Origin of the sequence: Pseudomonas sp. GL-RE-26 (genome assembly GCF_019956275.1) — a bacterium.
Taxonomy (GTDB): Bacteria; Pseudomonadota; Gammaproteobacteria; order Pseudomonadales; family Pseudomonadaceae; genus Aquipseudomonas; species Aquipseudomonas grandcourensis.
Genome location: NZ_JAHBDI010000008.1, coordinates 56,696 through 112,697, shown reverse-complemented (window position 1 = coordinate 112,697; position 56,002 = coordinate 56,696). Strand labels below are relative to the sequence as shown.

The following is a 56,002-nucleotide window of genomic DNA, read 5'->3' as shown; positions in this document are numbered from 1 at the left end:
GTCGGCTGGCGCTTGCTTGAGCAGCCCGTCGAGGTATTCGCCGTAATTGCGCTCGGCAATGATCCCCAGCTTTTCGCTGCCGCTGGCGAGCAGCGCCGCCAGGTCCACTTCGCCGTCCTTGATAAAGGGTGCCAGCACTTTCTGGTCGACGCGCCGCACGGCCAGGCCATTGCTCATGGCGCGAAAGACCGGAATGGAAAAGGCGATCCACTGTTCCCGTTCCTTGCTCCAGTTCAGCGCCGCGTCGCAGACGAGGGACGGCTCGTGGAGCATTTGCAACCCACGCGCGCGATTGACCCTCATCACGTTGTGCTGGTATTGCGGCATGCCGGCAATCAACAGTGGAAGCAGTTGATCGATAACGCCCTGGCCCTTTTTCGGACCGTCGAAGATTGTCAGCGGCGGCAGGTCGCGCTTGAGCCAGATCAGGGTTTCCCTGGTTTGCGCCAGGGCTGAGGGGACCGGTTCAAGGAGCAGGAGCGACATCGCCAGCACGCACAGCAGCCACCCGCCGAGTGACGGGCAGTGTCCAATGGCCCATGCAGGCAGGCGCCTCAGTTCAGATGGCTCCGTCTTTGCGCAACTGTGCGATCTGCGTCGCGTCATAGCCAAGTTCCTGGAGTACCTGTGCGTTGTGCTCACCCAGTTGTGGCCCGACCCATTCACATTCCCCGGGTGTCTCTGAGAGTTTCGGCACAATGCCCGGCATCTTGAAGTCTTTGCCGTCCGGCAGCTTGGCTTGCAGGAACATTTCCCGCGCCAGGTACTGAGGGTCATTGAACATGTCTTCGGCGCTGAAGATCCGGCTGGCCGGCACCTCGGCCTGATTGAGCTGCGCCAGCACCCTGTCCAGCGGCAACGAGTTGACCCAGCGATCGATGACGCCATAAATCTCGTCGCGTCGGGCATCGCGGCCATCGTTGCTGGCAAGCAGGGGGTCGTTGGCCAGGTCTTCCCGGCCAATGATCAGCATGAAGCGTTTAAAAATCGCGTCGCCATTGGCGCCGATCTGCACGTGCTTGCCATCGGCGCTGGTGTGGATCGAGGACGGGGTGATGCCCGGCATGATATTGCCCGTGCGTTCACGGATGAAGCCGAACACGTCGAACTCCGGGACCATGCTTTCCATCATCGCGAAGATGGCTTCGTACAGCGCCACGTCCACCACTTGCCCCTGGCCGCCGTTGACTTCGCGATGACGCAGGGCCATCAACGCGCCAATCACGCCCCAGAGCGCGGCAATCGAGTCGCCGATGGAAATGCCGGTGCGCACCGGTGGCCGGTCTTCGAAGCCGGTGATGTAGCGCAGGCCCCCCATGGACTCACCGACCGCGCCAAAGCCGGGCTGATCCTTCATCGGGCCGGTCTGGCCGAAACCTGATAGCCGCACCATGACCAGTTTCGGGTTCAAGGCGTGCAGGACGTCCCAGCCCAGGCCGAGTTTTTCCAGGACCCCGGGACGAAAGTTTTCGATCAGGATGTCTGCCTCACCCAGCAGCTGTTTCAGGATCGCCTGACCGTCGGAGTGTTTGAGATTGAGGGTCAGGGACTTTTTGTTGCGGGCCTGGACGAACCACCACAACGAAGTGCCTTCATACAACTTGCGCCATTTGCGTAATGGATCACCGCCGTCCGGGGATTCGATCTTGATCACGTCGGCACCGAATTCCGCGCAAATGCGCGAGGCAAACGGGCCGGCAATCAAGGTGCCCAATTCGATGACTTTCAGACCGGAAAGCGGTTTGGCGGTGAACGGCATGCTGGATCCTGTGGGGCAAAAGTTGGGCGAATAGAGCGTTTTAGCATAGCCGACTGTCCGACGCTCCAGCTTGATTGTGTTCAATTCGTGGATTGCCCGTCGCATCGGTTAGACTTGCCGCCTTTCCTCGTATCAAGAAGCCCGTTCATGGCCCAGCCGTCCACGACCTACAAGTTTGAACTGAACCTCACCGACCTCGACCGCAGCGTCTATGAGAGCGTAAAGCAGACCATCGCCCGTCATCCTTCGGAAACCGAAGAGCGTATGACCGTGCGCCTGCTGGCCTACGCCCTCTGGTACAACGAGCAGCTGTCTTTTGGCCGTGGTCTGTCGGAAGTGGATGAACCGGCCTTGTGGGAAAAAAGCCTGGATGACCGCGTCCTGCACTGGATAGAAGTCGGCCAGCCGGATGCCGAGCGCCTGACCTGGTGCTCGCGCCGCACTGAACGCACCAGCCTGCTGGCCTACGGCAGCCTGCGCGTGTGGGAAGGCAAAGTGGTGCCGGCGGTGAAAAACCTGAAGAACGTCAACATCGCTGCCGTGCCTCAGGAGGTCCTGGAAACCCTGGCCAAAGACATGCCCCGCGTTATCAAGTGGGACGTGATGATCAGCGAAGGGACGATTTTCGTCACCGACGACCGTGGTCAGCACGAAGTTCAGTTGCAGTGGCTGGCCGGTGAGCGCGGCTGATTTTTCGCTGCTGCCCCGCGTCACCCGGTTTATCCTACGTATTGAAGAGAAGCATCTTTCACCCCATGCGCATCGAACCTCGCCTGCTGCCCGACACCCTGCCATTCCTCGGTGATATTCCGCCGCTGTTGACCCGCCTGTACGCGGCTCGGGGCGTGCTGTCCGAGGCGGAACTGGACAAGAGCCTGGCGCGGTTGATTCCGTTCCAGCAACTCAAGGGCATCGATGCAGCGGTGGATTTGCTGGTGACTGCGCTCGAACAGCGCCAGCGCATCCTGATCGTCGGCGACTTTGATGCCGACGGCGCGACGGCCAGCACCGTGGGCACGCTGGGCCTGCGTTTGCTGGGTGCGGCACATGTCGATTATCTGGTGCCCAACCGATTCGATTACGGCTACGGTCTGACACCTGAAATCGTCGCGGTGGCGCTCGAGCGTCAGCCGCATTTGTTGATCACCGTCGACAACGGCATCTCCAGCGTCGAAGGCGTGGCAGCGGCGAAAAAGGCCGGGCTCAAGGTGCTCGTCACCGACCACCACTTGCCCGGCGACGAGCTGCCGCTGGCAGATGCCATCGTCAATCCGAACCAGCCAGGTTGCGAGTTTCCGAGCAAGGCGCTGGCCGGTGTCGGGGTGATTTTCTATGTGTTGATGGCCCTGCGCGCGCGATTGCGCGAACTCGGCTGGTACACAAGCAAGCCGCAGCCGAATATCGGCGAACTGCTTGATCTGGTGGCTCTGGGCAGTGTGGCCGACGTGGTGCCGTTGGATGCCAACAACCGGATTCTGGTGCATCAGGGCCTGGAACGGATTCGCGCCGGACGTGCCCGGCCGGGGATCAAGGCGATCCTCGAAGTGGCCAAGCGCGATCATGCGCGCATCACGTCCACCGATCTGGGTTTCATTGTCGGCCCACGCCTGAACGCCGCAGGGCGCCTGGATGACATGAGCCTGGGCATCGAATGCCTGCTGACCGAAGACGCAGGTCTGGCCCGTGAGATGGCGGCGCAACTGGACGGCATGAACCAGGATCGCAAATCCATCGAGCAAGGCATGCAGCGTGAAGCGCTGGCGCAGCTCAAGGATCTGCCGGTGGAGTCGATGCCGTTCGGCTTGTGCCTGTTCGATCCCGAGTGGCACCAGGGTGTCATCGGTATCCTCGCGTCACGGATGAAAGAGCGCTATTTCCGCCCGACCATCGCCTTTGCCGATGCCGGGGATGGCCTGCTCAAGGGCTCGGGGCGTTCGGTCCAGGGCTTTCACATCCGCGACGCCTTGAGCGTGGTGGCGGCGCAGCATCCGAATCTGATTACCAAATACGGTGGCCACGCGATGGCGGCCGGCCTGACGCTGCCGGAAGCGAATTTCCCCTTGTTCGCCGAAGCCTTCGACGCTGAAGTGCGCCGGCAACTGCGCGAGGAAGACCTGACGGGCCGCCTGTTGTCGGACGGCACCCTGGCGGTGGAAGAGTTCCACCTGGAACTGGCCCGTGCCCTGCGGCATGCCGGCCCTTGGGGCCAGCACTTCCCGGAGCCGTTGTTTCATGGGGTGTTCCAGTTGGTCGAGCAGCGTGTCGTTGGCGAGCGGCACCTTAAAGTCGTGCTCAAAAGTGAATGTGGTTCGGTGAAGCTCGACGGCATTGCCTTCGGGATCGACCGCGACATCTGGCCGAATCCGACCATCAAGTGGGTGGAACTGGCCTACAAGCTCGACCTCAACGAGTTTCGTGGCAACGAGACGGTTCAACTGATGATTGCCCACATCGAACCGCGGTAGCTTTTGTGGCGAGGGAGCTTGCTCCCGCTGGTGTGCGCAGCACACCCAAATGGTCAGACGTGGTTATTTTGATAGTCCGCAGTGACAGGTTTTGGGGTGGCTACGCCACCCAGCGGGAGCAAGCTCCCTCGCCACAGAGGTCGCATTGAACGCTGATTGAAGTGTTTCAATTCTTGAACCCTCCCTCATCCCCCGGTTGTCGACTAGGCTCTAAGCACTGCTTGATTTTGGCCTTGTGACGTCTTGTCGAATTTTTTGCCCGCGGGGGCGGGTGTTGTACCTTTTTCCTGTCACTCGTCGACTATTCAAACAGAACCTGGAGCCTGCCCACTGATTCGAGAGGTGCCCCATGAGTCTGCTGCTTGAACCCTTTACCCTTCGCCAATTGACCCTGCCCAACCGCATCGCGGTATCGCCGATGTGCCAGTACTCCAGTGCCGATGGCCTGGCCAATGACTGGCACCTGGTCCACCTCGGCAGCCGCGCTGTCGGCGGGGCCGGGCTGGTGTTTACCGAAGCCACGGCGGTCACCGCCGACGGGCGTATCACGGCCGAGGACCTCGGTCTGTGGAATGACGAACAGATTGAACCCCTGCAACGCATCACCCGCTTCATCACCGCCCAGGGCGCCGTTGCCGGCATTCAGCTGGCCCATGCCGGGCGCAAGGCCAGCACCTACCGGCCGTGGCTCGGCAAGCATGGCAGCGTCAAGCCCGATGAGGGTGGCTGGGTGCCGGTCGGCCCTTCACCGATTGCATTCGATCCACAGCACACCCAACCCAGGCAACTCGATGACGGCGAGATCGCCAAGGTCATCCAGGCCTTTGTCGATGCGGCAAAGCGGTCACTGACGGCCGGTTTCAAGGTGGTCGAAGTGCACGCGGCCCATGGTTACCTGCTGCATCAATTCCTGTCGCCGTTGAGCAATCAACGTCGCGATCAATATGGCGGTTCGTTCGAAAATCGTATTCGGCTGGTGCTGCAGGTCACCGAAGCGGTGCGCGCGGTGTGGCCTGAAGAGTTGCCGGTGTTTGTCCGGGTCTCGGCCACCGACTGGGTGGAAGACGGCTGGAACCCCGATGAAACCGTGGAGCTGGCACGCCGCCTCAAAGCCCTGGGGGTCGACCTGATCGACGTCTCGTCGGGCGGGACGGCGGCGAATGCGGAGATTCCCACTGGGCCGGGTTACCAGACCCGCTTCGCCGAGCGTGTGCGCAAGGAATCGGGCATGGCCACCGGCACAGTCGGCATGATCACCGAGCCGGCCCAGGCCGAGCACATCCTGCGCACTTGTCAGGCGGACATCATCTTCCTCGCTCGTGAGTTGTTGCGCGATCCTTACTGGGCGCTGCACGCGGATGACGATCTGGGCGGGCACAAGGCCGTGTGGCCGGCGCAATATCAGCGGGCGACTCATCGTGAGCAGCCCATTCATGAATCGGATTTGCGCGACTGAAATCCATCGATACGAAAAAGCCCCTGAATCGCGAGACTCAGGGGCTTTTCTTTATGCCGGTGACCGATCAGGCCGCTTCGATCTTGCTGCGGTTCTGTTCGACCTGGCTCAGGTAGCCCTTGAGCTTTTCCTGTTCGGCCGCCGTCGTGAACAAGCCGAGCTTGCTGCGACGCCAGAGGATGTCGTGGGCGCTGGTGGCCCATTCTTCGCTGCACAGATAGTCGACTTCGCGGGTGTAGAGACCGCCGCCGATGTGCTCGCCCATATCGCTGAGGTCCTGTACGCCTTCGAGCATGCGCCAGGTGCGGCTGCCGTAGGTAGTGGCCCAGCGGCGAGCGATCTCGCTCGGTACCCAGTCGAATTTGTCGCGGATACGCGAGCTCAAGGCTTGCGGGGTGGTCATGTCTTCACCGCCCGGCAGCGTGGCGCTGGCGGTCCAGCTTGGCTTTATGTGCTTGAAGTAGGGTGCCAGTTGCGCCAGCGCCGACTCGGCCAGTTTGCGATAGGTGGTGAGCTTGCCGCCGAACACCGACAGCAATGGAGCCTCTTCGCCTGTGCCAGACAGCGCCAGGGTGTAATCGCGGGTCACGGCCGACGGGTTGTCGGATTCGTCGTTGCACAGCGGGCGCACACCTGAATAGCTGTGCAGGATGTCGTCGCGGCTGATTTGCTTTTTGAAATGAGCGTTGACCACGTTCAACAGGTAATCGGTTTCGCCGTCGGTAATCGCCACTTTTGCCGGATCGCCGGTGTACTCGCGGTCGGTGGTGCCGATCAGGGTGAAGTGATTCAGGTACGGAATGGTGAACACGATGCGCTGATCTTCGTTTTGCAGAATGTGCGCGTGTTCGCCTTCGTACAGTTTCGGCACGATCAGGTGGCTGCCCTGAATCAGGCGGATGCCATATGGCGATTCCATCTTCAAGTCATCACGAATGAACTTGGCGACCCATGGCCCGGCTGCGTTCACCAATGCCTTGGCGCGAATCGAAAACAGGCTGCCATCGGCGCGTTCCAGGTGCAGGTGCCACAAGCCCTTGGCGCGGCGTGCGCTGACGCAGCGGGTCTGGGTATGAACGTGGGCGCCTTTTTCCCGGGCGGCCATAGCGTTCAAAACTACCAGGCGCGCATCGTCGACCCAGCAATCGGAGTATTCAAAGCCCTTTGTGATCTCGCTTTTGAGCGCGCTGTCGGTGCCGAACTTCAGGCTTTTCGAACCTTGCAGTTGCTCGCGCTTGCCCAGGTTGTCATAGAGGAACAGACCGGCGCGAATCATCCACGCCGGGCGCAGGTGCGGGCGGTGCGGCAACACGAAACGCATTTGCTTGACGATGTGTGGAGCCTTGGCCAACAGCACTTCACGTTCGGCCAGGGCTTCACGCACCAGGCGGAATTCGTAATGTTCGAGATAGCGCAGGCCACCGTGGATCAGCTTGCTGCTGGCCGACGAGGTATGGCTGGCCAGGTCATCCTTTTCACAAAGGAACACCGAGAGACCGCGACCGGCGGCATCCGCTGCGATCCCCACGCCATTGATCCCGCCACCGATGACGGCGATATCGTAGACCTCGGCGAGAGGGGGCGTAGGCAAGGTGGAATTGGGCATCGGCACGGCCTCGGAATTCTTTGATGTTCTGTATTTGAATTCGAACATTAATGTTCATTTGCGAAAATACTAGCCCATAAAGACGCGCACAGCCAGTCAGCTTCGATTGAAAATACTCATCGAAGGGCCGTTAAAGGAAAATTTACGAACATTTGAATGTATGTCGGGAGTGCTTTTGTGGCGAGGGAGCTTGCTCCCGTTGGGCTGCGAAGCAGCCCTGAAACCCGTCAACCAGGTTCAGTCAGGTGTATTGAGCCAGTCGGGTTTGCGACGGCTTCGCCGTCGAACGGGAGCAAGCTCCCTCGCCACAGGGGAGCGTCGCTTCCGAGAGGTTAAACGACTTCCAGCCGAACCTTGTGCTGGTTCAACAACTGCGCCAGTGCCGGGGAAGGCTGCTGATCGGTGACCAGGCAATCGACCAGGCTGATCGGCCCCAGGCGAATCATGGCGTTGCGCCCGAACTTGCTGGAGTCGGCAGCGAGGATCACTTGTCGGGCATTGGCGATGATCGCCTGGGATACCCGCACTTCCTGATAGTCGAAGTCCAGCAGGCTGCCGTCTTCATCGATGCCGCTAATGCCGACCAGGGCGAAGTCGACCTTGAACTGGTTGATGAAGTCGACACTGGCCTGACCCACCACGCCACCATCGCGCCGCACGTTGCCGCCGGTCAGCAGGACATCGAAATCGTCCTTGGCGCTGAGCATGGAGGCGACGTGCAGGTTGTTGGTGATGATCTTCAGGTGATTGTGATTGAGCAGTGCCCGGGCAATGGATTCGGTGGTCGTGCCGATGTTGATGAACAACGAGGCATGGTCGGGAATCTGCGCGGCAATGGCTTCGCCGATACGCTGTTTCTCATCGCGCATCTGATCGGCGCGCATGGCGTAGGCGGTGTTTTCAACGCTGGAGTCGTAAGCCGCGCCGCCGTGGTAGCGACGCAGTAAATTGGCTTCCGCGAGCTGGTTGATGTCGCGGCGAATGGTTTGCGGGGTAACTACGAACAGCGTGGCCATTTCCTCGATGCTGACATAGCCGCGTTCGCGAACCAGTTCGAGGATTTGCTGCTGACGGGGAGGCAGATTCATGGGGCGTCCTTTGGGCTGCCGTGCAAAATTTGCCCATGATGACGCAGGAATCTGCTCCCGACCAGTTTCCAAACAACGTGAAAACTACTGCGCTCGGAAATCCTGCGTTAAAAACAGGCTCGGACTGCTCATTTACAACCTCGTAAAGTCGGGTGCGACCCCAGCCGGTCCTCGCCTGTTTTTGCCTTGTCTTTCCTTCGCTCGCTACGTTTTCACGCTGTTTGGACATACAGATACGGGGACTGGAGTTCGCTTATTCAGCTTCGTCTTCAGCCGCCCAATTACGGGTGCGGCTGACCGCTTTTTTCCAGCCTGCGTAGAGTTTTTCCTTCGCCGTTTCATCCAGCGTCGGCTCGAACTTGCGCTCAATCACGGCCTTGCCGCGCAACTCCTCCAGGCTGCCCCAGAAGCCACAGGCCAGGCCTGCCAGGTAAGCTGCACCCAGTGCCGTGGTTTCGCGCATTTGCGGGCGCTCGACCTGTGTGCCGAGGATGTCGGCCTGGAACTGCATGAGGAAATTGTTCGCCACCGCGCCGCCATCCACGCGCAGGGCCTTGAGGCGTTCGCCGGAGTCCTGCTGCATGGCGTCGAGCACGTCGCGGGTCTGGTAGGCAATCGACTCCAGCGCGGCACGAATGATGTGATCCACGCGTACGCCGCGGGTCAGGCCGAACAATGCGCCACGGGCGTACGGATCCCAGTAGGGAGCGCCAAGACCGGTGAAGGCCGGCACCAGGTACACGCCGTTGCTGTCCTTGACCTTGTTGGCGAAGTATTCGGTGTCGTGGGCGTCGTTGATGATTTTCAGCTCGTCACGCAGCCACTGTACGGTGGAGCCGCCGTTGAACACCGCACCTTCCAGCGCATAGGCCACTTCGCCACGTGGGCCGCAAGCGATGGTGGTGAGCATGCCGTGTTGGGATTTCACGGCTTTGTCGCCGGTGTTCATCAACAGGAAGCAGCCAGTGCCGTAGGTGTTTTTCGCCTGGCCTGGCTCGACGCACATCTGGCCGAACAGGGCGGCTTGCTGGTCGCCAGCGATGCCGCCGATGGCGATGCCGCTTTTGGTACGGCCATAAATTTCCGAGGACGATTTAACTTCCGGCAGCATTTCGCGCGGAATATCCAGCACCTCCAGCATCTTCGCGTCCCACTCCAGGGTGTGGATGTTGAAGAGCATGGTGCGCGAAGCGTTGGTGTAGTCGGTGACATGCACCTTGCCGCCGGTAAATTTCCAGATCAGCCAGCTGTCGACGGTGCCGAACAGCAGTTCACCGTTGCGTGCGCGTTCGCGGCTGCCTTCGACATTGTCGAGGATCCACTTGAGCTTGGTGCCGGAGAAATACGGGTCGGTGACCAGGCCGGTAGTGTCGCTGATGTATTGCTCGTGGCCATCGCGTTTGAGCTGCTGACAGATCTCGGTGCTGCGTCGGCACTGCCAGACGATGGCGTTGTAGATCGGCCGGCCGGTGTTCTTGTCCCAGACCACTGTGGTTTCGCGCTGGTTGGTGATGCCTATCGCGGCCACCTGGTCGTGGTGCAGGCCGGCTTGCGCCAGGGCCTCGACCATCACGGCGCTTTGGGTGGCGAAGATTTCCATCGGATCGTGTTCGACCCAGCCGGCTTGCGGGTAGTGCTGTGCGAACTCCCGTTGGGCGGTGCAGACCACGTTCGCGTCGCGGTCGAAAATGATCGCGCGGGAGCTGGTCGTACCCTGATCGAGGGCAATGATGTAGTTCTTATTCTGTGTGTCGGTCATGTCGATTGCCTTGGACGAAATAAGGGAGTGAGGTCTGGCGCGCGATCAAAGGGCAGGGGCACGCGCCAACGGTATCAAGAAGTTCTGGGTTTGCCGTCAATGGCAGCTGTTGCATCCTTTGTAGCAGGTACGGCGCTGGGCAGATGGCGGGCAATCAGCCCGCGATAGGCGGCAGCACCGAGGCAAGCACCAACAATCGGTGCAAAAACAGGAATCAGGAAATACGGAATATCGCGTCCGCCGGTGAAGGAAATTTCACCCCAGCCAGCGAAGAAAGTCATCAGTTTAGGGCCGAAGTCTCGCGCAGGGTTCATGGCAAAACCGGTCAGCGGCCCCATCGAACTGCCGATCACCGCAATCAGCAGGCCAATCAGCAGCGGTGCCAGCGGGCCTTTGGGCAGGCCATTGTTGTCATCGGTCAGGGACATGATCACGCCCATCAGGATGGCCGTAATGATCACCTCGACCAGAAATGCCTGGGCGGTGGTCAACACTTGATTCGGGAAGGTGGAGAACACGGAGGCCAACTCGAGGCTGGCTTGAGTGCCGCGAACCATGTGGTGAGTTTGTTCGAATTCGAAGAATAGATTGCTGTAGAGGGTGTAGACCAACAGCGCTCCGCAGAAGGCGCCCGCCACTTGGGCGAGTATGTAGAAAGGCAATTTACGCTTTTCGAAGTCCGCGAAAATGCTCAGGGCAATGCTGACGGCAGGGTTCAGATGAGCACCGGAAACACCGGCGGTGAGGTAGATCGCCATGCTGACGCCGACGCCCCAGATAATGCTGATTTCCCACAAACCAAAACTGGCACCCGCGACCTTGAGCGCGGCAACACATCCTGTACCAAAAAAGATCAGCAGCGCCGTACCCAGAAACTCGGCCATGCATTGGCTCGAGAGCGACGGTTGTTGTAAAGCAGTTGTCATTGAAACCTCATTTTTTTTGTTGTCTGGCGCTTTTTTCCATCATGGTCGAAGCGCGTTTTTCGCCGAGGCAGGATCCCCATCCTGGTCGCGGTTTACTGCTGGGTGCAGCGGTAGGACGTTTCGTACAGTTTCAGAAACGAAAAAATATAGACAAGAAACGCTGCTGTCAAAGGTCGAAAGTGAACCGTCGGTCACAAAAAAACTATTCGTTGCATGAATGAGTGAGTCATTGGGGGATGGGATGGCCAGGCAATGGCGTCATGGATGCGCCGCCGTAGAGCCTTTTATTGATCAATGCCCTAGAATCGGGCGCAGTATTTTTCTTCTGCCGCCCAGTCTGGAGCTGTCATGACCCCCGCATTGGATTTGTTGAAAAAGGTTCGGGCCGAACATCGCGTACACAGTTACGAACATGATCCCAAGGCTGCCTCCTACGGGCTGGAAGCGGCGGAAAAACTCGGGCTCGATCCGGCGCAGGTGTTCAAGACCTTGCTGGCGGCCAGCGAGAAGGGCGAGTTGCTGGTGGCTGTGGTGCCGGTTGTCGGCAGTCTGGACTTGAAGGGACTGGCCCACGCCGCGGGCGTTAAAAAGGTCGAAATGGCCGACCCGGCGGCAGCACAGCGCTCTACCGGCTATCTGTTGGGCGGGATCAGTCCGTTGGGGCAGAAGAAGCGTTTGCGTACCTTCATTGATAGTTCGGCCCAGCCCTTCGCCAGCATTTTTGTAAGTGCGGGCCGACGTGGATTGGAAGTCGAACTGGCACCGGCGGTGCTGGCCGAACACACCCAGGCGAAGTTTGCCGATATCGGCCGTGCGTGAGCCTCGAAGCGGGTGCAGTGCTGTATGGTGAAAATCAGCCTGCTCTGTCACTGGTGCCGGCCGGGCCAGCGCGGCATGCTCGGCGGTCTGACAAAGGGAGAAAGTTATGCAACTGGAGTTCCATCAGGTCGACGCGTTCAGCAGTCAGCCATTCAGCGGCAATCCGGCGATGGTCTATCGGCTAGATACCTGGCTCGCCGATGAGTTGATGCAAAAGATTGCCGCCGAACACAACCTCGCCGAAACGGCGTTTGTCGTGCGTGAAGGGCAGGGCTGGCACATCCGCTGGTTTACGCCGACCACCGAGGTGCCATTGTGCGGTCACGCGACGCTGGCTAGCGCCTATGTGCTGTTTGAGATCTATAAAGAGCCTGTCGAGCGACTGGACTTCACCTGCAAATCCGGCCCGTTGAGTGTGACGCGGGAGGGCGGAGGCCTGTGGCTGGACTTCCCGGCGATCACTGCGTTGCCGGTGAACGTGATCTCGGACATCGAGCGTGCACTGGGCGTGAAGGCTGTCGAGGTACTGGCCTCGAATGAGCTGTTCGTGGTGCTGGAGTCGGAGCAAGCCGTGCTCGACTGCAAGCCGGACATGGTGGCCCTGGCGAAACTGCCATGGTTGGGCGCCATCGTGACGGCACGGGGCGAGCAACACGATTTCGTTTCCCGTTACTTCGCCCCGGCAATCGGCATCAATGAGGACCCGGTGACCGGATCGACCCATTGCCTTCTGATTCCGTACTGGTCAAAGCGTTTGGGCAAGTCGAGCCTGACGGCTTTTCAGCGTTCGGCGCGGGGTGGGGAATTGTTCTGTCGCCTGGAAGGCGATCGGGTGAAGATCGGCGGCAATGCGACGCTCGTAGCAAGCGGAACGCTGATGTTGGGCTGATCCAAAACCACTGTAGGAGCGAGCCTGCTCGCGATAGCGGTATCACATTCAACAGAGGTGTTGACTGATCCATCGCAATCGCGAGCAAGCGCGCTCCCACAGGGATTGTGTTGTTCAGTTAGCGGTGTTGTAGCGGCGGACACCGGATTCAACCGTCGGAATCTGCGCCGCCGTGCTACCGGACGCCTGGAACAGCACCAGGTGTTCAGCCGCGACACGAATACCCACCTCCGCCCCAACCTGACGGTCGACATGGCTCGGGAAGATCGATTCCAGCTGTGCACCTGTCGGCAGTTGCAAGCGATACAGGGTCGATGCACCCAGGAACGTCTTGCCGGCAATTCGCGCCTTCAGTGCGCTGTCCGGCGCATAGACGATATCGTCCGGGCGCAGCAGTACATCCACGGCGCCGCCTACCGGCCAGGTGTAGGCCCGATTGCCGCGCAACTCACCCAGTTCGGTTTGCACCGATTCGGGGCTGCTCAACTGACCGCGAATGAAATAGCCCTGGCCGATGAAACTCGCCACGAAGGGTGTCAGCGGTTCGTGATACAGGTTGTAGGGCGTGTCCCACTGTTCCAGGCGACCTTCCTTGAACACCCCAACGTGGTCGCTGACCGCGAAGGCTTCTTCCTGGTCGTGAGTCACCAGAATCGCGCTGGTGCCACGGGCCTTGAGGATGTCGCGTACTTCATGGCTGAGCTTGCGGCGCAATTCGCCATCGAGGTTGGAGAACGGTTCGTCGAGCAACAGCAGTTGCGGCTCCGGCGCCAGGGCACGGGCCAGGGCGACACGTTGCTGCTGACCACCGGAAAGCTCGTGGGGGAAGCGTTTGCCGAGGTTCTTCAGGTTAACCAGTTCCAGTAGCTCTTCGGTCACGCGATCCTTTTGCGGATGCTTGCGAATGCCGAAGGCGATGTTGTCGGCCACGCTCAAATGCGGAAACAGCGCGTAGTCCTGGAACACCATGCCGATGCGACGCTTCTCCGGAGCAAGGGTGAAGCCGGCGCTGGAGATGGTCTCGCCAGCCAGCTGGATTTCGCCTTCGTGAACCGGTTCGAAACCGGCAATCGCCCGCAGGGTAGTGGTCTTGCCGCAGCCCGACGAGCCCAGCAGGCAACCGATGTCGCCTGCGTTCAGGTGCAGGTTGAGGTTCTGCACCACGCGCTGGTCTTGATAGCCGCAGGCGAGGTTGCGCAGGTTAAGCAGTAATGGCTGGCTCATGCGTGGTGATACGCCGGTTCGACGAGGAACTCGAGCAGGGCTTTTTGCGCATGAAGACGGTTTTCGGCTTGATCCCAGGCCACCGAGCGCTTGTCATCGAGCAGGTCGACGCTGATTTCCTCGCCACGGTGCGCCGGCAGGCAGTGCATGAACAGCACGTCGTCAACGGCCAGGTCGAGCAGGGCGCGGTTGACCTGATACGGTGCGAACAGCTGCAGACGCTTGGCGGTTTCTTCTTCCTGGCCCATGGAGGTCCAGACGTCGGTGCTCACCAGGTGTGCACCACGCACGGCTTCCTTCGGGTCGCGAACGATGGTGACCCGATCGCCGGCCTTGGCCAGGAACACCGGGTTGGGCTCGTAGCCTTCCGGGCAGGCAACGCGTAACTGGAAGTCGAACTGGATCGCCGCTTCTATATAGCTGTTGCACATGTTGTTGCCGTCGCCGATCCAGGCCACGGTCTTGCCCTGGATGGAGCCGCGGTGTTCGAGGAAGGTCTGCATGTCGGCCAGCAACTGGCACGGGTGCAGGTCATCGGACAGGCCGTTGATCACTGGCACGCGGGAGTTGGCGGCGAACTCGGTCAGGTTGCTGTGGGCAAAGGTACGGATCATCACCGCGTCGAGCATGCTCGACATGACGATGGCGCAGTCGCCGATCGGCTCGCCACGGCCCAGTTGGGTGTCACGGGGCGACAGGAAGATCGCCTGCCCGCCGAGCTGGATCATGCCGGCCTCGAAGGAGATCCGGGTACGGGTCGAGGATTTCTCGAAAATCATCCCCAAGACGCGGTTTTTCAGAGGCTCGAACAGTACGCCGCGGTTACGCAGGTCCTTGAGCTCAACGCCTCGACGGATCACGCTGACCAGCTCTTCGGGCGTGCAATCCATCAGGGAGAGAAAGTGCCTTGCGCTCATCATTGACTACCTTTTGCTACAAACCGCAGATACTCAAAGCCTTGTTTAACGGAACAACGGGCGAGACCTGCGGCGTAAGCCGCACGGGGCGACGAAATAGGGGAAGGCGCGATCTTATAATTAAATGTCGCGTCTTACCAATAGGGCTACAGTTTTTAGGGAGTTTCAGAGGTGCTACGGGTTCACCGAGGTAGCGCTTTTGAAGCCTGTTTCCTGATAGCAGCGGTTCATTTGTACACCGGCCCCTCGGGGCTTGGCAATCAGGCTGGGCGGCAATGGTGCGCTGACAGTCGGTTTCTGACCTGTCATTCGAGCTCTTTGGCGTGATGTCGCCAGCCTGAAATATTTGCTAATGCAAAGTGCTGGGTTATAAATAAATCTCGAGCGACGCAGGAAGCCTCCCGATGGAATCGAAAGAACAGCTGCTAATGGAACTACTGGGCCTCACGGCACGCTCGCTGACTCACCTCACCGCTTCAATGACGACGATGTCCTTCGAGTTGATGCGCAGCGAGGACGTGGTCACCCGGACCGCTGGCCGCCACATGATTGATCGCATGGCCACCATCAGCGCCGGGCTCGACGAACACTGGCGCCTCATCGGCGAGCTGACCGGCGTTCATGGCCCCCACGGGCCGATTGAAACCCTTCAGGAAATCCAGTTGCAGGCGCCGCCCAGGCTGCCTTCGAACTGAATTCGGGCGGCCATCGGCTGGCCTGATAACCGTCGATTCACAAGACGAACGTCGCTGGCGTGGCGGCGGCTCCGGCGCCATAGTTTTGTTTCCGCGGCCAACGTTGCCCGCCCAAAACAAGACAGAAACTGGCCATGACCAAGACTCTCCATCACCGTGCGTGCCATTTGTGCGAAGCCATCTGTGGCCTGACCATCGAAACCACCAGGGGCGAAGGCGGTAACGTCCAGATCACTTCGATCAAGGGCGACCCCCAGGATACGTTCAGCCGTGGGCACATCTGCCCCAAGGCCGTGGCCCTGCAAGACATTCAGAACGATCCGGATCGCCTGCATCAGCCGATGCAGCGGGTGGGCAATGAGTGGCATCCCATCGAGTGGCAAGCGGCATTCAATCTGGTCGCCGAACGCCTCGCCGCCATTCAGGAGCGTCACGGGCAAAACGCCGTGGCGGTCTATCAGGGCAATCCGAGCGTGCACAATTACGGGCTGATGACCCACAGCAATTACTTCCTCGGACTGCTGAAAACCCGCAATCGGTTTTCCGCAACGTCGGTCGATCAATTGCCCCATCACCTGACCAGTCATTTGATGTACGGCCACGGTTTGCTGCTGCCGATCCCGGACATCGATCACACTGATTTCATGCTGATCCTGGGGGGCAATCCACTGGCTTCGAACGGCAGCATCATGACCGTGCCGGATGTGGAAAAACGCTTGAAGGCGATACAGGCCCGGGGTGGCAAAGTGGTGGTGGTCGATCCGCGCCGTAGTGAGACAGCGGCGATTGCCGATCAGCATCTGTTCGTTCGCCCGGGCGGTGATGCCGCGCTGTTGTTCGGCCTGCTCAATACCTTGTTCGCTGAAGGTCTGACTCGCGACAGCCATCTGCCGGTGGATGGCCTGGAGGACGTACGGAAGGCCGTCGCGCCGTTCACCGCTGAGGCCATGAGTCCGTTGTGCGCCGTGCCGGCCGAACAGATCCGCCAATTGGCGCGGGACTTCGCCGCGGCGCCGAGTGCCGTCTGCTATGGCCGCATGGGCGTTTCGACCCAGGCCTTCGGTACGCTGTGTCACTGGGTGGTGCAGTTGATCAATCTGGTCACCGGCAATCTCGATCGCGTGGGTGGTGCCTTGTGCACCGAGCCAGCAGTGGACCTGGTGGCGTCGACCTCGGGCGGGCATTTCAATCTGTGGCAGAGCCGGGTTTCCGGGCGGCCGGAATACGCCGGAGAACTACCTGTTTCGGCGCTGGCCGAAGAGATGCTCACCGAAGGGGAAGGGCAAGTCCGCGCGTTGATCACCGTGGCGGGCAATCCGGTGCTGTCCACACCCAATGGCCGACAACTCGAACAGGCGCTGGACGGGCTGGAGTTCATGGTCAGCATCGATCTGTACATCAATGAAACCACGCGTTACGCCGACCTGATCCTGCCGTCCACGTCGGCGCTGGAAAACGACCATTACGACACCACCTTCAACCTGTTCGCGGTGCGCAATGTCAGTCGTTTCAACCGTGCCATCCTCGCCAAGCCCGAAGGTGCCTTGCACGACTGGGAGATCTTCGTCGGGCTGGCCAAGGCATTTGCCGCCATGACCGGCAAAGAGTTGAAACCCACTATCGCCCCCGCACAAATGATCGATCGCGGCCTGCGCATCGGGATGTACGGTGACAATTCAGAGCACAAGCTGTCGCTGGCGACGTTGTTCGATCATCCCCATGGCGTCGATCTGGGCGCGCTCAAGCCTAACCTGACGCCCCGCCTGAAGACTGCCAATCAACGCATCCAGGCAGCACCGATCGAGATTCTCGCTGACCTGGCGCGCTTCGCAGCCTTGCAGGCACCGGCCGCCGACGAGTTGTTGATGATTGGCCGCCGACATGTACGCAGCAACAACTCATGGATGCATAACTATCATCGGTTGGTGAAAGGCAAGCCGCGTCACCAGTTGCTGATGCATCCGGACGATCTGGCGAGTCGCGGGCTCAGTGACGGGCAGCGTGTTCGGGTCAGCTCGCGGGTGGGTGTGATCGAAGTCGAAGTGCTTGGCAGTCTGGACATGATGAAAGGCGTGGTCAGCCTGCCTCACGGCTGGGGCCATGCGCGGCCTGGCGTGCAAATGTCGATTGCCAGCAGCCAGCCAGGCTCCAGCGCCAACGACCTGACCGACGAACGCCAGATTGACGAACTGTCGGGAAATGCCGCGCTCAATGGCGTGCCGGTGACCGTGGCGGCGGCTTGAATCAGTCTGACGGAGAGACCGAGCAGGGCGCTCGGCTTTCCGTTACAATGCGCCACCGTGCCGACCCATGAGTCGGAAAGTTCAGCCGAGGTGCTCCATGGATATCATCGAAACGATTAAAGAGCAGATTGCCAACAACACCATTCTGCTTTACATGAAAGGTTCGCCGAATGCCCCGCAGTGCGGCTTCTCCGCGAAAGCCGCGCAGGCCGTGATGGCGTGTGGCGAAAAGTTTGCGTACGTGGACATCCTGCAGAACCCGGAAATCCGCGCCAACCTGCCAAAATACGCCAACTGGCCAACCTTCCCGCAGCTGTGGGTCGGCGGTGAGCTGGTCGGCGGTAGCGACATCATGACTGAAATGGCTGCTGACGGTTCGCTGCAGAGCCTGATCAAGGACGCCGCCGCCAAGGCCGCTGCTCCAAAGACCGAAGCCTGATTCGCTTCTGCCCGGGTTTCGGCCAAACCTGAAACCCGGGTAACAAAAAGCCCCGCCACTCGAAAGAGGGCGGGGCTTTTTATTGGTGCGCCAGGCATGGCGCGTTGCGCGTAAGCGCAACCAGCTTGGCTGTGGTGGCCACGCTGGTGACTTGGAGGTGAAAGTCCTCTACACACCCGGCAAGGGGAAGTGTTAGCCAGAGGCAAGGGTGTCGCGGGTGACTGCGAATCTGAAGGAAGCCCGAGGCAAAATGCTGGCCTGACGAACAGGAAGCGGATAGAGGCGGCGCAGCGGGGTAAGAAGGCCAATATCTTCAAAGCCCGATACTTGCACGGAACGCTGCGACGTAGATCCGACAGGCATAAGCAGGAAGGTCGCGCGAATTACCCTGGGAGATCTGTTTAGCCTGCCATGTGCTACCGGCGTCGCGAGATGACGGGATGGGCGACAGAAGTCAGCAGAGGCCGTAGTAGTTGCTCGAAACCGGAGTAATGAAGGGCTGAACCTGCCATGAGTGGATAGTCGGGTGTGATCTCTGTTGGAGCGTAAAGCAGAAACTCCGCGTAGCGGAGGTCAAGACCATTAGGAGGTAGGAGCCGGAAGCTCCGAGGGCCGGTCTGGGCGCTTAGATACCGCAGGCGACACATCAACGGAACCAAGCTCGCTGACGTTGTTTGTCAGTAGGCAGGAACCGCCGTATACGGAACCGTACGTACGGTGGTGTGAGAGGACGGCGGGGGCAACCCCGCCTCCTACTCGATCATCGAAATTAATGGCGTAGAACTTACTCGTCTTCGCCCATCTGCGATTGCAGGTAGTTCTCAAGGCCCACTTTATCGATCAGGCCCAACTGGGTTTCCAGCCAGTCGATATGTTCTTCTTCGGACTCGAGGATATCTTCAAGCAGCTCACGGCTGCCGAAGTCGCCAACTGTTTCGCAATGCGCGATGGCAACTTTCAGGTCTGCATGGCCGGTTTTCTCGATACGCAGGTCGCACTCCAGCATTTCCTTGGTGTGCTCGCCGATGTGCAGCTTGCCCAGGTCCTGGACGTTCGGCAGGCCTTCAAGGAACAGGATGCGCTTGATCAGCTTGTCCGCGTGCTTCATCTCGTCGATGGATTCGTGGTACTCGTGCTTGCCGAGCTTGTTCAGGCCCCAATCTTCATACATGCGTGCATGCAGGAAATATTGATTGATCGCGACCAGCTCATTGGCAAGGATCTTGTTGAGATGCTGGATGACTGTAACGTCGCCTTTCATGATGGGGTCCTGCCCTGTATTAGCTGTCAATAGAGCAGAGTTTGAGCCGCGTATTTAAGAGTGTCAAACCTAAGTTATTGAAACTTAAATGAAAATTAATCGGAATAAGAATGTTTGTGTTCCGCGTCTAGAGCATAACTAGTTGATTTTGAGGCATAAAAAAACCGGACATATGTCCGGTTCTTTGAAATTCGATATTTAAGCTGCTGTAAATTCTGTTGGAAAAGGAATTGCAGCCTGGGCCGTTTGCAGTTTGGTCAGAGTCTCGCGGACCACTTCCTTGGCAAGGCAGGCACATTTGCCGCACTGACTGGCAACGCCGGTAGCCACACGGACTTCCTTGTAGCTGCAGCATCCTTCATAGATCGCATCGCGGATTTGACCGTCGGTGACGCCAGTGCAGAGGCAAACATACATAAGGAAGGTCCGTCGCTGATTGTGACTCAATTGCGATGGATCTTAATGTTAACGAGAATGATTGTCAAAGTGGTTTCAGGGCACTTTCTGCCATAAGCGGGTATGGCTGACGAACGGTCGGTCTGGCAAATCGGTGATACAAAACCGTCGGGGATTTCATCGCACGGGGAAAAAACAGCTAAGCCAGCTCAAACACGCGGTGTATGATGGCCGGTCTTTTGCGACCGGGGATCGTGTCACAGGGCTGTCGCCTCAGGGTGGCAGGCTGATGCGAACCCCGTTTCTCACGCTATTACACCAGGAGATATCCAATGAGCGTACTCGTAGGCAAGCAAGCCCCTGACTTCACCGTACCGGCCGTACTCGGCAATGGCGAGATCGTTGACAGCTTCACCCTGTCCTCGGCGATCAAAGGCAAATATGGCCTGGTGTTCTTCTACCCACTGGACTTCACCTTCGTTTGCCCGTCCGAGTTGATCGCTCTGGACAACCGCATGTCCGAGTTCAAGGCACGCAACGTTGAAGTGATCGCTGTTTCGATCGACTCGCACTTCACCCACAACGCATGGCGCAACACTCCAGTGAACAATGGCGGTATCGGCCAGGTTCGCTACACCATGGCTGCCGACATCAAGCAGGACATCATGAAGGCCTACGACGTTCAGTCCGCTGACGGCGTGGCTTTCCGTGGCGCGTTCCTGATCGACGACAAAGGCGTTGTCCGCTCGCAGATCATCAACGACCTGCCGCTGGGCCGTAACATGGAAGAGCTGATCCGTCTGGTCGACGCTCTGCAATTCCACGAAGCGCACGGCGAAGTCTGCCCTGCCAACTGGAAAAAAGGCGACAAAGGCATGAACGCTTCGCCAGAAGGCGTTGCGGCTTACCTGACCGAGCACGCAGCCGCTCTGTAAGGCGCACGCTCCAGCTATAAAAAGCAGGTACAAAAAAACCGGCCATCAAGGCCGGTTTTTTTATGGGCGGGATAACACCGAGGCCGACTCAGTCGTCGAAATCTTCCCAGCCACCCATCTGCTTCCAGCGATTGACGATGCCGCAGAACAGCTCTGCCGTCTTCTCGGTGTCGTAGCGAGCCGAGTGAGCCTCGCGACCGTCGAAGTCAATGTCCGCTGCCTGGCAAGCCTTGGCCAGTACGGTTTGACCGTAAGCGAGGCCGGCGAGCGTTGCGGTATCGAAACTGGAGAACGGATGGAACGGATTGCGCTTCATGTCCAGCCGCGCAACAGCAGCATTGAGGAAGCCCAGGTCGAAGCTGCTGTTATGCCCGACCAGGATCGCCCGTTTGCAGCCATTGGCCTTGAGGGCCTTGCGCACGCCGCGGAAGATATCGTTCAGGGCAGACTCTTCACTCACGGCCATGCGCAGCGGGTGATCGAGCTTGATCCCGGTGAACTCCAGGGCCGCCGCTTCGATGTTCGCGCCTTCGAACGGCTCGACACGGAAGAAGTAGGTGTGATCGGGGTAAACAAAACCCTTTTCATCCATGGCGATGGTGGTCGCGGCGATCTCCAGCAGGGCATCGGTGGCCGAATTGAAGCCACCGGTTTCTACGTCGACGACAACCGGCAGGTAACCACGGAACCTGGCCGCCATTGGATGACGAGGGCCGCCTCCGCCGCCATTGCCTTCCAGTTCGTCGTCGAAATGGTCTTCACTCACGCGTGTTCCTCCAGCAGGCGCCAGCGCAGTTTTTCACCGGCGCGCAGCGGGATAACGGTCAGCTCGCCAAATGGCAGGCTGGTCGGGGCGGTCCACTCTTCGCGGACCAGGGTGATGCGATCGGTGTTGGCCGGCAGACCATAGAACCGAGGGCCGTTGAGGCTGGCGAAGGCCTCGAGCTTGTCCAGCGCATTGCGCTGTTCGAAGGCTTCGGCATACATCTCGATGGCCGCATAGGCGGTGTAGCAACCGGCGCAACCGCACGCCGCTTCCTTGGCGAGCTGGGCGTGGGGGGCCGAGTCGGTGCCGAGGAAGAACTTCTCGCTGCCACTGGTGGCGGCGTCGAGCAGGGCTTCCTGGTGGGTATTGCGCTTGAGGATCGGCAGGCAATAGAAGTGCGGCCGGATCCCGCCCACCAGCATGTGGTTGCGGTTGTACAACAGGTGGTGCGCGGTGATGGTCGCGCCCACGTTGGCCGAAGCCGAGTTGACGAACTGCACGGCGTCCGCGGTGGTGATGTGCTCGAAGACCACTTTGAGGGTCGGGAAGCGCTCGACCACACGGCGCATGTGTTCATCGATGAAGATTTTTTCGCGGTCGAACACGTCGACATCCCCACGGGTGACTTCACCGTGAACCAGCAACGGCATCCCGACTTCGGCCATGGCCTCAAGTGCAGGGAAAATCTTGTCGATGCTGGTAACACCAGAGTCCGAGTTGGTAGTCGCGCCGGCCGGGTACAGCTTGGCGGCGTGAATGAATCCGCTGGCCTTGGCCTCGCGAATTTCTTCAGGTTGGGTGCGGTCGGTCAGGTACAGGACCATCAGTGGCTCGAACAGGCTGCCGGCCGGTCGGGCAGCGAGAATCCGCTGGCGATAGCCGTCGGCTTCGGCCGCGTTGCGCACCGGTGGAACCAGGTTGGGCATGATGATGGCGCGGCCAAAGGTGCGCGCGACATCCGCGACGGTATTGGTCAACACGGCACCATCGCGAAGATGAATATGCCAGTCGTCGGGACGCAGCAGGGTCAGGCGGTCGGACATGAGGGGATTCCAGGCGGGTCAAACTCAAGGGAATGCTACCGGAAAAGACTCTTGCAGGCACTCGCTATCAAGTTTTGCAGGAAGCTTCCGATATCCAACAGGTATGCCGTAAACATGTGTGTGTCGGTCTTTTTGTTGTAGAAACCAGTGGAGCCTCCCGTGCGCCAGCGTTATTTAGCCTTGCTCAGTGTGTTTGCCAGCCTTCCGGCGATGGCGCTCACTTTCCAGACACCTCTGGAGAACATTGAGTGGACGGTCGAAGGCGACAAGTTCGAATGCCGCCTGACTCAGCCGATCACCGATTTCGGTTCGGGCGAGTTCGTGCGTCGTGCCGGCGAGCAGGCGACGTTTCGTCTGAAAGCCTACAACCCGATGATCGGCGGTGGCTCGGCGACGCTGCTGGCCGCTGCCGCGCCGTGGCAACCGGGACGTGACGACATCAATCTGGGCACGGTGAGAATCGGCAGTGGCAACGTATTGTTCAACAGCTCACAGGTTCAGGCCGGGCGTCTGATCAGTGGCCTGATGGACGGTCGCAGCCCGGTGGTTCGACATTCCTCGGGGGATGGGCGGGTGTCGGAAGTACGCTTGTTGCCGGTCAGGTTCACCAAAGCGTTTGCCGACTACCAAGGTTGCGTGGCGAAGCTGTTGCCACAGAATTTCGAACAGGTGAAGCAATCCGAAATCGGCTTCCCCGGCGGTGGAATCGAACTCGACAGCGCCGCAAAAGCCAAGCTGCAGGTGATGCTGGAGTACATGAAGGCCGATCCGACGGTCAATCACATCGAGCTCGACGGTCACTCCGACAACAGCGGCAACCGCCTGACCAACCGCGACCTGTCGCGGCGCCGAGCCCTGGCAGTGATGGAGTTCTTCAAGGCCAACGGCATCCAGGAGTCGCAAATCACCCTGCGTTTCCATGGCGAGCGTTATCCGGTGGCGCCTAACACCAACAACACCAACCGCGCGAAGAACCGTCGAGTAGCGGTACGCCTGGAGCGCGGAGCGCCCGCGGAACAAGTCGCCCCGCAAGCAACGAAAGCGGCCGTTTCGGCAACTTCCTGACTCTTTGGTCATCGTCGCCCTCTCGACATAATCTGTCGCTTCGTCGTCATAAGCTGTCGCGCCACTGTAAATTATTCTGCATGAGCGGTAGACTTCCCGGCTTTCCGTAGAATCCCGTGGAGTGATGGCATGGCGGACGTAAACAAGGTCGTTCTGGCGTATTCCGGCGGCCTGGACACTTCGGTGATCCTCAAGTGGCTGCAGGATACTTATAACTGTGAAGTGGTGACCTTCACCGCTGACCTGGGTCAGGGCGAAGAGGTCGAACCTGCACGCGCCAAGGCTCAGGCCATGGGCGTCAAAGAGATCTACATCGACGACTTGCGCGAAGAGTTCGTGCGCGATTTCGTTTTCCCGATGTTCCGCGCCAACACCGTTTACGAAGGCGAGTACCTGCTGGGTACTTCCATCGCTCGTCCGCTGATCGCCAAGCGCCTGATCGAAATCGCCAACGAAACCGGCGCTGACGCCATTTCCCATGGCGCCACCGGCAAAGGCAACGACCAGGTTCGTTTCGAACTGGGCGCGTACGCCTTGAAGCCTGGTGTGAAAGTGATTGCCCCTTGGCGTGAATGGGACCTGCTGTCCCGTGAAAAGCTGATGGATTACGCCGATAAGCACGCGATCCCGATCGAGCGCCACGGCAAGAAGAAGTCCCCGTACTCCATGGATGCCAACCTGCTGCACATCTCCTATGAAGGCGGCGTGCTGGAAGACACCTGGACCGAGCACGAAGAAGACATGTGGCGCTGGACCGTTTCCCCGGAAAACGCTCCAGACAAGGCGCAGTACCTGGAACTGACCTACCGCAACGGCGACATCGTCGCGCTGGACGGCGTCGAAATGACTCCGGCCACCGTGCTGGCGACCCTGAACCGTATCGGTGGCGAACACGGTATCGGCCGTCTCGACATCGTCGAGAACCGCTACGTGGGCATGAAGTCCCGTGGCTGCTACGAAACTCCTGGCGGCACCATCATGCTGCGTGCCCACCGTGCGATCGAATCGATCACCCTGGACCGCGAAGTGGCTCACCTCAAGGACGAGTTGATGCCCAAGTACGCCAGCCTGATCTACACCGGCTACTGGTGGAGCCCTGAGCGTCTGATGCTGCAACAGATGATCGATGCGTCCCAGGTCAACGTGAACGGCGTTGTGCGCCTGAAGCTGTACAAGGGCAATGTGATCGTCACTGGCCGCAAGTCCGACGACTCGCTGTTCGACGCCAACATCGCTACCTTCGAAGAAGATGGCGGCGCGTACAACCAGGCGGATGCTGCGGGCTTCATCAAGCTCAACGCCCTGCGCATGCGCATTGCGGCGAACAAAGGCCGGAAGCTGTTCTGAGACCTTTGAAGTCGTGATGGATGCCTGACCTCGTCCTCGACGAGGTCAGGTACCTGAAAACGGGGCGTGACGCCAGTTACTGCGTTGTCGGGTGTTTTCGTTTCCGCTGATGATTTCCTGTTTTTCTCCTGCTCAATGGCCTGACCTGTACTACAGGTTGTTGCTCGCCGGTTGCCCGGCCTGATCAATGACAGACAACCGGTGCGAGTCGAGATTGTAGGCTACATAAACGGCAGCACTGCGCTTGTTGGCCTGCTTTGAATGTTCAAGCGCACTGGCTTTCAGTAATTTCTCCGAAACGGCACAAGTGACAAACAGAATCACGTATGCCGCCTTTTCCCGTGGCCTCTGGATTTTCTCCAGCAGCGCTCCAAACTCGACCTCTTTGCTCATCCAGCGTACATCAACGATGTACACGTCTTTTACCGGCTCCGGCAGCTGAAGGTAATGCTGAACAGAGACAGTGGTTTGCAGACCAATCCCGGTTGGTGGGTCCTGTGCGCCACAGGGCGTGCGAGCTGACTGCCAGTCATTCGTTGACGTTTTCAGAGCGGGGTTTTCAGACGACTTCCCGGACGCTTTTTTTTCCGACCGCCCAACATCATCCATGACCTTCATGAAGTGCTTTCCCTTTTCAAAATCGGAAGGCGCATAAAGTGATTTATAGTTGAAGTTGAGTGTTGCGAAAAAAAGTAAAAGTAAATAGAACGGAAAACTGATCAGGAACCAGACGTAGAGCTCTCTTTCCTCCTGATCAAGGAAGGGGAGAGATACGGCTGCCGAAGTTTCAGAGAGTGCTGCGAATATTGCGATAATTGTCATTGGGTTGGTGATTCGTTTTTTTATCATATTCTGTACTCATGCGGGTTGTCTGTTCTCGAGTGGTTTATGAGGTTGGGCCGATGTGCTGGTTATTGTAGTGATTTTTATTGTTTGTTGGTTTTTGACAGGTTTTAATTTGTTTGTTGTATTGCTCTTGGGGTTCTTGAGTGTGGGGTGTGTTTTAATGATTGCTCAAAAAATATTATTTGCTGTAAGAGTAATTGGATGCTTGATGTGTGATATTTCTGGTGTGAGGGTTGAATGCGTAAATATCAGTTACGTTTTAACTGAGAGATAGAGGCTAATGCTTGTCAGAGTGCGACAGATCAAGCTGGCTCTCGGAAAATTTTGGTCGTAAATCGACAGGGGTGCCGGCTGGAAAGTGCGACAGACTGACGCTGATACAGTTTTCAATTCATTCTGTTCGAGGGATTTTTGTAGGAGGAATCCGTGTTGTTTGTAGGGTATGTCTCTTGGTGTGGGTGGCTGGGAGGGGCGACATGCCATGGGTGAAACGACTAGGCTATTGTGCGGGCTCTAAAAATTCGAACAGCGAAAATTGGACTTGCCCATGAATAAAGTGCTGATCGTGGATGATCACCCCGTCATTCGTCTTGCGGTACGTATGCTAATGGAGCGTCATGGCTACGAAGTTATTGCAGAAACCGATAACGGTGTGGACGCACTGCAACTAGCCCGTGAACTTATGCCGGACATTGTCATTCTGGATATCGGAATTCCGAAGCTGGACGGGTTGGAAGTTATCGCGCGTTTGTCTTCGACCTCAATGCCGATGAAAGTGCTGATTTTGACTTCCCAGGCGCCGGGGCATTTTTCGATGCGTTGCATGCAATCCGGTGCAGCCGGCTATGTCTGCAAACAACAAGACCTCACGGAGTTGCTCAGTGCAATAAAGGCCGTGTTGTCAGGCTACAGTTACTTTCCTAATCAAGCCTTGCATACCGTGCGTTGCAGTTTGGGGAATGCCAGTGAGGCCGATATGGTTGATCGGTTGTCGGGGCGGGAAATGATGGTCCTGCAACAGTTGGCCCGAGGAAAGACCAATAAAGAAATTGCCGATGGGATGTTTCTCAGCAATAAAACAGTCAGTACTTACAAGACTCGCCTGTTGCTCAAGCTGAATGCGCGGTCTCTGGTCGATCTGATCGAACTGGCACAACGCAATGGTCTGGTGTGATGACGTAACTGCACGACAAGGGGCGCCTACCAGGGTATGGCACTTAGAAAAAAGCCTCCGTTTCGGGAGGCTTTCAGGTGTCATAAGTCAAAATCGTAATCGGCCAATTGCTTTTGCAGTCGGCGCTCCTCCAGCAGGTTGTCGATGGTGCGGCGTTTGCTCAGATTAGTTTTCGCTACTTCAACCACCGGCTCAGCGTCATCGGTTTCGGCGGTGGTGAAATCGTCTTCTACGTCCAATTGCTCTTTGCCAGTACTCATTTAGTTGCTCCAGGCTAAGAAGGCCTTTGGCGCTCCTTATATCGACAATCTCCCGGCGGGTAAAAAAGATTTTTTCAATCGACAAATCAATAAACCTAATAGCGCCTCAATCGTCGGAGGTTTTGTGCTTGTATTCGCACAAGTCCTCGATCCGGCAGCTACCGCATCGGGGCTTGCGGGCCAGGCAAACATAGCGGCCGTGAAGGATCAGCCAGTGATGGGAGTCGAGCAGGTACTCCTTGGGCACGAATTTCATCAGTTTTTTCTCGACTTCCACCACATTCTTGCCGGGAGCAATGCCAGTCCGGTTGCTGACCCTGAAAATATGCGTGTCGACGGCCATAGTCAGCTGACGGAATGCCGTATTGAGTACCACATTGGCGGTCTTGCGGCCGACGCCGGGCAGTGCTTCCAGCTCTTCGCGGGTTTGTGGCACCTCACCGGCGTGACGCTCGACCAGCAAGCGGCAGGTTTCGATCACGTTTTTCGCTTTGCTGTTGTACAGGCCGATGGTCTTGATGTACTCCGACAGTCCCTCGACTCCCAGGGCATGGATCGCTGCCGGGGTATTGGCGACCGGGAACAGCTTGGCAGTGGCCTTGTTGACGCCGACATCGGTCGACTGCGCCGAGAGAATCACGGCAATTAGCAATTCGAAGGGCGAGGAGTAGGCTAGCTCGGTCTTTGGTTCCGGGTTGTCCTCGTGCAGTCTGCGGAAGATTTCCAGGCGTTTTGTGGCATTCATGGGCAGTGCGTTTCCTTGAAGGCAATCAATGTATGGGCGTGGGGCGCCAGGCCTGCCAGGCGGCGATCAGCAGCCCGAGCAGGATGAACCCGCCAGGGACCAATGTGGCCAGGCGCAGGCCGCCATCAGCCACCAGTACCCAGCCTTGCCAGTCAGTTTGTGTTGCACCGAACAGCCACGATAGATGGTTTCCAAGTGTTCCGTTGCCGATGAGCTCGCGCAGCAGGCCCAGCGCGATCATCAGCGTGGCAAACAGGCTATTGAGTCGCAGGCGTTGGCGCCAACCGTTCTGAAAGAACCCGCTGTGTTCCAGTACGACGCATTGCAAGGCGATCAAGGCGCCATAAAACCCCAGATGCTGCTGCCATTGCAGCGACCAGGCCTGTGCCATGAGTTGCGCGCAACTGGTGAGCGTGGCCGCCAACAGGACGCTGGCTAGCAAGCGGGTCGTCGGGACCAGTCGGGATCGCAGGGCGCCCATGGCCAGGCTGAACAACTGGGTCACCACCATGAACATCAGGCACAGGCCTAGTGCGGCCATCAGCGAGTGGGTGGCGCCGATCAGCGGCGTCAGCATCAAGGCGTTGCGCAGAGTCGATGAGTTATCCATGGGCAGGGATTCCGAGCAGTTGTTGCCGGTGTTCATCGAAGTAGCGCAAGGCATCGTGGACGGCATTGATTACCGCTCTAGAGGTGATGGTTGCGCCTGCGATCTGATCGAACTGTCCCTGATCCTTTTTAAGCGCCCAGCCGCTGTCACCGGGTTCAGTTCGAGACTTGCCGGAAAAAACCTGGAGCCAGGCATTGGGCCAGTCGGCGATCCGTGCCCCCAGTCCCGGTGTTTCCGACTGTTTGAGGGTTTTGACGCCCAGTAACCTGCCATTGGCGTCGACAGCGATCAACAGGTCGATGGCACCGGCGTAGCCAAGGGTTTGGCTGCGCAGCAACACCGCGACGGGTTGATCGGCCCGGGTCGCCAGATAACCACCCAGCAAGGTGCTGTTGGTCAGCGTGGTTGCTTCAATCTTTATGGGCTGTTCGAGTGGCTGATTGTCGTAGCTGTCCGGCGCGATCAGGTCCAGCAGATTACGGCTGTCGATCAGGCGCTGTTCGGCTGCAATGCGTGGCGCGCTGCCGAGTTGCACGAAGTAGGTCACGCCAAGGCCCAATGTGGCCAAAAGCACCACAAGCGCGATGCTTGATATCCGGTTCATGGCGCCTCCGGCTGTTGCCTGGCCGCTACGAACCGCTCCAGCGCCGGCACGCACAGGTTCATCAACAGCACGGCGAAGGCGATGCCGTCCGGGTAGCCGCCCCAAGTACGAATCAGATAGGTCAGGAGCCCGACGCCGACACCGAACAGCAATTTCGCGCCAGGGCTTCTGGCGCCGGACACCGGTTCTGTAATGATAAAGAACGCCCCCAGCATGGTCGCGCCGCTAAGCAGATGAAACAGCGGCGAGCCATGGGAGTCGGAGCCCGAACCGTTCCAGCACAGCAGGCTGACGATGAACAGGCTGGCCAGCATGCCGACCGGTGCATGCCAACTGATCACCTTTCGTTGCAGGAGAAACACACCGCCCGCCACAAAGGCCAGGTTCAGCCATTCCACCCCCCGGCCGCCAAAGTGTCCGAATGCCGGGTTGCCGGCAAACAGTTCATCCATGGTCAGGCTTTTGTTGATTCGCAGACTGTCCAGTGCCGTGGCCTGCACCCACGCATCCGGCGCGTGGCCGACGCCGAACACGTGCTGCAGGCCGCTCAGCAGATCCATGCCATGGGGCGATGGCCAAAGGGTCATTGGTTGGGGAAAGGTCACCAGCACCAGGGCAAAACCGAGCATCGCCGGGTTGAAGGGATTTGAACCGACGCCGCCATACAAGTGCTTGCCGAACACCATCGCAAAAGCGGCAGCACTGAGGGTCAGCCACCATGGGCAGTAAGGCGGCAGCGCCAGAGCCAGCAATGTGGCACTGACCAGCGCGCTACCGTCACTCAAGGTTGGCCCCGGCGGTCGCTTGCGCAAATGCACGACGGCGCCCTCGACGGCCAACGCGGCAGCGGCCGCCAGAACCAGATTGATCAATACGCCCCAGCCATACAGCCAGAACGCCGCCAGCATTCCCGGCAGCGTGGCCAGCAGCACCAGTTTCATCGCCTGTTGCAGGCGATCATCAACTGAGTCAAGGGCTGGCATGGGCGTCCACCAGGCGTTCGGCTTCACCGAGTGCGCGCTCCAGGGCTTCGATTTGTTCCGCCGGTGCTTCGTTGGCCTGAGCCTTCTTGAGTTCGGCGCGGCGCATGGCCAACTGGATCTTGGCTCGTTTCAGATCGGCATCATTTGACGACACAACTACGACCGTCGGCGCCGGGGCAGTTGGGGCGACGCTTTCCAGTTGCGCCAGGTTTTGTTCGGCGGCTTCGAACTGTTGTTGCAGGACGATCAACTGCGATTGCTGTTCGAAGGTCGGCGGATGCCCAAAGGCCTTCAGCGATTTGTGCAACTGCGCCCGACTCATCGCCACATCGATCTTGGCCTTTTTCAGCACGGCATCGGCATTGGCGGTTTTCTGTGCGCGAACGCGTTCGAGGGCCGCCTGCACCGGGTCGGCTGTCACCTCGGCAGGTTGCGCAGCTCGCTGCCTTGCCTGACGCTCGGCAACTTTCTGTTGCTCTTCACGCTGCAAGCGGGCATTGCGTTGTTCGAAGCGGCGCCGTGCGTGATCGCGCTTGAGTGTGCGGGCCTGCCGCGCCTGCGGTGTGAGGGCCAGCCCCCCGACAACGGGCAGTACCATGTTCGGCAACAGTGGGCGCATTTCGATGCAGTCCACCGGGCACGGTGCCACGCAGAGGTCGCAACCGGTGCACTCATCGATGATCACCGTGTGCATCAGTTTGGCCGCGCCGACGATGGCATCGACCGGACAGGCCTGAATGCACTTGGTGCAACCAATGCACTCGGCCTCGCGGATATAGGCGATCTGCGCAGGTGCCGAGCCGCGAGTGATGTCCAGTTCCAGCACCGGCACCTTCAGCAGTTCGGCCAGGGCATTAATGGTTTCGTTGCCGCCTGGCGGACACTTGTTGATCGGCTCGCCATTGGCGATGCCTTCGGCGTACGGCTTGCACCCGGGGTGGCCGCACTTGCCGCATTGGGTTTGCGGCAAGAGTGCGTCGATGAGTTGAATCAGACTCATGTTTTGATCAGTCCGCTGAATCCGAGAAAGGCCACTGCGATCAGGCCGGCACCAATCAGGTCGATCGGCAAGCCGCGAAAGGGCAGGGGAACATCGTTGTCAGTCGTGCGTTCACGCAAATCAGTGAACAGGCTCAACACCAGCCAGAAGCCCAGTCCTGCACCGAGGCTCAAGGCTGTGGCGTGAAAGAAGCCCTTGTCTTCCTGAGCATTGAGCAAGGCCACGCCGAGCACGCCGGCATTGCCCAGCAGCAACGGCCAGAGGCCTTCGAACGGCAGTGTCGCAAACACCCGTGTCAGCAACTTCAGCAGCGGGCTGATCAGCAGCACGCTCAATGGCAGAAACACAAACAGACGCAGCGTCGTCAATTGCAGCGGCACCAGCAGCCATTGATAGAGCGCGTAGCCGAGCATGCCCACGACCAGCATCAGGCAGGTCGTCGCAATACCCAAGGCATGGACCTGACGGCGCTGGCCGGCCAACAACGGATCGACGGCCAACGGCAAGTGCAACACGATGTTGTTGATCAGGGCGGCGCTGATTAGCGTAAGCAGGATTTCGGTCATTGTTCGTGCCGGCAGGAACAGGGTTTTTTTAGCGCAATTGTCTAAAAAGAGTAGGCATTATCCGGCAAGGCGGGAGGGTGGGCCAGACATGAAAATCCCACAGCCGCGCCAGGCCCGACTGTGGGATCGATTTGCCGCAGACCTTACTTAATGCGCTGGCCCGGCTTGGCGCCGCTGTCAGGGCTGAGCAGGTAGATCTCTTCACCGCCAGGGCCGGCCGCCATCACCATGCCTTCGGAGATGCCGAACTTCATTTTCCGTGGCTTGAGGTTGGCGATCATCATGGTCAGGCGACCATCGAGCTTCGACGGGTCCGGATAAGCGCTCTTGATCCCGGAGAACACATTGCGTTGCTCGTCACCGATGTCCAGGGTCAGGCGCAGCAGCTTGTCAGCACCTTCCACATGCTCAGCCTTGACGATCAGCGCGACACGCAAATCGACTGCCGCAAAGGTGTCGAACTCGATTTCCGGCGACAGCGGATCCTTGGCCAGTTCGCCATTGCCGGCAGGCGCGGCTGCGCCGGTGTCGGTCTGGCTGGCGGTCAGGTCTTCTTTCGAGGCGTCGGTCATGGCTTGCACCTTGACCGGGTCGATACGGGTCATCAACGGCTTGAACTCGTTCAGCTGGTGATTGCTGAGCAAGGTCGTGTGGTCGTTCCAGGTCAGCGGCGCGACGTTGAGGAACGCCTCGGCGTCGGCGGCCAGCAGTGGCAGCACCGGTTTGAGGAAGATCACCAGTTGGCGGAACAGGTTGATGCCTGTGGCGCAGATGGCCTGGACTTCATCCTGCTTGCCTTCCTGTTTGTTCAGCGACCACGGCGCCTTGTCGGCGATCCAGGCGTTGGCGCGGTCGGCCAGGCCCATGATCTCGCGCATGGCGCGGGCGAAGTCACGGGCTTCATAGGCGTCGGCGATGCTTGGCGCGGCGGCCAGGAAGGCTTCGGTCAATTCAGGCGCGGCGTTGGTGTCGACCATCACGCCGGCATTGCCTTTGTTGATGAAACCGGCGCAACGGCTGGCGATGTTGACGACCTTGCCCACCAGGTCGGAGTTGACCTTCTGCACGAAGTCTTCGAGGTTCAGGTCGAGGTCGTCGACGCCACGGCCCAGCTTGGCCGCGTAGTAATAGCGCAGGTATTCCGGCGACAAGTGGTCCAGGTAGGTCCGGGCCTTGATGAAGGTGCCGCGGGACTTGGACATCTTCTGGCCGTTGACGGTCAGGTAGCCGTGCACGTTGATCCCGGTCGGCTTGCGGTAGCCCGCGCCTTCGAGCATGGCTGGCCAGAACAGGGCGTGGAAGTTGACGATGTCCTTGCCGATGAAGTGGTACAGCTCGGCAGTGGAGTCCTTGCCCCAGAACGCGTCGAAGTCCAGCTCCGGTGTGCGGTTGCACAGGTTCTTGAAGCTGGCCATGTAGCCGATCGGCGCATCCAGCCACACGTAGAAGTATTTGCCCGGCTCGTCGGGGATTTCAAAACCGAAATACGGCGCATCGCGGGAGATGTCCCACTGTTGCAGGCCGGCATCCAGCCATTCGGCGATCTTGTTGGCCACGGCGTCTTGCAGGGTGCCGCTGCGGGTCCAGGTTTGCAGCATTTGCTGGAAGTCTGGCAGCTTGAAGAAGAAGTGCTGGGAATCCTTGAGCACCGGGGTGGCGCCGGAAATCGCCGACTTCGGATCCTTCAGGTCGGTCGGTGCGTAGGTCGCGCCGCATTTTTCGCAGTTGTCGCCGTACTGGTCTTCGGTGCCGCATTTCGGGCAGGTGCCCTTGATGAAGCGGTCGGCCAGGAACATTTTCTTTTCCGGGTCGAAATACTGGGTGATCGAGCGCGTGGCGATGTGCCCGGCGTCGCGCAGTTTCAGGTAGATCTGGCTCGACAGCTCACGGTTTTCTTCGGCGTGAGTGGAGTGGAAATTGTCGAAGTCCACCAGGAATTCGGCAAAGTCGGCGCTGTGTTCAGCCTGGACGTTGGCGATCAGTTGTTCCGGGGTGATGCCTTCCTTTTCCGCGCGCAGCATGATCGCCGATCCGTGGGCGTCGTCAGCACAGACATAAATGCATTGATTGCCGCGGTGCTTCTGGAAGCGCACCCACATATCGGTCTGGATGTATTCCAGCATATGGCCAAGGTGGATCGAACCATTGGCATAGGGCAGGGCGCTGGTGACGAGGATCTTGCGTGGCTCGGACATGGGGCTCGGCTACTTGATGAAACGGAGGTCGGCCACTATAAAGCGCCGGCGCATATTTTTCACCCTGTGAGCCTGTTTCCGGATGCATAGCCGATGAAAACCGTGGCGAGGGAGCTTGCTCCCGCTGGGTGGCGAAGCCGCCCCATACCGGACTAACCGGTTTTGTCAGAGACACCTCGTCAATCTGATTGCGGCTGCTGCGCACCCGAGCGGGAGCAAGCTCCCTCGCCACAAACTGTGTTCGGGCACAAATCCACTCACAACAAATGAATCTGCGGGGTACGATACCCATTATCTTTTCCAGTCCTGTTTTCGGAGTTGCCCATGAGCGCCGTCAATCGCGCAGCGGTGGAAGCCGTCCTTCGCCAATACACCGACCCTTACATGAACCAGGACCCGGTCAGCGCCGGGTGCGTGCGCAACATCGAGATCCAGGGCGAGCGCGTCAGCGTTCAGCTTGAACTGGGTTACGCCGCCGGGCTGTTCAAGAGTGGCTGGGCGCAGATGCTGGAAATGGCCATTCAGGGGTTGGATGGCGTGGCAAGTGCCAAGGTCGAAATCACCAGTGTGATCGCTGCGCACAAGGCTCAGGCACAGATTCCAGGGCTGGCCAACGTCAAGAACGTGGTGGCCGTGGCATCCGGCAAGGGCGGCGTGGGCAAATCCACCACGGCGGCCAACCTGGCCCTGGCCCTGGCCCGCGAAGGCGCCAAGGTCGGGATTCTCGATGCGGACATCTACGGCCCGAGCCAGGGCATCATGTTTGGCATCCCCGAGCGCACCCGCCCCGAGGTCAAGGATCAGAAGTGGTTCGTTCCGCTCAAGTCCCATGGCGTCGAGGTGATGTCCATGGCGTTCCTCACCGATGACAACACGCCGATGGTCTGGCGCGGGCCGATGGTCTCCGGCGCCTTGCTGCAACTGGTGACCCAAACCGCGTGGGGTGATCTGGACTACCTGGTCATCGACATGCCGCCTGGCACCGGCGATATCCAGCTGACCCTGGCGCAGAAAGTGCCGGTGGCCGGCGCGGTCATCGTGACCACCCCGCAGGACCTGGCATTGCTGGACGCGCGCAAGGGCGTGGAAATGTTCCGCAAGGTCAACATCCCGGTGCTGGGCGTGGTGGAAAACATGGCCGTGCACATCTGCTCCAACTGCGGACATGCCGAGCATCTGTTTGGCGAAGGCGGTGGTGTGAAGCTGGCCAACCAGTATGGCGTCGAGCTGCTGGCGTCGTTGCCGCTGTCGATGGTCATTCGCGAACAGGCCGATGGCGGCAAGCCAACGGTGATCGCCGAGCCTGACAGCCAGATTGCCATGGTTTACCAAGAGCTGGCCCGTCACGTTGGCGCGAGGATCGTGTTGCAGGAAGCGTTGACGCCGGCGATGCCGAATATCAGCGTCAGCGACGACTAATAACCTGAAATACGAATCCCTGTAGGAGCGAGCCTGCTCGCGATGGTGTATCAGTCGACACCGCGGTGTCTGACACGCCTTCGCGAGCAGGCTCGCTCCTACAGTTGTTCTTTGTCGCGTCTTAGATCCGCAACCCGCCATCCATCTCCAGAATCCGACCGGTGTAATAGTCGTTCTCGAAGATGTAAGCCGCCGAATGGGCGATTTCTTCAGGCTTGCCCATGCGCTTGAGCGGGATCCCGGCAGTCATCTTCTCCAGCGCTTCAGGCTTCATGCCCAAGGTCATTTCGGTTTCGATGAAGCCAGGTGCAATGCCGGCCACGCGAATGCCGTAGCGCGCCAGTTCCTTGGCCCAGGTCACGGTCGCCGCAGCAACACCGGCCTTGGCGGCGGAGTAGTTGGTCTGACCGACGTTGCCGGCGCGGGAAATCGAAGAGATATTGATGATCGCGCCGCTGTTGTTCAGCTCGACCATTTTCGCCGCGACTTCACGGGTGCACAGGAACACGCCGGTCAGGTTGACGTCGATGACGGCCTGCCACTGGGCCAGGCTCATCTTGGTCATTTCGCCATCCTTGACCTTGAGCAGCAGGCCGTCGCGCAGGATCCCGGCGTTGTTGATCAAGCCATGGATCGCGCCGAAGTCTTCAGCGACCTGGGCAACCATGTGGGTCACTTGCTCTTCGTTGGCCACGTTGCACAGGTAGGCGCGAGCCTCGACACCCTCGGCCTTGCAGGCCGCGACGGCGTCGTCGAGTTTTTCCTGGTTCAGGTCCACCAGCGCGAGTTTCGCGCCCTTGCCTGCGAAATACTCGGCCATGGAGCGGCCTAAACCCTGGCAACCGCCAGTGATAATGATTACTTTGTCAGTGAGTTGCATTCGCATGCCCCGGTAGCAGGTCTGAGTGTTTTCCTTCTAGAGAGCCTCTCGATCTGCGCCTGACGTGGCCCGGCTGCACATGAGAACTGCCCCGATGGCGTGCTGGGACTTTCACCAGCAGCTCGTCCGTTTTTCTGACGGATTCTATTTAAGGAGTCATAAATTGAGCGTTGAAGCGGCTAAGCATGCACGAGAATTGCTCCTCAAGGAATACCGTGGGGTGCTCTCGACGCACTCCAAATCGATGCCCGGTTTTCCGTTCGGCTCTGTAGTTCCGTACTGCCTGGACGAGCAGGGCCGGCCGCTGATCCTGATCAGCCGTATCGCCCAGCACACGCATAACCTGCAAAAAGATCGGAAATGCTCGCTCTTTGTCGGCGAACGTGGTGCCGAAGATGTCCAGGCCGTTGGTCGACTGACTTACCTGGCTGAGGCGCATCAGCTCGAAGACGAAGCCGCCATCGACGCTGCTTCCGAGCGTTACTACCGCTACTTCCCGGAGTCGCAGGGTTATCACAAGGCCCACGATTTCGATTTCTGGGTGCTCGAGCCTGTCCGCCACCGTTACATCGGCGGTTTTGGCGCGATTCATTGGGTCAACGAGCTGACCCTGGTCAACCCGTTCGCTGGCAAGGCCGAAGTGAGCATGGTCGAGCACATGAACGCCGATCACGCCAAGGCCATCGCCCATTACGTCGACCTGGCGGGGCTGCCGAAAAACGTGCCTGCGCAAATGGTCGGTATCGATACCGAAGGCATGCACCTGCGCATCGGCCAAAGTCTGCACTGGTTGCCGTTTCAAGCGCCTTGTAATACGCCGACACAAGTTCGCGAAGCCTTGGTTTATCTGGCCCACGCCGAGCATTGGCCGAAAAATGAAGTGGCCGGCGCTTGAAATCACGAAACGGCGACGTCATCTAAGGTGAACTGGCAAGGCATTCTTGCGTTGAGGAACCATTTGATGCGCCCTTTTTTGTTGCTCTTTCTGCTGTTCCCGGTGTTGGAGCTGTTCGTATTCGTCAAGGTGGCAGGGTCCATCGGGTTTTTCCCGGCCCTGCTGCTGATCATTCTCGGCTCGATGTTCGGCGTGTTTGTGCTGCGCATCGCCGGCCTGGCCACGGCCCTGCGTGCCCGTGAAAGCCTGAGCCGCGGCGAACTGCCGGCCCAGACCATGCTCGAAGGCCTGATGCTGGCATTGGCCGGTGGCCTGCTGATTCTTCCGGGCTTCATCAGCGATGTGATCGGCGTGTTCATGCTGCTGCCGTTCAGTCGTCGCCTGCTGGCCAATAAAATGCGCCAGCGCGCCGAAGAGCAGGCGATGCGTCAGCGAGCGTTCGCCGACGACCTCCAGGCCCGTGGCGGCCCGGTGCCGCGCGAGCCGCTGGGCCGCGAGCCCAACGTGATCGAAGGCGAGTTCGAACACCGCGATACCAAGTAATACGCACATCGACACGGTACCTTCGGGTGCCGTGTTCATTTGCGGGGCAGCGAACTGAAATTTTTTCGATCCCCGCCCTTGTAATAAGCTTATGCGCCCTTATGTAACGGTCACCGCAAGGTTTCTGGCGAACACGCCAGACAGACTTCCGCGGTTCGCTTGACGAACCGCAACCGGCACCGCCGGCCTTTGTTAAACCCGCCGGGAATACACCGGCCGATGAAAACCACAATTAGGAGAGATCGACAATGAAGCTTCGTCCTCTGCATGACCGCGTCGTCATCCGTCGCAGCGAAGAAGAAAAGAAAACCGCTGGCGGTATCGTCCTGCCAGGTTCGGCTGCTGAAAAAGCCAACAGCGGCGAAATCCTCGCTGTAGGCACCGGCCGCGTACTGGAAAACGGTGAAGTGCGTGCACTGTCCGTGAAAGTGGGCGACAAGGTTGTGTTCGGTCCTTACTCCGGCAGCAACACTGTGAAAGTCGACGGCGAAGACCTGCTGGTAATGAGCGAGAACGAAATCCTCGCTGTTATCGAAGGCTGATATCCCCGTTCATTTTCCGCTACTACAAAGTATTTAAGGAATATCGATCATGGCTGCTAAAGAAGTTCTGTTTGGCGATTCCGCCCGCAAGAAAATGCTCAAAGGCGTCAACGTCCTGGCTGACGCGGTAAAAGCGACCCTGGGCCCGAAAGGCCGTAACGTGATCATCGAGAAGAGCTTCGGCGCTCCGACCATCACCAAAGACGGCGTTTCCGTAGCAAAAGAAATCGAACTGGAAGACCGTTTCGAAAACATGGGCGCGCAGCTGGTCAAAGACGTTGCCTCCCGTGCCAACGATGACGCTGGTGACGGTACTACCACCGCTACCGTTCTGGCTCAGTCGATCGTCAACGAAGGCCTGAAAGCCGTCGCTGCCGGCATGAACCCGATGGATCTGAAGCGCGGCATCGACAAGGCGACCATCGCCATCGTCAAAGAGCTGAAAAACCTGTCCAAGCCATGCGCTGACACCAAGGCAATCGCTCAGGTTGGCACCATCTCCGCCAACTCCGACAACTCCATCGGCGACATCATTGCCGAAGCCATGGAAAAAGTCGGTAAAGAAGGTGTGATCACCGTTGAAGAAGGCACTGGCCTGGAAAACGAACTGTCGGTTGTAGAAGGCATGCAGTTCGACCGTGGCTACCTGTCCCCGTACTTCGTCAACAAGCCGGAAACCATGGTTGCCGAGCTGGACAACCCGCTGGTTCTGCTGGTCGACAAAAAGATCTCGAACATCCGCGAAATGCTGCCAGTGCTGGAAGCCGTTGCCAAAGCCGGCCGTCCACTGCTGATCGTTTCCGAAGACGTTGAAGGCGAAGCCCTGGCGACTCTGGTCGTGAACAACATGCGTGGCATCGTTAAAGTCGCAGCCGTCAAGGCTCCAGGCTTCGGCGACCGCCGCAAGGCCATGCTGCAGGACATCGCCGTTCTGACCGGCGGTACCGTTATCTCCGAAGAGATCGGCCTGAGCCTGGAAGCAGCCACCCTGGAAAACCTGGGCAGCGCCAAGCGCGTGACCATCTCCAAGGAAAACACCATCATCGTTGACGGTGCTGGCGTTGCAGGCGACATCGAGTCCCGCATTGCTCAGATCCGTGCTCAGGTTGCCGAAACTTCCTCCGACTACGACCGTGAAAAACTGCAAGAGCGTCTGGCGAAGCTGTCCGGCGGCGTTGCAGTGATCAAGGTTGGCGCTGGTTCCGAAGTAGAAATGAAAGAGAAGAAAGCCCGCGTTGAAGACGCCCTGCACGCTACCCGTGCAGCCGTTGAAGAAGGCGTGGTACCTGGCGGTGGTGTTGCGCTGATCCGCGCTCTGGAAGCCATCCTCAACCTGAAAGGCGACAACGCCGACCAGGACGTGGGTATCGCCGTTCTGCGTCGTGCCATCGAAGCACCGCTGCGTCAGATCGCTGCCAACAGCGGTGACGAGCCAAGCGTTGTGGTCAACGAAGTCAAGAACGGCAAAGGTAACTTCGGTTACAACGCTGCGACTGGCGAATACGGCGACATGATCGAAATGGGCATCCTGGACCCAACCAAGGTCACCCGTTCCGCGCTGCAAGCTGCATCGTCTATCGGCGGTCTGATCCTGACCACCGAAGCTGCTGTTGCTGATGCGCCGAAGAAAGACGGCGGTGCTGGCGGCGGTATGCCAGACATGGGCGGTATGGGCGGCATGGGCGGCATGATGTAAGCCAGCCTTACCCCTGTATGAAAAAACCCCGACTGCGAAAGCAGGCGGGGTTTAATGAGATGGTCAGCCTGACCGAGAAGCCCTGCAGGTTTACGCTTGCAGGGCTTTTCTCGTTTTCGGGCGGCGCTCCGACGAAGGCGTCAGATCAGGCGCCGACAGGTTCTGCAGTGCTCTCGCGTTCAGCCTTCAAAGCCGGTCGATACAGAACGTAGTAATACGACCCCAGACAAATCAGCCAGCAGAACACCGCCGTCCACACGTTGTGCGAGAAGAAGTGTGCGCCCTGCATCATCCGCCCGATGGAGAACACCGAGCCGAGGGCGAAGGCGAAGACAAACGCTGCGCGAGCCATGCGCGGGCGACGGTCACGCAATACGAAAAACAGGGCAAACAGGGTGAAACCGGTGGCCGCATGGCCGCCAGGCCAGCATCGACCTGGTTTTTCGGTAGCCGGGCGATGGCTCAACAATTCGCTGTAGGTCTCGTGACCGCCAAATTGCTCAAGGCTCCAAGGACATTGCACCGCGGTCACCGCTTTCATCGGGGTGACAAAGGAAGTCGCCAGACCCAAGGACAGCACCAGACAACCCAGTTCGCGCTTGAACGGTTTGAGCTTGTCCATGAAAAACGAGGCGACGTAGCCGAAGATGGCGAACACCGAAAATGCAATGACTACCTGCTTGGCGCGGGTATGCAGGATGTTTTCCAGGAAATAACTGTGCCGTCCGATGAAGTCACCCGCGACCGGGTCGTAGAACAGCTTGGCGAGGTCCATGTCCAGTGAGGTCAGCTCGAGCAACACCAGAATGATCGCCGCAATGGCGGGAACCCCCAGGCACACCCAGAAGTTGAGCGGGCGAGGGGTAGGGCGGACAGCGGTTGATGACATGGTGGATCCTGAACAAATGGAAAAAGCCCCGGGGCATCAGCCCGGGGCGATTCGGTTAACGTTCGCCGACTTGACCGGCACCCTCCTTGGGCGCCTTCCAGCCAAGCAGCTGTTGCTTGAAGCCATAACTGGCGGTTTGGTAATAGGTGATGGCGCGGGTAATCAGCGGGTCATCGGCGGTCGACCGGGACTCGCGGCTTTCGGTCAGTGCGTCATCGTGACGACGCAATCCCTGGCGTGGGCTCAGAATCGCCAGGTCCTTGCCGTCGAACAACCCCAGGTGCTGGTAGTTGCCGACCACCACCCGCGGCGGCAGCGGGTTATCCTGCAACAGGTTACGGCCAAAGAACGTCGACTCATAATCCAGATTGAGCAAACCGAGCAACGTCGGTGCCAGATCGATCTGGCTGGCCAGCTGTGCCGTTTCCCGAGCTTCGATCAACTTGGGCGCGTAGATGAACAGCGGAATCTGATAGTTGGCGATAGGCAAGTCTTCCTTACCGGCGCTGCCTGCAGTGTGGTCGGCGACAAAGATGAAAATTGTATTGTCAAACCAGGGTTTCTGGCGCGCCTGATCGAGAAACTGACCGATGGCGTAGTCGGTGTATTTCACCGCGCCGTCACGACCGTTCCCGGACTTGATGTCGATCCGGTTGTCCGGATAGGTGTAAGGACGGTGGTTGGACGTCGTCATCAGCTGCAGCAGGAATGGCTGCTGCTTGGCATAGTCGGCATCGGCCAGTTTCAGCGTCTGATTGTAGAGATCCTCGTCTGCCATGCCCCAGGCGTTCTTGAAGTGAATCTCCGACTCCTCGACGCTGCTTTGGTCTACAACGCGGTAACCATTGCCGCTGAAGAACGCATTCATGTTGTCGAAGTAACCACGGCCGCCGTAGACAAACACACTGTCGTAGCCCACGGCATTGAGTTGCTGGCCAAGGCTGGCAAAGCCGCTTTCACGACCCACGCGCTTGACGATCGAGCGACCGGGCGTCGGCGGGATCGCCAGGGTAATGGCTTCCAGGCCACGGTCGGTGCGGGTGCCGGTGGCGTAGAAATTATTGAAATACAGGCTCTGCTTGCGCAAGGCATCAAGGTTGGGGGTCAGGTTACGGGTGTCGCCGTTGCTGCCCATGTACTTGGCACTGAAGCTTTCAATGGTGACCAGCACGATATTGGGCTTGCGCGGGGTGCCTGGGTTATCGATTTGCCGACGGATGTCCTGCGGGTCCTGGCCAACGAAGCGGGCATTGGGTTCTGCCAGTTCGGCGCGAATCTGCTGGGCAACGACTGCCTCCGGCAGCGTTTTGTAGAACTGCGGGTAGTCCAGTTCGTTGTTACGGAACGCGGCGAAGAACTGGTAGGGACCGTTGCTCGCCAGTTCGTTCTGATAGGCGTTGCCGCCTTGGGCGCGTGGGGCGTCCTGGCTGAGCAACTGCATGCTCAGGCCGGCGACGACCAACAAACCGAGTGCATTCAGCAGGCGGCCACGCAGCGGCGGCAACGGCGCATCGAGCGCAGCGTTGAACGCTTTACGCAATGCAAGACTCAGGGCCACGGCCAGCACGGCGAGGATACTCAGCAGCGTGCCGATCGGGTACGACTCAAGCAGGTTGTTCAGTACTTCGTCGGAATACACCAGGTAGTCGACGGCGATGAAGTTGAAGCGCACGCCGAACTCATCCCAGAACAGCCACTCGGCCACCGAGGTGAATAGCATCGCGAACAGACTGACGGTCAGCAGACCCTGAAGAAACCAGCGGTGGCCACGAGTGCGCCAAAGGGCCGGCGGGCACAGTAACAGGTAGAGCCCCATGGGCAGTGCCGCGTAGGCAATGAAACCCAGGTCGTAGAGCAGGCCGATACTGAAGACGGACAGAAACCCGCTACCGGCCTCATCCAGATGCGTGAGCAGCAGGACGGTTCGAGTCAGAAAAAAAATTGCCAGCCAGGAGCCGGTTACCAGCAGCAAAAAGCGCATGGGTGCCGTCTTCAAATAGTCCATTTTCTGTATTCCTTATTATCAATCGCGTGACAGTCTTCACCGCCCGCTGTAGGCAGCGTGTGAATCGATAGTGAAAAACTTGTCAATCATACCTGTTGGTTGAGCGAATTGATCCATGCACAGCCTTCCCCTAGCCGTGGGCCACACTTGGCCTTAAGCTGCGCGGGCCATGACGGCCGTTACTGTGGACGGAGAGATACCCATGCGAATTCTATTGGTTGAAGACAACCGCGATATCCTGGCCAACCTGGCCGACTACCTGGGGCTCAAAGGCTATACCGTGGATTGCGCGCAGGACGGTCTGTCGGGTCTGCATCTGGCGGCCACCGAGCACTACGATTTGATCGTGCTCGATATCATGTTGCCTGGCATCGATGGCTACACCCTGTGCAAACGCCTGCGCGAGGATGCCCGCCGCGAAACGCCGGTGATCATGCTCACGGCCCGTGATCAACTGGATGACCGCTTGCAAGGCTTCAAGTCCGGCGCCGATGACTACCTGATCAAACCGTTCGCCCTGTCTGAACTGGCGGCGCGTATCGAAGCGGTCATGCGCCGTACCCAGGGTGGCGGACGGCGGACCTTGCAGGTCGGCGACCTGAACTACGACCTCGACACCCTGGAAGTCACTCGCGAAGGCCGATTGCTGAAACTCAACCCGGTCGGCCTGAAGCTGCTGGCCGTGTTGATGCAGAAAAGCCCTCATGTGCTGCGCCGTGAAATTCTTGAAGAAGCGCTCTGGGGCGACGACTGCCCGGACAGCGACAGCTTGCGCAGCCATGTCCACCAACTGCGCCAGGTAATCGACAAGCCGTTCGCCAAGCCATTGCTGCAAACCGTGCATGGTGTGGGGTATCGCTTGGCCGAGGGCCGTGATGGAGTTTAAGCAGAGCCTTGCTCAACGCATCATCATTGCCTTTGCGCTGATGAGCGCACTGGTGGCGGGTGCCTTTGCCATGGGTATCGTGGCGACCGTGCACCTGGTGGAAGAAAAACTGATTTCGGCAGGTCTGGGCGGCGATTTGCAGCGCTTGTTGCTGATGGATAATGTCACGGACTGGAGCCATCGCCCCGAACCGGACCAATTGTTCTACTTCAGCAACGGGCCTGGTGATTTCAGGTTGCCCAAGGATTTGCGGCACCTGGAGCCGGGTTTCCACGAAGTGTTCCGTGAAAACCTGTCGTACCACGCCATGGTCGAAATCGTCGACGGCCGACGTTACGTGCTGTTGCAGGACCAGAGCGACTTCGAAGAGCGTGAGCGGGTGCTGTTTGCCGTGGTGCTGGTGGGCTTCGTGCTGAGCCTGGCACTGGCGGTATTTCTCGGATGGGTGCTGGCACGCAAGGTCATGGCGCCGGTGGTGCGGCTGGCCCGCCAGGTACGCCATAGAGATCAACTGCTGGGATTGGCTCCCCCCTTGGCGCCGGATTATGCCGCCGACGAAGTGGGCGAGCTGGCCGTGGCTTTCGACGCCACCCTCGGGCGCTTGCGTCAGGCCCTGACCCGCGAGCGGTTGTTCACCAGCGACGTCAGCCACGAATTGCGTACGCCCCTGATGATCCTGGCCAGTTCCTGCGAATTGTTGCTGGAAAACCCAGGTCTCGATCAGCGCGGTCGCGCCCAGGTCGAGCGTATTGCCCGGGCATGTGAAGAAATGCGTGAGCTGGTGCAAACCTTCCTGATGCTGGCCCGTGCCCAGCGCGAAGACGCCAGCATGTCGCCGCAGCAGTCCCTGGGGCAGGTGGCCGAGGGACTGCTCGGTCTATGGCGCGAACCTATCGAAAGCAAAGGGTTGGAACTGATCTTCGAACCGGGCAACCCCGAGGTCAAGGGCTACAACGCGACGTTCCTGCATGCGGTAATGGGGAACTTGCTGCGCAACGCCTTGCACTACACCGAACGGGGCTTCATTCGCCTGACTCTGACGGGCACGGGGTTTCTGGTCGAAGACAGCGGTGTGGGCATTCCCGAGGAAAAACGCGAGGCGATGTTCGAACCTTTCGTTCGGGGTACTGAAAAACGTGGGGAAGGCCTGGGTCTGGGGCTTTCACTGGTGCAGCGGATCTGTGAAAACCAGGGCTGGAGCGTCAGCCTGACTACGATGGAGCCCAGTGGCTGCCGTTTTCAGGTAGAACTGTCCCGAACTTGATCTGTTGAGTCAGGCGTCCAGCAAATCCTGTCAATTCTGTAAAACGCTGCAATACTTCCGGGTTTCCCCTAACGATATTTTCACAAATGGATGACCAGTCGCCGACACCACAAAATCTAAGGTAGTTGTTATCAGAAGTTCAGGAGACCTGATGATGGACGGCCCGATCAAGCTCGATTTTTCAGAAAAGTACGACGATCAACACGCCCAACGCTATTTGCGCAAACACCAGGAAGGTCTCGGCCGTCGATTGTCCCATTGGCGTGACGAGCAACTGGCGCGTAAGGCGCTGGCCCTGGTTGGCGAGCCTGGTCTGGTCCTCGATTTGCCTTGTGGTGCAGGGCGTTTCTGGCCTTTGTTAGCGGAGAAATCCAACCGCGTGATCATCGGTGCCGATAATTCGGAGTCCATGCTGAAGATCGCAACCCAGGCGCAACCGACTGATGTGGTGAAGCGGGTACAACCCTTGCACACATCCGCATTCGACATCGCCTTGCCGGACAACGCCGTCGACAGCATTTTTTGCATGCGCTTGCTCCACCACATCGGTGAAGCCGAGCATCGCATGGCTATTTTGCGTGAATTCGAGCGTGTTTCCCGTGACAGCGTGATCCTTTCGCTGTGGGTCGATGGCAACTTCAAGGCCTGGAAACGCAAGCGGTCGGAAAAAAAACGTGGGCAGGAAGGTTACCAAAACCGGTTTGTGTTACCGGCCGCTACCGTAGAGAAGGAATTTGAGCAGGCGGGTTTCCGCATCCAGGAACAACTGGACTTTTTGCCGCTCTATGCCATGTGGCGAGTTTACGTATTACGCAAGAGGTAACAGGATGGCAGTGCAGTGTGCAGCAGAAACGGAAGACGTTCCCCAGGACCGCTTCGATTACTTCTGGAATCAGCGCGGTGAATGGGTAGAAGAACCCAACGTCCGTCGCGGCGGGGAAAGCGGCGTTCAACGCCTGATGGGCAGTGATGGTCAACTGCTCTACGTCAAGCGCCAGACCGGGCATATCCATCGTAGCTGGCAGCACCCTTTCGGGCGGCCTACGGTACTGCGCGAGCATGCTGCGCTCATCGGTGTGACCGAGCTTGGCGTACGGGTTCCGGAAATCGTTTTCTGTGGCGCACAGCGCGATCCTGTACACAAGTGGCGTGCCTTGCTGGTCACTAAGTCGCTGGACGGATTCGAGGAAATCGATCGCTGGTACGCCGGTGGCGGTCGCGAGCGTCATGGTGAGGCCATAAACGACCGAGTGCTCAAGGACCTTGCTGAAAACCTGGCTCGCATGCACAAAGGCCGCTGGCAGCACGGTTGCCTTTACGACAAGCACGTATTCGTTCGCGTGACCGGTGAGGGCGAGTCGGCCAAGGTCGAAGTAGCCCTGATCGATCTGGAGAAATGCCGACAGCGTTTGACGGCCAATCGCGCAGCTGCCCATGATTTGAAGCAGTTGCGTCGCCACTCGTCGTTCAGCGACGCAGACTGGAAAAAACTCGTCTATTTTTATGAGACGGCGTTTGGCAGCGCTATCAAGGGTTTATAGCGATGAAACTCGAAATTGCACGAGGTTTGTTTCTGGTAGGAGCCTTGGCAGTTGCATCGATCGCGATGGCAACCTGGGAGCAACCACGCCCCCAGGTTCTCAGCTCGATAAACGCAGAAGAACATTGTCCGTTGCCACGGGTTGCCAAAGCATCCGTGGCCACTCGACCCGATCATGACTTGTTACTGTTCATGTTCGGACTTTCTCAGGGATTGAGGCCGCAGAGTTGAACCGATTGAAGCCAAAATGAAAGGCCTCGCTGATGCGAGGCCTTTTTTATTGGTGCGCCAGGCATGGCGCGTTGCGCGTAAGCGCAACCAGCTTGGCTGTGGTGGCCACGCTGGTGACTTGGAGGTGAAAGTCCTCTACACACCCGGCAAGGGGAAGTGTTAGCCAGAGGCAAGGGTGTCGCGGGTGACTGCGAATCCGAAGGAAGCCCGAGGCAAAATGCTGGCCTTACGAACAGGAAGCGGATAGAGGCGGCGCAGCGGGGTAAGAAGGCCAATATCTTCAAAGCCCGATACTTGCACGGAACGCTGCGACGTAGATCCGACAGGCATAAGCAGGAAGGTCGCGCGAATTACCCTGGGAGATCTGTTTAGCCTGCCATGTGCTACCGGCGTCGCGAGATGACGGGATGGGCGACAGAAGTCAGCAGAGGCCGTAGTAGTTGCTCGAAACCGGAGTAATGAAGGGCTGAACCTGCCATGAGTGGATAGTCGGGTGTGATCTCTGTTGGAGCGTAAAGCAGAAACTCCGCGTAGCGGAGGTCAAGACCATTAGGAGGTAGGAGCCGGAAGCTCCGAGGGCCGGTCTGGGCGCTTAGATACCGCAGGCGACACATCAACGGAACCAAGCTCGCTGACGTTGTTTGTCAGTAGGCAGGAACCGCCGTATACGGAACCGTACGTACGGTGGTGTGAGAGGACGGCGGGGGCAACCCCGCCTCCTACTCGATCCCGAATCCAAGTATCAACGCTCCCACAGGTTTTTCTGCATCAGGATTTATCCGGTTTAGCCAGAATCGTGTAGACGCAAGGCAACACAAACAGGGTGAACAACGTCCCGATCGACATGCCCGTTGCGATGACCGTGCCGATGTCGAACCGGCTGACCGCGCCAGCACCGCTGGCGATGATCAATGGCACCATGCCGAACACCATTGCCGCCGTGGTCATCAGGACCGGACGCAACCGGATGGCCGCCGCTTCCTCCACCGCTTCCCGTGCGGTCAGGCCCTTGTCCTTGCGTAGCTGGTTGGCGAACTCGACGATCAGGATGCCGTGCTTGCTGATCAGCCCGATCAAGGTCACCAGCCCGACCTGGGTATAGATGTTCATGCTCGACCAGCCCAGGAACAGCGGAATCAATGCGCCGCAGATAGACAACGGCACGGTGACCAGGATCACCAGCGGGTCGCGGAAGCTTTCGAACTGGGCCGCCAGCACCAGGAAAATGATCGCCAGCGCCAGGGCAAAGGTGACCCACAGGGCGCTGCCCTCCTGTACGTACTGCCTCGATGCGCCGGCGTAGTCGAAGGCAAAACCGGCGGGTGCCTCTTCCCGGGCGATCTGGTGCACGAGGTCGATGGCTTCCCCCATGCTCACCAGCGGTACGCCGGACAGTATGGCCGAGTTGAGTTGCTGGAACTGGTTCAGCTGTCTCGGTCGAGCACGGTCGGTGACGGTGATCAGGGTCGACAACGCCAACAGTTCGCCCTTGGTGTTTTTCACGTAGTAATTGTTCAGCCAGTCCGGATTGTCACGGAACGGCCGCTCGACCTGGGCAATGACCTTGTAGCTGCGACCTTCAATGGTGAAACGGTTGATCTCGCCTTCACCCAGCAGGGTCGCCAGGGTTCCCCCCAGATCCTGCATGGAAACCCCCATCTGCGCAGCCTTGGCGCGGTCGATATCCACCACCACTTCCGGCTTGTCGAAGGCCAGGTCAACGTGGACAAACGCAAACTTGCCGGATTCCTTCGCACGTTTTTTTACCCGTTCGACCACCTGTAGTAGCAATTCGTAATCTTTGGCAGAGTTGATAACGAACTGGAACGGCACACCTTCACCGGTGCCCGGCAGCGATGGCAGGTTGAAGCCGAAAATCTGCAACCCCGGGATCTTTTCCAGTTTGGCCTGCACCTCGGGCAAGATCGCCATTTGCGTGCGACTACGCTCGTTCCACGGCTTGAGCAGGAAACCGCCGATGCCTGATTGCACGCCGCTGAAACCGTTGATCTGGAATGACGAGTAGTACTCGGGAAACGCCTTGAAGATCGAGACGAACTCGTCGGTGTAGGTGTTCAGGTAGTCGAGGTTGGTCGGTTGCGGGGCGTTGGCAATCATGAAAATGATGCCCTGGTCCTCATCCGGCGCCAGTTCCGATTTGGTGAACTTGAGAAGGACCGGAATCAGGCACAACACGATCACGGCAAACACCAGTACCACCGGCCGGGTGTTGAGGGTGCCGTGAAGCAGGCTCTGGTAGCGGCGCTTGAGGCGTTCGAAAATCATGTCCAGGCGATGGGCCAGGCCGCTGGGATTCTCGTCGTGACGCAGCAGAAACGCACACATCATCGGCGACAGGGTCAGGGCGACGATACCGGAAATCACCACCGCGCCGGCCAGGGTCAGGGCGAACTCCTTGAATAGCGCCCCGGTCAGGCCGGTCAGGAAACCGATCGGTGCATACACCGCCGCCAGGGTGATGGTCATCGAGACCACCGGCATGGCGATTTCCCGGGCGCCTTCAATGGCGGCGTCGAGCGGTGTCTTGCCTTCCTCGATGTGGCGGTGAATGTTTTCCACCACCACGATGGCGTCGTCCACCACCAGGCCGATGGCCAATACCATCGCCAGCAGGGTGAGCAGGTTGATCGAGTATCCCATCATCTGCATGAAGAACATGACGCCGATCATCGACAGCGGGATGGTCACCACCGGGATCACCACCGACCGCAGGGCGCCAAGGAACAGGAACACCACCACGATCACGATCAGCACCGCTTCGAACAGGGTTTTCACCACTTCGTCGATCGAGGCCTGGATGAACAGGGTGGAGTCGTAGGCGATTTCACTCTTGAGGTTTGGCGGTAGCTGGGCCTCAAGTTCCGGCATGATCTTGCGCACTTCCTTGATCACTTCCAGCGGGTTGGCACCGGGCGTCGCCTTGATGCCTATGTACACCGACGGGGTGCCACCGAACGAGCTGATGGTGTCGTAGTTTTCCGCCCCCATTTCCACACGCGCCACATCGCGCAGCAATACACGGCTGTCGCCATCGACCTTGAGCGGAATCGCCCCGAAGGCTTCGGCGGACTTGAGTTCGGTATTGGCGTTGATACTGGTGACCACGTATTCGCCCTTCACCTCGCCGGCGGCCGAGAGGAAGTTGTACTGGCGCACCGCGTTGGTCACATCGCTGGCACTCAGGCCGAAACCCGCCAGCTTCATCGGGTCAAGCCACAGGCGCATGGCAAATACCTGGTTACCGAGGATCTCGGCTTCGGCCATGCCGGGCAAGGTCGCCAGTTTGGGCTGGATCACCCGTGACAGGTAATCGGTAATCTGCGGGTTGTTCAATTCCTTGCTGAAGTAACTGATGTACATCAGCACTGACGCATTGGCAGACTCTTTGCTCAGTACCGGATCTTCAGCGTCCTGGGGCAGTTGGTTCTTGACTTCGTTGGCCTTGGCCAGCAGTTCGGTAAACAGACGGTCACTATTGGAGCCGATGCGCGCGTAGATCGAGATCACCGAAAAGTTCTGGCGACTGACCGAGGTCATGTAGTCGATGCCCTCGGCGCTGGCCAGGCTTTGCTGCATCGGTTGGGTGATATAGCCCTGGATGGTCTCGGCGTTGGCCCCCGGGTAGGCGGTGGTCACCGTGATCAGGGCGTTTTCCATTTGCGGGTACTGGCGTAGCGGCAGCTTGCTCCAGGCCTGGAAGCCCAGCAGCACGATCAACAGGCTGACCACGGTAGCGAGAACCGGACGGCGGATGAACGGGTCGGTAAAAGCCATGGGAATTCCTTGATCAGTCCGCGCGTGGCGGGCTGTTCTGCCCGGCCAGGGTCTTGTCGTCGCTGATGGCAACGCGTGAGCCGTTATCCAGTTTGAGCTGGCCGGCGGTCACCACTTTCTCGCCGCTCTGCACGCCTTTGGTGATCATCACTTGCCCGTCGCGGCGTTCGCCGGTCTCGACAAAACGCCGTTCGGCGATCAGCACCGGTTGGCCCTTGTCGTCCTTTACCAGGCTGCCATCCTCGGCCTTCTTGGGTACGGCCACATACACCGAGTTGCCGTAGAGCGTGTAGGTAATCGCGCTTTCTGGCACCACGATGCGCGGCTGCGGGTCGGGCAGGAGCACCTGGAGGCTGGCGAACATGCCCGGCATCAACTTGCCATCGGGGTTGGCCAGGGTGGCGCGGACCTGCACGTTACGGGTGCTGTTCTCGACCTTAGGGTTGATTGCACTGATGGTGCCGGGGTACTCCAGGGTTGGATACGCCGCGACAACGACCTTCACTGGCTGGCCGAGCGCAATCTTCGGCACCGACTGCTCGGGCACGAAAAAGTCGACATACAGGCTACTGAGGTCTTGCAGGGTGGCGATCATGGTGCCGCTGGCCACATAGTCGCCGACGTCCACCTGACGAATGCCGATGGTGCCGCTGAACGGCGCGATGATACGTTTTTTCTCGAGCGCGGCCTTGAGCTGATTGACCGTGGCCCTGCTCTTTTTCAGGACCGCCGAGAGTCGGTCGAACTCGCCTTTGGAAATCGCCTGGCTGCCCACCAGCTGGCTGCCACGGTTGTAGTCCAGCTGGGCCAGTCCGAGGTCGGCCAGGGCGGTTTCGAGCAAGGCACTTTCCACCGCGCTGTCGAGCCGGACGATGGGTTGACCGGCCTTGACCTTCTGCCCTGACTCGAACTGGACATCGATGACGGTGCCATCGGTCTCCAGGCTCAGGTCCACGCCCTGCAATGCCTTGAGCGTGCCAACGGTAGGCAGGCGGGCTTGCCATGGGCGCTCGGTGGCGGTGGCCACGGCAACGCTGATGGCCGGTCTGGGCGCAGAGAAGCCTTGAACCATCGTGTAGATCGAGAAGGCTTTGTACGCGGCCAGGACCAGCACAATCAGTAGAACAACACCCAACATGATCAGCATGCGGCGACGCAGCATATCCAGTTCCTTGGAGAAAATCAGGTGAGACAGCGGGGCACATTACCGGGAGTGTAGAGGGTAATCCAACTGCCGTTTTTACAGGTTGTGAGGTATTAGAGGGGTGAAAGCCTGAAAAGATTCGCCGCCTCGGGTCGCGCCTGCGGGGTGTACGTCATCCCGCAGGCGCGGCTCAAAGCGGCGATTTTTTCAATGATTCAGGCCATCAGATGCAGATGGTTGTCCCAGAGCCCTGCGGGTAGCTCCAGTGGTTTTGCGACGAGGTTTGTCTGGCGGCAGTCGTAGTAGCGGCAGCGTCCCTGGCCCGAGGTCACGACAAAACCATCGGCCACGGCGCCGACCCCGGCGCAATCGGGCAGTGGCGCGTCCAGGCGTACCTCACCGCTGTCCAGGTCCCAGATGAAAAAGCGGTTGCCCCGTGGTGCCGTCAACGCCACCAGGCGCAAGTCGCTGTGTACCGCGACGCTGGCGGTGTAGTGCCCCATGGCCTGCAATTGGTGCTCGGGCACCGGGAACGCGACGAAGGGCTGACCGGGCCGCTTGATCGCCAGCAACTCTGACGACTCATGGGCCGCGCCCATGAACTGCTGGCTGGCGACGATGGTGCCGTCGCTGGCGATGGCCAGATGGCGCACGCTGTTCATTTGCTGGGCTAGGGTTTCCTTGCTCAACAGGGTGCCGTCGCGGTGCATCAGGACCAGGCTCGGTTCCATGGCGTTGAGGTTCATCTCCACCCGGCTTTCGGCCTCGGTGCGAATCCCGCCGTTGGCCACCACCAGGGTTTCGCCATCGGGCATCCACGACACTTGGTGCGGACCGAGGCCGTGGGTGGAAATCTCACCGCTGTGCACCAGCCGTTCGCCTTCGAACCTATACACGCCGAGCAGGCCGCGACCCGGGTCGGTAGTGTCGTTTTCGGTGGCGTACAGCCAGTCGCCGCTGTGGTGAATAACCGCGTGTCCGTAGAAGTGTCGGTTCGGCTGCGACACCACGGTTTGCAAGAGCGTGCCGTCGCGCAGGTCGATCAGGTAGCTCTCGGTGCCCGGACGGCGAGCGACGAACAGTGCAATCGGGAGTGTCGGGTGGTTGATGATGTCGTGGCAACGCTGGCCAACCCGGGTGGCGAACACCTGGGTACCATCCAGACGATAACCGACGGCGTAATGCTGGCCGTCGGTATCGTCCCGTGCCGAAAGCAACAACGGACTCTGGTCCTTTTGCCTGAACAGCTTCCAGCCGCCCAGCGTCACTGCACCCAGCAGCAAACTACCTAATGTCAGAACCTGGCGTCGCAGCATGGAACTGGCCCTCATCAGTCACCGTCGTTGGCGTTGAAGCCCAGTTGGATGCCCAATGCCTTGGCCAGATCGGCCTCGTGCAGGCGATGGACGACGTTGAGGCTGTCATACAGCTCGTTGAGTTGCTGGCGGCCGGCCTCGTCATTGAGCATGTCGGTCAGCGAACGCTGGTTGCCGGCAAACAGTTTCAGCGAGGCGGCATAGGCCGCATCGATCTTGTCGGCCAACGGCTTCTGCTGGCTCGGCAACAGGCCGCGCAGGCCTTTGTTGTCCACACCTTCCCAGACGGTCCTGGCGGCCGCGAGGCTGGCTTCCAGGCTGGTCAGGGACGCCTGGCTGCGCCATGCATCGGCCTGGAACGGTTGCGGCACGCCCTTGGTCTGGCGGCCCATCGGCGTGCCGAGTTTTTTCTTCAGGGTGTCGATGGCGGTGACTTGCACGCGCAGCAGATCGGCGATCGCTTCGTGGGAGTCCGCATAACGCTGGTTCGGGAATTTGCTCATTTGCGCGAGCATGCCGTCGGTGTTGTTCCAAGTTTGCAGAATCTCTTCGGCCAATTGCTTCTGGCGTTCGCCGATGGCGATCAGCAGCGGGCAGTATTTGCTCTTCTGCTCAGCGTTGGCCACGTCAGGCTTGCTGTCGAACAGAATGTATTCGTACGCCGAGAGCCCCTGTACCACAACGCTGGACTTGGCCAGGGCGGCGGCATCGATTTGCGGTTGGGCGGTGACCAGTTGCTCGACCTGACGGCCGACCAGGTTTTTCTTGTCCGGCCAGAATTGCACTTGCCACGAACGGTTGCCTTCGGCCAATGGCCCGATCAGCAGCGGTTGTAACTCGGCCCAGGCTTTTTGCGCGTGCAGGAAGTCGGCACGGGCGGTTTCCAGGTTTTCCTTGCCTTCGCAGTAAGCGAGGGCGCTGACCGCCAATTGACGGTCTGCTTCAACCCAGCGGGTGTAGGTCGGCAGGATCACCGACTTGGCGATAGCCGCCGACGTGACCGCTTGCGGGTCCTGGGGCGAACAGGCGCCCAGGGCGAGTGCGGCAAGGCTGGTGAACAACAATTTGGGACGGAACATGTCGGGCTCCCGCGAGTGGAATGCGTGTTAAAGGGAATTCAGGAACGCCAGCAGCGCAGCGCGTTGCTCGGCATTGAAAGACAAAACCTGTTGCTGCGCCGCAGTCGCCTCGCCGCCATGCCAGAGCACGGCCTCGAGCAGGTTGCGGGCGCGGCCGTCGTGCAGGAACTGGGTGTGGCCGCTGACCGCCTGTGTCAGGCCGATGCCCCACAACGGCGGGGTACGCCACTGGCGGCCGCTGGCCTGGAATTCGCTACGGTTGTCGGCCAGGCCGTCACCCATGTCATGCAACAGCAGATCGCTGTACGGGCGAATCACTTGATTGGCCAGTTCAGGTTCGGCGGCGTTGGCGGCGGTGGTGTATTTCGGTGTGTGACAGGATTGGCAACCGGCCTGATAAAACAAAGTCTTGCCGGCCAGCACTTCTGGCGCGTTGACGTTACGGCGGGCCGGTACGGCGAGGTTACGGCTGTAGAACAGCACCAGGCGCAGGATGTTGTCGCTGACTTCCGGCTCGCCATTGGGGCCGTTGCCACTGGGCGCCTGTTTACAGGCCGTTTGCGCGTCCGTGCAGTCATCAAAGGGTCTAAGGCTGGTCGTGAGCCCCATGTCACCCGAAAACGCGTGGACATTCTGCTGATTTAGGTTCGGTTGTCCGGCTTTCCAGCCAAATCGCCCCAGGACGGTCTTTTGCTGGGCATCATCCCAGACTCGGTTCGGTTGTCCGCTGATGCCTTTGTTCGCCTTGGCCTGTGCCTCGGCGTTGGCCAGGATTGCCTCTTCGGGGATCGCTTCGAGCAGACCCAGGCCAATCATCGGTGGCGCCACGCGGGCCGAGAAACGGGTGTCGGGGTGCATCGGGCCGTAGCCCAGTTGGGTGATGTTCAGGCTCGGTTTACGCAACTCGACTTCGGTGCCGTCCTTGAAGCGAACCGGCACGGCGGTGTAATCAACCCGCACTTTGCCTTCGGGGGCCACGCCGGGTACGGCCATGTCCTGGAACTGGCCGCCGTAGACAGGCTCCGGCACCACGCCGAGCTGTTCGATGACCTTGGCATACGCCGGGGCGTCGGGAATCGACAGGCGTACCAGCATCGACACGGCGTTCACATCGTCGGGCGTCGGCGGATGGCCGCGGCCGTCCTTGATGTGGCAGCCCTGGCAGGCATTGGTGTTGAACAGCGGGCCGAGGCCATCGCGAGCGGTCGTCGTCGATGGCGCGATCACCCAGGGGCTGCGGAAGAAGCTGTTGCCGACACTGAAATCCACACGCCGTGACGGCGGCAGATTCGCCGACGGCATGGAAAACGCGTTCTGATCGGTCTTGCGCACTGTCGCACTGCCGCCGGAGCGGGCTTCACCGGGTTCGGCCTGGGTGAATTTCGGGGCGTCATCGCAGGCACTCAGGCCCAGGGCCAGAAACAGTGCGGACAAGCGAAGAGGCAGCGAGGGCATCAGACATCCTGCAAGACGAGCAAAACAAGGGCGCAAAGTCTAACAGGGGATGGGAATTTGAATAAGAGGAATTATCGTTTGCTTGATGTGGGACAGGATTTTCACTTGAGACCGCGGTGCAGCCATCGCGGGCAAGCCACGCTCCCACAGGGATTGAAGGTGTACACAGAGACAGTGAACGCCAGAGAACCTGTGGGAGCGGGCTTGCCCGCGATGAGGCCTCCAGCATCACCCTAAAAACCGATGTAAAAAAGGCGACCCGAAGGTCGCCTTTTTACTCACTCAGCCAGCGTTGATCAGAATTCGTGATCAGCGTTGTCCGGGTTCAGGTCGTTGATGCCC

The 56,002-nt window shown here is 59.3% G+C and carries 52 protein-coding genes (2 of these 52 cut by a window edge); 22 read left to right on the top strand and 30 right to left on the bottom strand.

Annotated features, from left to right (window positions below):
- Nucleotides 1–606: the 5' portion of a TIGR02285 family protein gene (locus KGB07_RS06115; RefSeq protein ID WP_046041998.1), read on the bottom strand. 363 nt of this gene lie to the left of the window's left edge; the window shows 606 of its 969 coding nt (coding positions 1–606); the start codon lies at nt 604–606; its stop codon lies off the left edge, out of view.
- Complete coding sequence (locus KGB07_RS06110) at nt 560–1,759, bottom strand: CaiB/BaiF CoA transferase family protein (protein WP_046042000.1); 1,200 nt, start codon at nt 1,757–1,759, stop codon at nt 560–562. The genes KGB07_RS06115 and KGB07_RS06110 overlap by 47 nt, the downstream gene beginning before the upstream one ends.
- 147 nt (nt 1,760–1,906) lie before the next feature.
- On the opposite strand from KGB07_RS06110, the gene KGB07_RS06105 reads away from it, so the two are divergent.
- The 3 genes from KGB07_RS06105 (at nt 1,907) to KGB07_RS06095 (ending at nt 5,680) form a co-directional block, all read left to right on the top strand.
- Nucleotides 1,907–2,449 carry a YaeQ family protein gene (locus KGB07_RS06105; RefSeq protein ID WP_007971297.1) on the top strand — a complete coding sequence of 181 codons (543 nt, stop codon included), beginning with the start codon at nt 1,907–1,909 and terminating at the stop codon, nt 2,447–2,449.
- A gap of 65 nt (nt 2,450–2,514) precedes the next feature.
- On the top strand, nt 2,515–4,224 hold the full coding sequence (gene recJ / locus KGB07_RS06100; RefSeq protein WP_046042001.1) for a single-stranded-DNA-specific exonuclease RecJ: 1,710 nt from the start codon (nt 2,515–2,517) through the stop codon (nt 4,222–4,224).
- Nucleotides 4,225–4,573: 349 nt separating this feature from the next.
- Entirely contained in the window at nt 4,574–5,680 is a 1,107-nt protein-coding gene (locus KGB07_RS06095; RefSeq protein ID WP_223464910.1) for an NADH:flavin oxidoreductase/NADH oxidase, read from the top strand.
- 67 nt (nt 5,681–5,747) lie between these two features.
- On the opposite strand, the gene glpD is transcribed toward KGB07_RS06095, so the two are convergent.
- The 4 genes from glpD to KGB07_RS06075 form a co-directional block, all read right to left on the bottom strand.
- Entirely contained in the window at nt 5,748–7,286 is a 1,539-nt protein-coding gene (gene glpD, locus KGB07_RS06090; RefSeq protein WP_223464909.1) for a glycerol-3-phosphate dehydrogenase, read from the bottom strand.
- Nucleotides 7,287–7,618: 332 nt separating this feature from the next.
- Complete coding sequence (locus KGB07_RS06085; RefSeq protein WP_046042004.1) at nt 7,619–8,374, bottom strand: DeoR/GlpR family transcriptional regulator; 756 nt, start codon at nt 8,372–8,374, stop codon at nt 7,619–7,621.
- A 253-nt stretch (nt 8,375–8,627) separates the two neighbouring features.
- Nucleotides 8,628–10,133 (bottom strand): glycerol kinase GlpK, encoded by a 1,506-nt coding sequence (gene glpK, locus KGB07_RS06080; RefSeq protein WP_046042005.1) that lies wholly within the window; start codon nt 10,131–10,133, stop codon nt 8,628–8,630.
- A 74-nt stretch (nt 10,134–10,207) separates the two neighbouring features.
- Nucleotides 10,208–11,059, bottom strand: a complete 852-nt coding sequence (locus KGB07_RS06075) for an MIP/aquaporin family protein (protein WP_046042006.1) — start codon at nt 11,057–11,059, stop codon at nt 10,208–10,210.
- Between the two features lie 348 nt (nt 11,060–11,407).
- Between KGB07_RS06075 and ybaK the strand changes: the two genes are divergently transcribed.
- Complete coding sequence (ybaK, locus tag KGB07_RS06070) at nt 11,408–11,878, top strand: Cys-tRNA(Pro) deacylase (RefSeq protein ID WP_008053514.1); 471 nt, start codon at nt 11,408–11,410, stop codon at nt 11,876–11,878.
- Nucleotides 11,879–11,984: 106 nt separating this feature from the next.
- A complete protein-coding gene (locus KGB07_RS06065; RefSeq protein ID WP_046042007.1) occupies nt 11,985–12,767 on the top strand; it encodes a PhzF family phenazine biosynthesis protein in 783 nt (260 codons plus the stop codon).
- Between the two features lie 114 nt (nt 12,768–12,881).
- Here the strand turns inward: KGB07_RS06065 and KGB07_RS06060 are convergent, their stop codons facing one another.
- Nucleotides 12,882–13,991 (bottom strand): ABC transporter ATP-binding protein, encoded by a 1,110-nt coding sequence (locus KGB07_RS06060; RefSeq protein ID WP_223464908.1) that lies wholly within the window; start codon nt 13,989–13,991, stop codon nt 12,882–12,884.
- The gene (gene argF / locus KGB07_RS06055) at nt 13,988–14,908 is read right to left on the bottom strand and encodes an ornithine carbamoyltransferase (RefSeq protein WP_046042010.1); all 921 of its coding nucleotides are present in this window, start codon (nt 14,906–14,908) and stop codon (nt 13,988–13,990) included. The genes KGB07_RS06060 and argF overlap by 4 nt, the downstream gene beginning before the upstream one ends.
- A gap of 404 nt (nt 14,909–15,312) precedes the next feature.
- Between argF and KGB07_RS06050 the strand changes: the two genes are divergently transcribed.
- The 3 genes from KGB07_RS06050 (at nt 15,313) to grxD (ending at nt 18,285) form a co-directional block, all read left to right on the top strand.
- Nucleotides 15,313–15,603 carry a hypothetical protein gene (locus tag KGB07_RS06050; RefSeq protein ID WP_223464907.1) on the top strand — a complete coding sequence of 97 codons (291 nt, stop codon included), beginning with the start codon at nt 15,313–15,315 and terminating at the stop codon, nt 15,601–15,603.
- Between the two features lie 134 nt (nt 15,604–15,737).
- On the top strand, nt 15,738–17,846 hold the full coding sequence (locus tag KGB07_RS06045; protein ID WP_046042011.1) for a molybdopterin oxidoreductase family protein: 2,109 nt from the start codon (nt 15,738–15,740) through the stop codon (nt 17,844–17,846).
- A 97-nt stretch (nt 17,847–17,943) separates the two neighbouring features.
- A complete protein-coding gene (gene grxD, locus KGB07_RS06040; protein ID WP_046042012.1) occupies nt 17,944–18,285 on the top strand; it encodes a Grx4 family monothiol glutaredoxin in 342 nt (113 codons plus the stop codon).
- Between the two features lie 784 nt (nt 18,286–19,069).
- Here the strand turns inward: grxD and bfr are convergent.
- A complete protein-coding gene (gene bfr, locus KGB07_RS06035; protein WP_008053519.1) occupies nt 19,070–19,546 on the bottom strand; it encodes a bacterioferritin in 477 nt (158 codons plus the stop codon).
- Nucleotides 19,547–19,744: 198 nt separating this feature from the next.
- Nucleotides 19,745–19,963: a bacterioferritin-associated ferredoxin gene (locus tag KGB07_RS06030; RefSeq protein ID WP_080925403.1), complete on the bottom strand. Its 219-nt coding sequence runs from the start codon at nt 19,961–19,963 to the stop codon at nt 19,745–19,747.
- 311 nt (nt 19,964–20,274) lie between these two features.
- Between KGB07_RS06030 and KGB07_RS06025 the strand changes: the two genes are divergently transcribed.
- On the top strand, nt 20,275–20,877 hold the full coding sequence (locus tag KGB07_RS06025) for a peroxiredoxin (RefSeq protein WP_007985868.1): 603 nt from the start codon (nt 20,275–20,277) through the stop codon (nt 20,875–20,877).
- An 88-nt stretch (nt 20,878–20,965) separates the two neighbouring features.
- Here the strand turns inward: KGB07_RS06025 and rnt are convergent, their stop codons facing one another.
- Nucleotides 20,966–21,643 (bottom strand): ribonuclease T, encoded by a 678-nt coding sequence (gene rnt / locus KGB07_RS06020; RefSeq protein WP_046043606.1) that lies wholly within the window; start codon nt 21,641–21,643, stop codon nt 20,966–20,968.
- On the bottom strand, nt 21,640–22,686 hold the full coding sequence (gene pyrC, locus KGB07_RS06015) for a dihydroorotase (protein WP_223464906.1): 1,047 nt from the start codon (nt 22,684–22,686) through the stop codon (nt 21,640–21,642). The genes rnt and pyrC overlap by 4 nt, the downstream gene beginning before the upstream one ends.
- Nucleotides 22,687–22,845: 159 nt before the next feature.
- Here pyrC and KGB07_RS06010 point away from each other — a divergent pair, with 159 nt between their 5' ends.
- Together KGB07_RS06010 and KGB07_RS06005 are read left to right on the top strand one after the other, a co-directional pair.
- On the top strand, nt 22,846–23,751 hold the full coding sequence (locus KGB07_RS06010; protein WP_223464904.1) for a flagellar protein MotY: 906 nt from the start codon (nt 22,846–22,848) through the stop codon (nt 23,749–23,751).
- A gap of 129 nt (nt 23,752–23,880) precedes the next feature.
- Nucleotides 23,881–25,098: an argininosuccinate synthase gene (locus KGB07_RS06005; protein ID WP_046043604.1), complete on the top strand. Its 1,218-nt coding sequence runs from the start codon at nt 23,881–23,883 to the stop codon at nt 25,096–25,098.
- Between the two features lie 150 nt (nt 25,099–25,248).
- Here KGB07_RS06005 and KGB07_RS06000 read toward each other — a convergent pair whose 3' ends face one another.
- On the bottom strand, nt 25,249–25,947 hold the full coding sequence (locus KGB07_RS06000) for a hypothetical protein (protein ID WP_046043603.1): 699 nt from the start codon (nt 25,945–25,947) through the stop codon (nt 25,249–25,251).
- Nucleotides 25,948–26,491: 544 nt separating this feature from the next.
- On the opposite strand from KGB07_RS06000, the gene KGB07_RS05995 reads away from it, so the two are divergent.
- Nucleotides 26,492–27,118, top strand: coding sequence for a response regulator transcription factor (locus tag KGB07_RS05995; protein ID WP_008053528.1), 627 nt, complete (start codon nt 26,492–26,494; stop codon nt 27,116–27,118).
- Nucleotides 27,119–27,198: 80 nt separating this feature from the next.
- On the opposite strand, the gene KGB07_RS05990 is transcribed toward KGB07_RS05995, so the two are convergent.
- The 8 genes from KGB07_RS05990 to metG all read right to left on the bottom strand — a co-directional run bounded on the left by KGB07_RS05990 (nt 27,199) and on the right by metG (nt 34,081).
- Nucleotides 27,199–27,378, bottom strand: a complete 180-nt coding sequence (locus KGB07_RS05990) for a PA3496 family putative envelope integrity protein (RefSeq protein ID WP_007972325.1) — start codon at nt 27,376–27,378, stop codon at nt 27,199–27,201.
- A 106-nt stretch (nt 27,379–27,484) separates the two neighbouring features.
- On the bottom strand, nt 27,485–28,123 hold the full coding sequence (gene nth, locus KGB07_RS05985; protein ID WP_223464902.1) for an endonuclease III: 639 nt from the start codon (nt 28,121–28,123) through the stop codon (nt 27,485–27,487).
- A 25-nt stretch (nt 28,124–28,148) separates the two neighbouring features.
- Nucleotides 28,149–28,733, bottom strand: coding sequence for an Rnf-Nqr domain containing protein (locus KGB07_RS05980; protein WP_223464900.1), 585 nt, complete (start codon nt 28,731–28,733; stop codon nt 28,149–28,151).
- Nucleotides 28,726–29,337, bottom strand: coding sequence for an RnfABCDGE type electron transport complex subunit G (locus KGB07_RS05975; protein ID WP_223464898.1), 612 nt, complete (start codon nt 29,335–29,337; stop codon nt 28,726–28,728). Before KGB07_RS05975 ends, KGB07_RS05980 begins: the two co-directional genes overlap by 8 nt.
- Nucleotides 29,334–30,320 (bottom strand): RnfABCDGE type electron transport complex subunit D, encoded by a 987-nt coding sequence (locus KGB07_RS05970; protein WP_046043598.1) that lies wholly within the window; start codon nt 30,318–30,320, stop codon nt 29,334–29,336. The genes KGB07_RS05975 and KGB07_RS05970 overlap by 4 nt, the downstream gene beginning before the upstream one ends.
- Nucleotides 30,307–31,320: an electron transport complex subunit RsxB gene (gene rsxB, locus KGB07_RS05965; protein WP_046043597.1), complete on the bottom strand. Its 1,014-nt coding sequence runs from the start codon at nt 31,318–31,320 to the stop codon at nt 30,307–30,309. Before rsxB ends, KGB07_RS05970 begins: the two co-directional genes overlap by 14 nt.
- Nucleotides 31,317–31,886, bottom strand: a complete 570-nt coding sequence (locus KGB07_RS05960) for an electron transport complex protein RnfA (protein WP_046043596.1) — start codon at nt 31,884–31,886, stop codon at nt 31,317–31,319. Before KGB07_RS05960 ends, rsxB begins: the two co-directional genes overlap by 4 nt.
- 143 nt (nt 31,887–32,029) lie before the next feature.
- Entirely contained in the window at nt 32,030–34,081 is a 2,052-nt protein-coding gene (metG, locus tag KGB07_RS05955) for a methionine--tRNA ligase (protein ID WP_046043595.1), read from the bottom strand.
- Between the two features lie 324 nt (nt 34,082–34,405).
- Here metG and apbC point away from each other — a divergent pair, with 324 nt between their 5' ends.
- The gene (gene apbC / locus KGB07_RS05950) at nt 34,406–35,500 is read left to right on the top strand and encodes an iron-sulfur cluster carrier protein ApbC (RefSeq protein WP_046043594.1); all 1,095 of its coding nucleotides are present in this window, start codon (nt 34,406–34,408) and stop codon (nt 35,498–35,500) included.
- Between the two features lie 121 nt (nt 35,501–35,621).
- On the opposite strand, the gene KGB07_RS05945 is transcribed toward apbC, so the two are convergent.
- Nucleotides 35,622–36,380 carry an SDR family oxidoreductase gene (locus KGB07_RS05945; RefSeq protein WP_046043593.1) on the bottom strand — a complete coding sequence of 253 codons (759 nt, stop codon included), beginning with the start codon at nt 36,378–36,380 and terminating at the stop codon, nt 35,622–35,624.
- Between the two features lie 163 nt (nt 36,381–36,543).
- Here KGB07_RS05945 and KGB07_RS05940 point away from each other — a divergent pair, with 163 nt between their 5' ends.
- The 4 genes from KGB07_RS05940 to groL all read left to right on the top strand — a co-directional run bounded on the left by KGB07_RS05940 (nt 36,544) and on the right by groL (nt 40,056).
- Nucleotides 36,544–37,275, top strand: a complete 732-nt coding sequence (locus tag KGB07_RS05940; RefSeq protein WP_046043592.1) for a HugZ family protein — start codon at nt 36,544–36,546, stop codon at nt 37,273–37,275.
- A gap of 66 nt (nt 37,276–37,341) precedes the next feature.
- Complete coding sequence (locus KGB07_RS05935) at nt 37,342–37,818, top strand: FxsA family protein (protein WP_046043590.1); 477 nt, start codon at nt 37,342–37,344, stop codon at nt 37,816–37,818.
- Nucleotides 37,819–38,066: 248 nt separating this feature from the next.
- Nucleotides 38,067–38,360: a co-chaperone GroES gene (locus tag KGB07_RS05930; RefSeq protein WP_007985847.1), complete on the top strand. Its 294-nt coding sequence runs from the start codon at nt 38,067–38,069 to the stop codon at nt 38,358–38,360.
- 49 nt (nt 38,361–38,409) lie between these two features.
- Nucleotides 38,410–40,056, top strand: coding sequence for a chaperonin GroEL (groL, locus tag KGB07_RS05925; protein WP_046043589.1), 1,647 nt, complete (start codon nt 38,410–38,412; stop codon nt 40,054–40,056).
- 145 nt (nt 40,057–40,201) lie between these two features.
- Here the strand turns inward: groL and KGB07_RS05920 are convergent, their stop codons facing one another.
- Together KGB07_RS05920 and KGB07_RS05915 are read right to left on the bottom strand one after the other, a co-directional pair.
- Nucleotides 40,202–40,945, bottom strand: a complete 744-nt coding sequence (locus KGB07_RS05920) for a phosphatase PAP2 family protein (RefSeq protein ID WP_046043588.1) — start codon at nt 40,943–40,945, stop codon at nt 40,202–40,204.
- 55 nt (nt 40,946–41,000) lie between these two features.
- On the bottom strand, nt 41,001–42,950 hold the full coding sequence (locus KGB07_RS05915) for an LTA synthase family protein (protein WP_223464896.1): 1,950 nt from the start codon (nt 42,948–42,950) through the stop codon (nt 41,001–41,003).
- A gap of 202 nt (nt 42,951–43,152) precedes the next feature.
- On the opposite strand from KGB07_RS05915, the gene colR reads away from it, so the two are divergent.
- From colR to KGB07_RS05890, 5 genes are all read left to right on the top strand, one after another.
- The gene (colR, locus tag KGB07_RS05910) at nt 43,153–43,836 is read left to right on the top strand and encodes a two-component system response regulator ColR (RefSeq protein ID WP_007978572.1); all 684 of its coding nucleotides are present in this window, start codon (nt 43,153–43,155) and stop codon (nt 43,834–43,836) included.
- On the top strand, nt 43,826–45,100 hold the full coding sequence (locus KGB07_RS05905) for a sensor histidine kinase (protein WP_046043586.1): 1,275 nt from the start codon (nt 43,826–43,828) through the stop codon (nt 45,098–45,100). Before colR ends, KGB07_RS05905 begins: the two co-directional genes overlap by 11 nt.
- 154 nt (nt 45,101–45,254) lie before the next feature.
- The gene (locus KGB07_RS05900; RefSeq protein WP_046043609.1) at nt 45,255–45,923 is read left to right on the top strand and encodes a class I SAM-dependent methyltransferase; all 669 of its coding nucleotides are present in this window, start codon (nt 45,255–45,257) and stop codon (nt 45,921–45,923) included.
- A 4-nt stretch (nt 45,924–45,927) separates the two neighbouring features.
- Nucleotides 45,928–46,641: a lipopolysaccharide kinase InaA family protein gene (locus KGB07_RS05895; RefSeq protein ID WP_046043585.1), complete on the top strand. Its 714-nt coding sequence runs from the start codon at nt 45,928–45,930 to the stop codon at nt 46,639–46,641.
- Between the two features lie 2 nt (nt 46,642–46,643).
- Nucleotides 46,644–46,871, top strand: a complete 228-nt coding sequence (locus KGB07_RS05890; protein WP_080925402.1) for a hypothetical protein — start codon at nt 46,644–46,646, stop codon at nt 46,869–46,871.
- 768 nt (nt 46,872–47,639) lie between these two features.
- Here KGB07_RS05890 and KGB07_RS05885 read toward each other — a convergent pair.
- From KGB07_RS05885 to KGB07_RS05860, 6 genes are all read right to left on the bottom strand, one after another.
- On the bottom strand, nt 47,640–50,666 hold the full coding sequence (locus KGB07_RS05885) for a multidrug efflux RND transporter permease subunit (protein ID WP_046042136.1): 3,027 nt from the start codon (nt 50,664–50,666) through the stop codon (nt 47,640–47,642).
- Between the two features lie 13 nt (nt 50,667–50,679).
- Nucleotides 50,680–51,828, bottom strand: a complete 1,149-nt coding sequence (locus tag KGB07_RS05880) for an efflux RND transporter periplasmic adaptor subunit (protein ID WP_046042137.1) — start codon at nt 51,826–51,828, stop codon at nt 50,680–50,682.
- Nucleotides 51,829–52,025: 197 nt separating this feature from the next.
- Nucleotides 52,026–53,126, bottom strand: a complete 1,101-nt coding sequence (locus KGB07_RS05875) for a DUF1513 domain-containing protein (protein ID WP_046042138.1) — start codon at nt 53,124–53,126, stop codon at nt 52,026–52,028.
- A 14-nt stretch (nt 53,127–53,140) separates the two neighbouring features.
- Nucleotides 53,141–54,205 (bottom strand): imelysin family protein, encoded by a 1,065-nt coding sequence (locus KGB07_RS05870; RefSeq protein WP_046042139.1) that lies wholly within the window; start codon nt 54,203–54,205, stop codon nt 53,141–53,143.
- Nucleotides 54,206–54,232: 27 nt separating this feature from the next.
- Nucleotides 54,233–55,660 (bottom strand): di-heme oxidoredictase family protein, encoded by a 1,428-nt coding sequence (locus KGB07_RS05865; protein ID WP_223464894.1) that lies wholly within the window; start codon nt 55,658–55,660, stop codon nt 54,233–54,235.
- Between the two features lie 296 nt (nt 55,661–55,956).
- Nucleotides 55,957–56,002, bottom strand: the 3' end of a protein-coding gene (locus tag KGB07_RS05860; protein ID WP_223464893.1) for an imelysin family protein. It continues 1,304 nt past the right edge of the window; only the last 46 of its 1,350 coding nucleotides appear in the window; its start codon lies off the right edge, out of view; its stop codon occupies nt 55,957–55,959.

Excerpts from the sequence above, each read along its gene's own strand:
- KGB07_RS06110 (WP_046042000.1), bottom strand. The coding sequence starts at position 1,759 with ATGCCGTTCACCGCCAAACCGCTTTCCGGTCTGAAAGTCATCGAATTG.
- KGB07_RS06105 (WP_007971297.1), top strand. The coding sequence starts at position 1,907 with ATGGCCCAGCCGTCCACGACCTACAAGTTTGAACTGAACCTCACCGAC.
- recJ (WP_046042001.1), top strand. The coding sequence starts at position 2,515 with ATGCGCATCGAACCTCGCCTGCTGCCCGACACCCTGCCATTCCTCGGT.
- KGB07_RS06095 (WP_223464910.1), top strand. The coding sequence starts at position 4,574 with ATGAGTCTGCTGCTTGAACCCTTTACCCTTCGCCAATTGACCCTGCCC.
- glpD (WP_223464909.1), bottom strand. The coding sequence starts at position 7,286 with ATGCCCAATTCCACCTTGCCTACGCCCCCTCTCGCCGAGGTCTACGAT.
- KGB07_RS06085 (WP_046042004.1), bottom strand. The coding sequence starts at position 8,374 with ATGAATCTGCCTCCCCGTCAGCAGCAAATCCTCGAACTGGTTCGCGAA.
- glpK (WP_046042005.1), bottom strand. The coding sequence starts at position 10,133 with ATGACCGACACACAGAATAAGAACTACATCATTGCCCTCGATCAGGGT.
- KGB07_RS06075 (WP_046042006.1), bottom strand. The coding sequence starts at position 11,059 with ATGACAACTGCTTTACAACAACCGTCGCTCTCGAGCCAATGCATGGCC.
- ybaK (WP_008053514.1), top strand. The coding sequence starts at position 11,408 with ATGACCCCCGCATTGGATTTGTTGAAAAAGGTTCGGGCCGAACATCGC.
- KGB07_RS06065 (WP_046042007.1), top strand. The coding sequence starts at position 11,985 with ATGCAACTGGAGTTCCATCAGGTCGACGCGTTCAGCAGTCAGCCATTC.
- KGB07_RS06060 (WP_223464908.1), bottom strand. The coding sequence starts at position 13,991 with ATGAGCCAGCCATTACTGCTTAACCTGCGCAACCTCGCCTGCGGCTAT.
- argF (WP_046042010.1), bottom strand. The coding sequence starts at position 14,908 with ATGAGCGCAAGGCACTTTCTCTCCCTGATGGATTGCACGCCCGAAGAG.
- KGB07_RS06050 (WP_223464907.1), top strand. The coding sequence starts at position 15,313 with ATGGAATCGAAAGAACAGCTGCTAATGGAACTACTGGGCCTCACGGCA.
- KGB07_RS06045 (WP_046042011.1), top strand. The coding sequence starts at position 15,738 with ATGACCAAGACTCTCCATCACCGTGCGTGCCATTTGTGCGAAGCCATC.
- grxD (WP_046042012.1), top strand. The coding sequence starts at position 17,944 with ATGGATATCATCGAAACGATTAAAGAGCAGATTGCCAACAACACCATT.
- bfr (WP_008053519.1), bottom strand. The coding sequence starts at position 19,546 with ATGAAAGGCGACGTTACAGTCATCCAGCATCTCAACAAGATCCTTGCC.
- KGB07_RS06030 (WP_080925403.1), bottom strand. The coding sequence starts at position 19,963 with ATGTATGTTTGCCTCTGCACTGGCGTCACCGACGGTCAAATCCGCGAT.
- KGB07_RS06025 (WP_007985868.1), top strand. The coding sequence starts at position 20,275 with ATGAGCGTACTCGTAGGCAAGCAAGCCCCTGACTTCACCGTACCGGCC.
- pyrC (WP_223464906.1), bottom strand. The coding sequence starts at position 22,686 with ATGTCCGACCGCCTGACCCTGCTGCGTCCCGACGACTGGCATATTCAT.
- KGB07_RS06005 (WP_046043604.1), top strand. The coding sequence starts at position 23,881 with ATGGCGGACGTAAACAAGGTCGTTCTGGCGTATTCCGGCGGCCTGGAC.
- KGB07_RS06000 (WP_046043603.1), bottom strand. The coding sequence starts at position 25,947 with ATGATAAAAAAACGAATCACCAACCCAATGACAATTATCGCAATATTC.
- KGB07_RS05995 (WP_008053528.1), top strand. The coding sequence starts at position 26,492 with ATGAATAAAGTGCTGATCGTGGATGATCACCCCGTCATTCGTCTTGCG.
- KGB07_RS05990 (WP_007972325.1), bottom strand. The coding sequence starts at position 27,378 with ATGAGTACTGGCAAAGAGCAATTGGACGTAGAAGACGATTTCACCACC.
- nth (WP_223464902.1), bottom strand. The coding sequence starts at position 28,123 with ATGAATGCCACAAAACGCCTGGAAATCTTCCGCAGACTGCACGAGGAC.
- KGB07_RS05980 (WP_223464900.1), bottom strand. The coding sequence starts at position 28,733 with ATGGATAACTCATCGACTCTGCGCAACGCCTTGATGCTGACGCCGCTG.
- KGB07_RS05975 (WP_223464898.1), bottom strand. The coding sequence starts at position 29,337 with ATGAACCGGATATCAAGCATCGCGCTTGTGGTGCTTTTGGCCACATTG.
- KGB07_RS05970 (WP_046043598.1), bottom strand. The coding sequence starts at position 30,320 with ATGCCAGCCCTTGACTCAGTTGATGATCGCCTGCAACAGGCGATGAAA.
- rsxB (WP_046043597.1), bottom strand. The coding sequence starts at position 31,320 with ATGAGTCTGATTCAACTCATCGACGCACTCTTGCCGCAAACCCAATGC.
- KGB07_RS05960 (WP_046043596.1), bottom strand. The coding sequence starts at position 31,886 with ATGACCGAAATCCTGCTTACGCTAATCAGCGCCGCCCTGATCAACAAC.
- metG (WP_046043595.1), bottom strand. The coding sequence starts at position 34,081 with ATGTCCGAGCCACGCAAGATCCTCGTCACCAGCGCCCTGCCCTATGCC.
- apbC (WP_046043594.1), top strand. The coding sequence starts at position 34,406 with ATGAGCGCCGTCAATCGCGCAGCGGTGGAAGCCGTCCTTCGCCAATAC.
- KGB07_RS05945 (WP_046043593.1), bottom strand. The coding sequence starts at position 36,380 with ATGCAACTCACTGACAAAGTAATCATTATCACTGGCGGTTGCCAGGGT.
- KGB07_RS05935 (WP_046043590.1), top strand. The coding sequence starts at position 37,342 with ATGCGCCCTTTTTTGTTGCTCTTTCTGCTGTTCCCGGTGTTGGAGCTG.
- KGB07_RS05930 (WP_007985847.1), top strand. The coding sequence starts at position 38,067 with ATGAAGCTTCGTCCTCTGCATGACCGCGTCGTCATCCGTCGCAGCGAA.
- groL (WP_046043589.1), top strand. The coding sequence starts at position 38,410 with ATGGCTGCTAAAGAAGTTCTGTTTGGCGATTCCGCCCGCAAGAAAATG.
- KGB07_RS05920 (WP_046043588.1), bottom strand. The coding sequence starts at position 40,945 with ATGTCATCAACCGCTGTCCGCCCTACCCCTCGCCCGCTCAACTTCTGG.
- KGB07_RS05915 (WP_223464896.1), bottom strand. The coding sequence starts at position 42,950 with ATGGACTATTTGAAGACGGCACCCATGCGCTTTTTGCTGCTGGTAACC.
- colR (WP_007978572.1), top strand. The coding sequence starts at position 43,153 with ATGCGAATTCTATTGGTTGAAGACAACCGCGATATCCTGGCCAACCTG.
- KGB07_RS05905 (WP_046043586.1), top strand. The coding sequence starts at position 43,826 with ATGGAGTTTAAGCAGAGCCTTGCTCAACGCATCATCATTGCCTTTGCG.
- KGB07_RS05900 (WP_046043609.1), top strand. The coding sequence starts at position 45,255 with ATGGACGGCCCGATCAAGCTCGATTTTTCAGAAAAGTACGACGATCAA.
- KGB07_RS05895 (WP_046043585.1), top strand. The coding sequence starts at position 45,928 with ATGGCAGTGCAGTGTGCAGCAGAAACGGAAGACGTTCCCCAGGACCGC.
- KGB07_RS05890 (WP_080925402.1), top strand. The coding sequence starts at position 46,644 with ATGAAACTCGAAATTGCACGAGGTTTGTTTCTGGTAGGAGCCTTGGCA.
- KGB07_RS05885 (WP_046042136.1), bottom strand. The coding sequence starts at position 50,666 with ATGGCTTTTACCGACCCGTTCATCCGCCGTCCGGTTCTCGCTACCGTG.
- KGB07_RS05880 (WP_046042137.1), bottom strand. The coding sequence starts at position 51,828 with ATGCTGCGTCGCCGCATGCTGATCATGTTGGGTGTTGTTCTACTGATT.
- KGB07_RS05875 (WP_046042138.1), bottom strand. The coding sequence starts at position 53,126 with ATGCTGCGACGCCAGGTTCTGACATTAGGTAGTTTGCTGCTGGGTGCA.
- KGB07_RS05870 (WP_046042139.1), bottom strand. The coding sequence starts at position 54,205 with ATGTTCCGTCCCAAATTGTTGTTCACCAGCCTTGCCGCACTCGCCCTG.
- KGB07_RS05865 (WP_223464894.1), bottom strand. The coding sequence starts at position 55,660 with ATGCCCTCGCTGCCTCTTCGCTTGTCCGCACTGTTTCTGGCCCTGGGC.